Raw genomic sequence first — 57671 nt, 5'->3', positions numbered from 1 at the left:
AAAAGTGGAAAGCCGCATTTTTGATTGAATGCGACTCACAGTTTGTTCAAAAAATTAACAAAAAGTTGGTTAGTTATGCAGTTATACTAATAAACCAAAATGTTGTAAGCCTTATAAGCTACCGTTTTGATCACAATCTATTGTGATATAAGAAGCTACTTCTTTTAATTCATTGACTGTATTACGGCAGAAATTGATTGCAAACAAAAGCATTATTAATGAAATAAATAATTAAGCTTACTTAGGTCACTCAATTATTCTTTTGTAATAGCCGTTCGCTATGTCCTCTAATACTGGTTTACCTTTTGGCTTCCATCCAAGCATTATCCTAGCTTTTTCAGCACTTATCCTGCTATTGGAACTAAAAGCGTAATGTCCTCCCTCTGCTCCCCATTCGCCGATAGCATCGTCTATGGTCATGCTTTTTGTTTGTGTTCCTAATTCAAAAGTTTCGTTTATCTTTTCGGCGATCTTTTTAAAGGATACCTCACCATTTCCAGCGAAGAAAAGCGACCCTGAGGGGGCATTTTCCAATGCTAATGGAAAAAGGTCTACAAGGTCATCAATATGAACAGTGGACCATACATTTTTACCTTTTCCAACATGATGGGCTGCTCCCCTTTCCAGGGCAACACGAATCATTCCAGGTACCTGATTGCTGTCCCTTTTTATTCCTCTTCCTTCTCCATAAATTAGGGTAGGGCAAATGACAATCGTACGAATACTCCTATTTGCAGCTTTAACTATCATCTGATTAAGGGAAAACCAGGCTATTTTTTCAGGAGAAGGATCAATTGTTTCTTCATGATAAACCTGGGGACTATATTCGCCAGCTGCCTTATCACTAACGATGCTTGAACCACTAATGTGAACAAATGTTTTCCCAGTACCTTCTAAGGCCGTAAGAATAGTAGCTACTGCATAAGAGTTCTCTGCATCCGCAGCATTAATAACAATATCAGCCTGTTTAACTGCAGACATTAATGGTTCATAATCATATAAGTCGCCATGGTGTGGAATGATCCCTATCTCTTTTAATTTTTTTGCACCATCCATTGATCTGACTAACCCTGTTACTTGATAACCTAAATCCATTAATTTTACAGCAATTGATCCACCAATATATCCTGTAGCCCCAGTTATAAACACTTTGTTACCTATCATTTTACAAGCCCTCTATTTTTAATTATATAGTTACCCACCTTTTTTACCGTATCCCCCTTGCGTATTGAAAAGGAGGATTTACCTTACGAGACAATGCCTTTTCTGCGTGTAATCCCCAGTAAGGATCATTGAGCATGCCTCGTGCGATAGCCACAAGTTCAGCATCTCCATTAGAGATCGTTGCTTCTGCAAGGGCAGGGTCACTTAATTTCCCAACTGCAATAACCGGAAGACCTAGTTGCTTTTTAAATTCACGTGCAAAAGGAACTTGATACCCCGGGGTATTTTTTGGCTTGCTTTTTCCTGGAGGGCCTTCACCACCACTGGATACATGGAAAAGATCCACACCTGCTTCTTTAAAACGGTTAGCCATTTTTATCGAATGCGATAAATCATAGCCATCGTCCACGTATTCAATGGCAGACATCCGCATAATGAGAGGCATCGTTTTAGGCATGGCACTTTTAACTGCTCTAACCACTTCTTCTCCAAAAAGCGCTAAGTCTTTTCCATATTCATCGGCGCGGTTGTTGATGCTTGGTGACATAAATTGATGCAATAGATAACCGTGAGCACCATGTAACTCAATCGTGTCAAACCCTGCTTTAACAGCTCGTTCCGTAGCTTCTTTAAACTGTTGAACGGTTTCTTGAACTTCTCGTGTAGTTAAAGTTCTTGGGGATTTAAGTTCACCATTCATCGTTTCTTCCGGCAGAACCTCTACAGGAATGTCGGAAGCACCAACAGGCTGGGTGGCATCTTCAGCTTTGCGTCCAGCATGTGCAATTTGAATACCGACCTTAGCGCCGTGTTTGTGAATCTCACTGATGATTCGTTGGTATTCTGGAATTTGATGGTCTGACCAAAGACCTAGGCCACCATTAGTAATTCGGCCCTCGGGTGTTACACTCGTCATTTCCATGATAATTAACCCTGTTCCACCGACAGCTCTAGAAACGTAATGTACGAAATGCCAATTGTTTGGAGCACCATCTTCTTTGTCAACGGAATACTGGCACATCGGTGACATGACGATGCGGTTTTTTAACTCTAAATTTTTGATGGAATAGGGGGTGAGTAAATTATTCATTGTAATACCTCCTTACTATTTGCTTGCGCATGCATATAAAATAAATCAAGGATACTGTATGCACTTAAACGCTTATTTATTTGCTTGCACATACATATATTAAACGGTATGCTATAATTGTGTCAATACATCGAAACAGAAAGGGTTATAAATATGAACGATAATGAATTGTTTACAAACTGGATTAACCTTACAAAATATCATGATCGCCTATTGAAAGCTATGGACTATTCGTTACACCATCAATTTCAATTAGGTATTAATGAATTTTATTTATTATACTTCCTTGCACAAACCGACGAAAAGAAAATGCGTCTATCAGATCTGCTCCCAAAGGTCGGTCTGAGTCATAGCGCATTGTCTCGATTAGTATCAAGGATGGAAAAATATCGGGGAGAGTCATTGGTCGAGCGTAAGACCGATGAGGAAGATAAACGCTCTATTGATGTTTTACTTTCAGAAGAAGGGGAACGACTAGCAGAGGAAATGTTGTCGTTGCTTAATAGCACGCTGAGTAAACAGTTAAGCGAAAAAGACATTAATAGGATTAAGGAGTTATTTGATTAGAAAGACTCCAACGGAAAAAGACTATTCAGAAACGGGCACTTTAGCGAAAGAACACAAGTAGAAAATAATAAACTTTTCCCAAAAGCAGATACTGACCATTTTGCTGAATTGGGCTTTTATAAATCCCTTTTGTTAAACTTCATTTAGACCAACGTTGATATCCTATAAAAATTAAACAACCGACAATTTGCGTCAAGGAATTAAATGGATACTTGGATCTCCGTATTTACCGGGGTGACTATTGCCTCGTCCCGCGTTCGCAAGCATTCGTTCCACGCTCATGATGGTTCGTCCCGCGTTCGCAGGTGTTCGTTCCGCGATCATGATGATTCATTCCGCGTTCACAGGAGTTTGTTCCGCGCACAGACCAGATCTTACCGGGACAAGGAACCTATCCCTATGTCCCGACATGATAAGCCCGATAAACATCCCGTTTCAGCAACTTCCTATCCACCGAAGCTTGCTTAATCGCCTCTTTACTGGATAAATTACGCTCTTCCATATAGTAATTCACATGTTCAATCACCGACAAATGGCTCCACCACAGCGCATTACCTTGCTCTTCCAGATCAGAAGAAGGAGCCCCTTCAACAACGACGCAAAATTCACCTTTGAGCTCGTTTTCTTGAGCCCAGGAAATAAGTTCTTCCATTGATCCACGAACATATTCTTCAAACCGTTTCGTCAATTCACGCGCAATCACAACTTGACGATTACCAAGCTGCTCATTCATTACATTTAACGTATCCTTCAGGCGATAAGGTGATTCGTAAAACAGCAACGTCGCCTGAGTTGCTTTCAACCGATGTAATGCTTCTATTTTGTCCTTCTTTTTTCGTGGCAAAAAACCGTAAAAGTAAAACTCCGCAGGCGGCAGTCCGGATCCAACTAACGCACATAAGGCTGCATTCGCCCCCGGCAAGACAACAACAGACTGATCCCTGCTGGTAGCAGCTTGCACCAACTCATAGCCCGGATCAGAGATTGCCGGCATGCCCGCATCACTGACAATAGCAATTGATTCGCCGTTTTCGACTCTCTCCAATAACTGCCCCTCACGCGCCAGCTTATTATGCTCATGATAGCTGATCAAGGGTGTCGCGATGTCAAAATGATTGAGCAGGTTTTTCGTGTTTCTCGTATCCTCTGCAGCAATAATCGATACAGATCCCAATATTTTTAAGGAGCGATACGTAATATCCTCCAAATTCCCGATCGGTGTTGGAACAACATATATCACGCCATTCATCTCATCGTCAAAGCTTTTCTGTATGTTCACTCTGCATCACTTCTTTCAGCCTGTCCCGAATTAACTTAAATTTCTCGTTTCGGGAAAGTTGTTTGATCTGGTATTCCCTCTGCATTGCTTCTTCTTTGCTTGAAAATTTCTCCACAAAGACAACCTGAAAAGGCCCTCGTCCACGGGTATACTTTGCACCATTTCCTTCTTTGTGCTTGTTCAAGCGGTTCTCTAAATCATTCGTATACCCCGTATATAACGAATTATCGCCACATTTAAGTATATAAACCGTATGTTCATGTTCTGTCATAGATAATACCCTCTGCCTCTTCTGTATAGGTTCCATCCGCCTTGTAAATATAGAGCGGAGGTAAAATTTTTAAATCTGCTTTCCCATCACGAATGCCTTCCACTAATAACATGTTAGCATCTTTGCCTTCCTTGGGATAAATAAACTGCAAGCGTTTTGGCTCCAGTTTATATTTCCGAAAAAGCGTAATAATATCAACCAATCTCCCCGGACGGTGCACCATCGCAACCTTCCCGCCGGGTCGAACATGTAATTTACAAGCTTTCACAACATCTTCCAGGGTAGCGAAAACCTCATGTCTGGCGATTGTCAAATATTCATTATGATTAAGCTCCGTATCGTTTGGTGTACGAAAATAGGGCGGATTGCATGTCACCACATCAAAACTACTCTGTCCTAAAACCGTCTGCATTTCCTTTAAATCCCCGTGGATCATTTCTAATTGTCCGTTTAGCTCATTCATGCTTACATTTCTCTTCGCCATACTAAAAATACGTTCTTGAATTTCGACACCCGTTATGTGAGCGTTTGTCCGCTTCGCCAGCAACAGTGGAATAATACCGTTTCCGGTACATAAATCCAAAATCCTTCCTCGTTTTATCGGTACATAGGCAAAATGTGCAAGCAATACCGCATCAAGCGAAAAGGAGAATGCTGTTGGGCTTTGAATAATCTTCATGCTTTCATCTGCTAATGCATAATCAAGTCGTTCGTCATCATATAGCTGTACCATTGTCTAACCCTTTCTATGCAAGAAAAGCTGCCCCGGATCCTAGGGCAGCTATAATATATGTTATTTGGTTCTATTAAATAAATCAAGACAGAATATGCAATCCGCATTTTGCCTTGGACTACCGAATTCCAGATTACAGATATGAAAGCCTTCTTCATACAACCTGGCTAGATTATCATAGCCTTCACCAGGAATTGTCTTAGAAGGGCTCTTTTCATTGGATCCTTCTCTTGCTTCATCATCTTCCTCAGGATGATCCAAATGTTTTCGCAAATTATGGTTTTCCATAGCAAGGCGATGATTTTCTTCCAACAAATTACTCAATTGTCCCTTCAAATCACCAAGTTGCTCATATAATTCCCCAATTCTCTGTTCCATATCCGAAACTTGATCAAATATTTGTCTGTTATTCACGCCTCATCACTCCGTTATTCTGTGGCCCTAAGCTAAAATGCCTTCATCGATTAGCTCATCTAATGTATACTCAACTTGGCGTTCTTTTTCTGGGATATCGACTTGGACGAGTCGTTCAAGGATGTTTAGCCCTGCTACTTTTCCATTACCGAATGGCGTCTTAATAGCCTGGCCAATATCCGGTAATTCACGCTTCGCTGTTTCATATTCATCATTTTCGTATTTCAAGCAGCACATCAAGCGACCACATAACCCGGAGATTTTTGCCGGATTCAGGGAAAGGTTTTGGTCTTTTGCCATTTTAATAGATACAGGTTCAAAATCTCCCAAGAACGTGGAACAACAAAGCATTCTACCACATGGGCCAATTCCGCCTAGCATTTTCGCCTCATCGCGAACACCAATTTGCCTTAGCTCGATACGTGTTTTGAACATGGCAGCCAGATCTTTTACCAGATTACGGAAATCAACTCTCCCGTCCGCTGTGAAATAGAAAATAATTTTATTACGATCAAATGTATATTCTGCCTCTACTAGATTCATATCCAGATTATGTTCTTTAATTTTCTCTGATCCGGTTTTGAAGGCTTTATCTGCATTCTCCTGATTTTCCACAACCGTATGCTTATCTTTCTCATCCGCCTTGCGAATCACTTTCTTTAAGGGAAGGACAACATCTTCCTCATCGACTTGTTTATGGCTGATAACAACTTTTCCAAACTCGATGCCGCGAATGGTCTCCACAACAACATAGTCGCTTGCAGAAAGGGCCTCTGTACCTGGATCAAAATAATATATTTTACCCGCTTTTTTAAAACGGACGCCAATCACATCAATCATGCGATATATCACCTCTGTATATGAAGTGTAAGCTGTTCAATCACTAATGTCGGATGAACATTCTGCTTCAAGTTTCTTTTCGCCTGCAAAATCGCATTCAAAACCGTTACCAGTTTCTCTTGTGAAAAAGTCATTGCTGCCTTTTCCAGCATTTCATTTTGCGGTGCGAAAAAAACCATGGAATCTTCATTTCCAATATGGTAATAAAGAATATCCTTAAATGCCAGAAGTAATAAATCCAATCCTTGCTCCTGTTCATTTCTTTCCTTGAAATGGTTCACCCAATGATTATGAATAAACAGAAATACATCTTCAGGATTATTTGTATAGACTCTTACCAATTGTACCACTAACTTTCTTGCTGTGGCAAACCACTCATTGTCATTCCAGGCAAACGCATCATCCAAATTATTCGTTAACGCACTCATTAAAACAGCATTTCCCTTCGTCATCCCTTCTTCTATTAAACGATGCTGGAAGGAAACTGGGTCTAGCGGCTTGAGATCAATCACCTGACAACGGGATTTGATCGTTGGTATAATCCACTGGCTATTTTCAGTCAGCATTATCGCCGTCGTCTGTCTGCTTGGTTCTTCCAAAAACTTCAGAATGCGGTTTGCGGCATTAGCTGTTAACGTATCAGCACCTTTAATCACATACACTTTTTTATTGGATTCAAGGCCTGAATAAGTAAACTCCTTTTGCAAGTCTCTAATCTGTTCTATTTTAATCGATTGCCCATCCGGCTCCATCCAATGCACATCTGGATGGTTCCCGGAAGCAATTCGCTTACATGCATTACACATGTTGCAGGGTTCAACCCCTGTTTTATTCTCGCAAAATAAATCCTTTGCAAGTAGTAAAGCAATGGCCTCTTTCCCCGTACCACGTGCTCCCTGGAGTAAATACGCATGAGAAATACGGTCTTTTTTTATGCTGTTTGTAACGATTTTACTTGCCAAAGGCTGTACCTCTGCAACTTCAGACCATGTTTTCATAAGTACCCTTCCATTTCTCACGTATATATATTAATCAGCAGTCCCTTAATCTCACCTATGAGGCCAAGGATGTCTACCGTCTTTTTTTCCTGATTCATCATTTCCTCGGTTAATTCAAGGAGTTTCGCGTCTACTTCCTTAACAACTGCTAGTTTACGATTCTGTCCTTCCATATTAAAGCCATACGATTTTTGTAAATCAAGCCCATTATATACCGTTTCTTTCAGGAAATCTTTAACCATACGCTTGAATTTCGTAATGTCACGAAACGACCTAAAGCGGGCCACTTTATCCCCTTGCATTGTAATATTCTTCATGAGCTGCTGTAATTCCTGCTGCTTTAGATGCTTTGTTTGGGACTGAAGCTGCTTATGAAATGCTTGTGTATCAGCTGATTGCGGGCGCGTATACTCTTTTTTAGTTTGTGTTTGCATTTCCTGGCTTATTTTCATGCGTTCAGTCCCCTTTTTAAATCTCTAAAATTGATAAAACGATTCAATTGGCAGAATGAACACAGTTGCTCCACCTACTTCTACTTTGACCGGTCTTGGGATATAAGAATCCGCGTTGCCGCCCATTGGCGAAATCGGTGCAACCATTTGTTCGCGGTGTGAGCAATTATCGCGAATAACTTCTAATGCTTCATCGACATAGTCATCCTTACACCCGATCATAAGGGTTGTGTTACCTTCTTTTAAAAACCCACCTGTTGTCGCAAGCTTGGTTGTTTGGAATTTCTCTTCTCCTAAAGCATCGACAAGGCGATTGGAATCCTTATCCTGAATAACTGCAATAATCAGCTTCATGTGGCATACCTCCTTTACTCACTTTTTTGTAGATAAGAAAGAATACGATCCATGGCTTCTTTTTCAACAGCTTCCATCGTTTGGTCTGCGTTGATCATTTGCATCCTATCCGCAAATCGCTTCATGAGTATATGATAAGCTTCATATACCTTTTCATGAAAATGAAATTTTTCCAAATCCAAACGATTTCTTTCTCTATCTTTATTCGCTTTGATACGCGCTAATCCCTTTTTGGGGTCAATGTCAAAAAATAACGTTAAATCAGGCATTGCATCTTGTACGGCAAATTGGTTGATGGCAAAAACTTCATCCATCCCAAGTCCACGCGCATGGCCCTGATAGGCAAGGCTACTATCAACAAAACGATCACATAGGACAATTTTGCCCTGCTCCAGTGCCGGCAATACCTTTTCGACGAGATGCTGTCTTCGTGCTGCCGCATATAGCAAAGCTTCGGTTCGCTCTTCTATCTTTGTATCCTTTGTATCCAGCACGATGTTTCGTATTTGTTCTGCGATTTCGATACCACCGGGTTCACGTGTTGCGAGCACGTCGTACCCTAGATCCTGTAGTTTGCTGTTTAAAGAATGGAGAACCGATGTTTTACCAGCACCCTCGCCACCTTCAAATGTTATAAAATGTCCACTCACATGTCTTATCTCCTTCGTCGTTTACGTGTATATCCGAATACCTGGATCCCTTTGTTGAATCTTCACACCCCGCTCAACCAGGGTTTCTATTATTTCGATATGCGGTCCTGTGATTTTTTCTCCTTTTAGAATAACAGGAATTCCCGGCGGATATGGAATTACCGCTTCTGCTGCTATATGTCCAATTGCTTCATGAAAAGAAAATTGTTTATCGTTTAATTGATTCATTTCCTGATAATCCAAAGTCAATTCTTGAATATCTTGCGTGAAAAGCTTTGTTATCTCTATTGTAGCACGATTATCCTGATTTTTTAATTGATCACCCACGTTTTGCACGGCTTTTTTCAGTTTATGAAAGTTGCGAAACGGTGTGAGACCATGGATAAATAGGATCTGATTATGTGTAACAAGCTCCGGATAGATGTTTTGTTTTTCAAAAAGGTCTGCGATATCTTTTGCAGCAATGCCATTTTTCATGTGTAACGTTATTTTCAGTGGGTCATCTGTAGATAGAATTCTCCAATGATCAGAGGCTTGCAGGATCTCCCTTACCATTGAAGCGCTATAGATGATGTTATCTATTTCTTCTGTTTTCATGATTGCTAGAAACGCACGCGCAATATCAAGTGATGCCATCAATGGATAGGAAGGGCTGCTTGACTGGATCATCTGCAGGTAATGTGCGATACGGTCCTTTGAAAGAAGCCTGGACTTCATATGTAAAAAAGAAGCCATCGTCATCGCAGGCGCCATTTTATGGGCAGATTGAACAACAACATCTGCCCCCAGGTCCAAGGCTGACGGCGGAAAGGAATCACCAACGGAGAAATGAACCCCATGAGCTTCGTCTACGAGCACAGGCATATGGTATGCATGCACTGCATCTATCATTTCTTTTATCGCATATGTTTTCCCGAAGTAGTCCGGGTAAGTAAGCACTACCGCTTTTGCATCCGGGTGCTCATGAAGTGCTTTTCTTAAGGTATCTTGGCTTGGACTGATATAACGATCAACTTCCCGGTCATATTCCGGCGCTATAAATACCGGTCTTGCACCACTTAGCTCCAGCCCGTTCATCACCGATTTATGACTATTTCGCTGCACAATCACCTTATCCCCACCGTTACATGTAGCCAAAATCATCGCCAAGTTGCCGGCAGTGCTTCCACCAACAAGGAAGAAAGTATGATCTGCCTGGAAAAAGTCCGCTGCCAAGTTTTCCGCTTCGGCAATTGCTTCTGTTGGAGCGTGAAGGTCATCCAGACCAGGGAGCTCTGTCATGTCCAACTTTAAAATTGAGTCGAAAAATTCCCGTGCGTAGGTAGGGAATAGAAGGCCATTTTTATGTCCGGGAACGTGGAAGGAGGTTGGGCTCGTGTTATTAAATTGTTTTAGGGTTTGGAATAGTGGGGTGTGGTGATGATTCATATATGTATCTCTCCATTCAGAAATTAAGAATTGAACTCTTTTTAGTTGTTTTCTCTTCTATAATAAATAGATAAACAGAGAAATAGATAACACCATGAGTTGATTCGTGCTTATAATCAACGAAAACACTGTATTAGCAATGGTAGTAGAACCTAATAATGCAAATAAGAATAGCCCAATTACTGCAGTGGGAGCCAATGCAAGTATAAAAGCAGTAAAGCTAATAAGGGATAAATTTGCCTTTTTTCTTCATGTTCTTTTCTTTCACTTTTATAAATCCATACAGACATCAATAAAAATGAAATAACAAATACAACGATTACCGGTATAACCATTGTCATGTACACACTCCCAGTATTGAGTCACCCAGTTCAGCAAGGGATGGTTTGGCTCTTTACTAATTGCTAAAGCGATTTATTTTAGTTTAGCAGTAATGCATACATTATAAAATAGGGTGATTAACGTTTGTCATAATAAACACCATGGTGGCTCCCATCTGATCAAAAAGTACGAGCGTGGTATAGCGGATAAGGGACGTAGAGACAGGTCCCTCGTCCCACCCGCATCGCTATGATACAATGGGCCAATATGAATGATCGATCATTTGGAAAGGAGGAAGCATATGCGTTATCCAGAAGCCTATGTCGATTTCCTTGTTTATTTTCAGGGCGTACGGGATTATTTCGAGTGTCATGAAATTTTGGAAGACGAATGGAAAAAGGTACCGCCTGAAGAAAGAAAGGCTTATTGGAAAGGGTTCATCGCCATTGCCGTTTCGCAATACCATCACCGCCGAGATAATTTTAAAGGTGCCGAACGCGCCATGCAAAACGCCATAACACGTCTGGAAAAAGATCAGTCATTGCTGCACGCTTTTGGTTTAGATGGGGAAATGACATTGCAGTTGTTTGATGAGAAATTGACAGCTATTCGCGCAAACAAACCTTATGAAAGCATGAATCTGCCAATTATTGATGCTGAACTTCTGGAACTATGCCATCAACGTTCTCAAGGTAGAGGGTGCACATTCGGTAATCCAAGCGACATGAGTGATGAGGCCTTGATCAATAAGCATCGCATGCCAAATAGAGACGCTGTTATTTCGAAGCGGGAATCCATGTATCGAAAGAATATGTAAGTAAGACGGGTGGCCCTCGCCCACTCCCAAACAAAAAAAGCCCTTGCTGTGCAAAGACTTCTAATTTATGAATATAATTTCGGTTTGCTTACATTTTTTAATTTTCTTAGGTAGTAGTTATATTTCTCTTCCCTGGGCTCGGTATGAATCATATTATATTCACATTCACTGCAAATAAACATCGTGTACAAATGAATACCCCTCGCCTTTTCTTCCTCACAAATACCACAACGCTCAAAGAAATTAATTTGTTTCATGTCCCCACCTCCGTTATAAATTAGTATCTCCCAATCTAACGGATTTTATACAAGGAAACTTTGAAACTTATATTTTCTTCTTTATCCAACCCATTTTAAATCAAAAACAAATGAATCGCAGTCAGTGAAGCGAGCCCAAATATCCCCAGAAATCCGGATACAATCACAGTAAACAGATTAATAGGAATATGCAATCCTATAGCTCCACCAAACACATTCAGGAAAAACAAAAACAATATACCAATACCCAGTTTCACGGCACCTTGTCCAATAAAACGCATCGGCTTAACCGGGGCACCGATAATCAATAATAAAACAATTAATGCAATCATAATCGAAATAACAACAGTAGAACTCAATGCAAATCAACCCCTTTTCCTTGTCCCCTTATTAGTACATATGATTAGAGAGGTGGAAAAAGAACTGAAAGTATGAGGCAATTTCTACTCCCAGGTAATTTAACAAACTACTTTTACCTAGTATGCATTACTAAACATTAAATAGCGAGGAAGAATTTTTATTAGTGCTAAACCAACCATATTTAAAAGTTATTGCAAATGGAACAAAATAATATACATACCGACCGATAATATCATTGTTTCAATTAAAGATGCTTTATTAAATTTATTATATATTCTAAAATCTAAAATCGCTTGAGCAACTATTAATATAAATAACAATCCAGCCAAACAATAGTATTACTTAGATTGAAAATAGCCGAAATAAACAAGATTACAGGACCAAACATTAATTTTGTTTAAAGATTATATTCCTGTAATCTTGTATATATAGTTCTCTCTTCATTCACCAATAAAGACACCTCCAAATATATAGTAACCTGAATTATTCATAGATTACCTAATATGTTTGACTGTCAAGGTTGGAGCTCATTTCAATAGTGAATCAAATAATTTGCAATTGGTTTTGTATACTTGTTTAGTTGTATCTAGTGCTATAAGGATCGTTCTTTTACCAGTAACTTCTTTACCATTTTTCGTAAACAAAAAGCACCGCGAAAATGCGATGCAATTTTAAAGTTTGCTGGAATAAGAAAAGCCACATCGTTTTAACAGATACGACTTTGTAATAAGTCTATTTACTTGGATGAATGGTACATTTCATGCCATTCCGCTTGCTGATCCTTCCATACACACTTTCTATTCAACATTTTGAAGTATTCCACCCGGGTTACATGATAAAAAGTAAGGCTTACAATGATGCCAATAATAACGACAATAAAGCCGACTGTAAACCATAGGAGAAAAAGAGTGAATAATCCAACCAGGGACCATTTATGGCCTTTGGTCAACTGAAAACTTCGCCATACGCCCCCGAACAACCCAGTTTTTGGCCGTTCATAAATAATATACATAGCTTGAGATAAACCTAAAAATATCCATACGCAAAGAAGGAAAAGGAGCAAAACCGCCAAAATAATTAGAAATTTTATTTCTTCCACATTACCCCCTCCCTTATCCATAAAATCATATAAATACGAATATAACCAAGGGACAAAATACCTTATATCCCTTAGTTCATTGTTAAATCCTAATTTCATCCCTAAATCCTAAAACGCTACATCAAATGAAGTCCCTGCACCAACTGTTTCTTCCGTTTTCATATTCATCGGAACACCCGTGATCTGGACAGTCAGATTGTTTATTTCCTCCGCAGTCAAATTGTCATCATCCAACATATACACTAACGTGGTATTTCTTGGTGTCTGTGTATCAAAAGTACCATTGGATTTTCCACTAAACATATCATGCGCTACTAACTGTGCAGCGTTCAGTTGAAGCGTTGTAGAAGCAAAGAAGAATTGCATTGGATCATCAACTGTATTCTGAAGTGTCGCATCCATTTGTATAAATGTCACTTGATCCCCAGCTATACCAGCTGTCGCTTCCTCTGTTACATCACCACTTACAAGGCTTATATTTTCAAATTGAATATGTATTGGCCCTACTTCCACTGGATGAATGTCCGTCGTTTGTTTTTCAATCGTGAAGATCCCTGTATCATTTTCTACAGTTTCGCCTTGAGCTCCATCAACCGCAAACTGCCCTTTGGGATAATAGTCAAAACCAGCGGACTCCTCCGATTCATCTTCTGTCTCCTGCTGTTGCTGTGCTTCATCCGAACTGTTTGCTGAAGATTCTTCTGGTTTGTCTTCCACCTCTGCTTCGTTCTCGTCATTCGCCTTTTGCTGAGCCGTTTCTTCCCCAATATCTTTAGCTGCTTCTTCTGGCTCGTCAGCTGACTCATTCTGGCTCTCCGGGGATTTAGCATCTTCTTCTACATCTTGCTGCGCGTCTTCTGACTCCTCTTGATTCTCCCCATTTCCTTCGATCTCTGTTTCTGTAGCACTGCTTCTATCAACTATGGAACTAACCATATTATTCCATTCTATATTCGAACCATCAGAACTGTAAGCAGATAAAACAGTGAAGAAAGCAACTTTTATTAACCAACCGTCCAATTTTAATCCCCCCTTATAGATTTCCTTTCATAAGAGTAGCAAGTATAAAGTGAGAAAACAAGAATACTTTTAAAAAACTTGTAGAGAAAAACTTCCAATTTTTAAAAATCTACTAATCCAACTCCCGTACCTTTTTATTCGATACGAAAAAGACAAATAAAGCAGATAATAGAAAAGTAGCCGTATTAATACTATATGCAATGTAAAATCCTATAGCAGCAGCAACTAGCACCCCTCCAAGTAATTGACAATGTAACCGAGCCATCATCTTCATGGAAGAGATTAGCGTTAAAATAAAAAGAATTAAATGCAGCATGAAGTTGCTCCTTACTCAACACGGCCCACTCATCACGATTACGTTGCACAAATTGAGGCCCTTTAAGTATTACATCATCATTAAATTGCTCCCAATGTTTATGCACATCAGAAGCCTTACGAATAGCATCATCATCCCTCCCGACATTTCCAATAGTAGCATAATGTATACAGTAACTGCTATTTCACCTGAAACTTAATAAAATTACTCATCCCTTTTTGGAATAGAAGAACCCAACGTGCATTAATGATTAATTCAACAGTAAACATGTTATACTTAAAGTAACATGATATACTATAAAAAAATCTAACCTTGAGGTGATCAAATGAAAAAAGTGAATATTAACGACCTCAACCAATGGATAAATAAGCGAAAACCTGAAGTAGAACGATCCATTATTAGAAATCGCGATTCAGAAAGGTTAATTCGAACGCGTGAGCGAGACAAAGATGAACAAAAGATTATTGATAAACTCTGTATAGAGCGCTGGAAAAAAGCTGAACAAGAAGGCAAAATAAAATATCTTTCAAAACGGAAGTGGTTTTATGATTTCGATTGAAGAAGCTAAAATCAAAATTGAGCAATTACAAGGGAAACAAAAATTCGAAAAAATGGTACAAACAACAGCAATTTTAACAAGCCTTTTCGAAATTGAAGGGCTAAAACCTATTATTGTTGGAGGCTTAGCTGTAGAGATCTATACACGTAATGAATATACTACACTGGATATTGATATCATATTTAGCCAACGAGATATAGCTGATAAGTATTTGAAATTGCTTGGCTTTGTTTCTGAAGGGCGTCATTGGTATCACGATGAGCTAATGATCAGCGTTGAAATCCCAAACGATATTCTTGAAGATGCAGATAATGAAAGAGTTGTTGATTTAGTATTAAAGGATGGCCTTCATGTCTATGTAATAGGATTAGAAGATATTATTTTAGATCGATTACGTGCCTGTGTTCACTGGAAATCATCATCCGATTGTGAATGGGGAAGAAGGTTATTTTTACTTCATTTTGAACGTATAGACATAAACTATTTAAAAAATATAGCCCAAAACGATCAGACCATCCATACAGTGAATCAGTGGTTAAATGAAAAAAGGGATGGTTAAAATCATTATACTTCTCACCGCCATACTGGGTAAAAAGGAAAGACAAGGGCACATCAATCCTACATCCCTTGTCTATAACACGTCCTATTCTACTAATCTATCAATCAAACCCGCTGCATCGCACTAACCTTCCGATGCCTCGCTTCACGCAGTAAAAACATATATTTCGCCTGTGCCAGTGCTTCTAAGTGATGGCCTGTGTATGGAGATTCAATGCTTTGTTCTACAATGGATTCAATTTGCTTCCATTCTCGTTCCAATGCAAAAATCGCATCTAATAATTCCCCGTCCACATCTGTTTTCTTTATATTCCCCATGTGCTCACCTAACTCCTATACGTCTCTTCTGCCCTCTAATGCTTTTGATAATGTCACTTCATCCGCATATTCCAAATCGCCGCCAACCGGGAGGCCATGTGCAATTCGTGTCGTCTTAATCCCGGATGGTTTAACAAGGCGTGAAATATACATCGCTGTTGCTTCCCCTTCGATGTTTGGGTTTGTAGCTAGGATCAGTTCTTCTACTTCTTCATCTTTTAAGCGATTAATCAAATCAGGTACATTGATGTCTTCCGGGCCAATTCCATCCATTGGGGAGATGGCACCATGAAGGACATGGTATTTTCCATGAAATTCCTTCATTTTCTCCATGGCGATGACGTCTTTAGGATCCTGCACGACACAAATAATCGATTGATCGCGTGACGTGTCCTGGCAAATGGCGCATGGGTCCTGATCGGTAATATGTCCACATGTAGAACAATGTGTTAGCTCCCGCTTTGCATTTACCAGATTTTTCGCAAAGTCCATGACATCATCATCTTTCATATTTAATACATAAAAAGCCAGACGGACTGCCGTTTTCGGTCCGATACCTGGCAATTTTGTAAAACTGTCAATCAGTTTAGAAATCGGTTCTGGATAATACATCAAGTTGCCTCCTAGAACATTCCCGGCATGTTTAGCCCTTTCGTGAATTGTCCCATTGTGTCATTTGTTTTATCTTCAATTTGTTTAAGTACATCATTCGTTGCTGCAAGAATCAAGTCCTGAAGCATTTCCACGTCATCGGGATCGACGACTTCTTCTTTAATTTGAACATCGGTAATTTCTTTTTTTCCGTTTGCCGTAACGGTAACCATTCCGCCACCTGCAGTTGCTTCAAAGCTCAGTTCATGTAGCTCTTCTTGTGCTTTTGTCATTTGCTTTTGCATTTTTTGCATTTGCTTCATCATGTTATTCATATTTCCCTTCATGGAAAATACCTCCTTTAAGTTAATTAGCTTTTATAATTAATCATGTATTTCTAAAAGATCATCCCCAACAAGCTTTCTTGCCTCTTCCACGATTGGATCAGCTTGATCTTCTTCCTGGGGTTCGCTTTTCTCTTGATTGTTTATATATTCCGTACGTAATGTTGTCCAATCTTTCTCTGGAATTGGAATAATAGTGACATTTTTATCCATTACGCTTGCAAGTACAGATTCAATTGTCTCCTGATTATCTAAAAACAGGGAACAATGGATTTCATATTTAAAAGCCACCACAAGCGCCTGATCGGATGCAGCTGCCGGCTTACTATCCTGAATGGTTGCATGTGCAGGGGCATTTGCCGTTTTTAATTTGCTTAAAAAGTTCGCCCATTGGGACTGTACATTTTTTAAGTTAGGCTTTTCAGCTTGCCTTAGTACGTCACGAATGCGTTCATACGGTATTTTATACCCATTCTTCGTGCCTTTGGATTGTGGCCTTCGCTGTTCACGACGCTGCACAGGTTGCGGACTGTCAACAGGGTTTTCTTTCAGCTTGGTTAGTTCTTTTTCTAATTGGGCTAGTTTATTCGAAAGATTGGTAACTGCCTCGGAATCAACATCGCTTGCCTGAGTCTCCTGCTCATGATAGCGATTGGTAATTGTTATGATGGCAATTTCAATAAACACTTTCGGGCTATTCGTCGATTTAATTTCCTGCTGACACTGATTTAATTGCGTAATCGCATCTTGTATCCAGTCAATCGATACAGATTCAGTCAGCGCATTAAAACTTTCGTCTGCTCGTGCACGTTCCAGTAACCCTTCCAGGGATCGTGCGCTTTTATATAGTAATAAATCACGCATAAAGTATATCAGATCATACACAAAACGTCCCGGATCTTTTCCGCTTTGAATTAATTTGTCCAGGAGCTCTAACGCGTGCTTAACATCTTTCTCATGCATTGCTTTCACAATATCTGTCAAAATTCCCTGCGAAACGCCACCTGTAACCGCTAGTACATCATCTAATTCAACCGTATCTTCACTATATGAAATAGCTTGATCCAAAATGCTTAACGCATCACGCATCCCGCCTTCTGCCGTTAACGCAACGGTTTCCATTGCATCCTGAGAAACGGAAATATCCTCAGCCTCCAGGATAGTGTGCATTCGATCAACAATCGGTTGATTGGAAATCGGCTTAAAATCAAAACGCTGGCATCTGGAAAGAATCGTCAGTGGAATTTTATGCGGTTCCGTTGTTGCTAAAATAAATACGACATGCTTCGGTGGTTCCTCAAGCGTTTTTAACAGCGCATTAAATGCATTCGTCGAGATCATGTGCACTTCATCAATGATATACACTTTATATGGAACAGAGCTCGTGGCATATTTTACATTATCACGTATATCGCGAATATCCTCAACACTCGTGTTGGATGCAGCATCAATTTCAATCACATCTGAAATCGATCCATCCTGAATGCCCAGGCATGCATCACATTCATTACAGGGCTCTTTCACCGGCGAACGCTCACAATTGATTGTTTTTGCAAAAATCTTCGCCGCACTCGTCTTCCCTGTCCCACGCGGACCGGAAAAAAGGTAAGCATGTGAAAACTTCTCCTGCAGAATTGCATTCTGCAAGGTTCGTGTTATATGTGTTTGTCCCACAACGTCAGCAAAGTTCCTCGGCCGCCAGACGCGGTATAACGCTTGATAGCTCATAGTATATTTTCCCCTTTAGGATCTCTATCCAATTATACCTGATTTCAGGGGTAAATGTGAACCTTCAGGAAAAAACATTTGTGAAAGTTTGAGATAATGCCCCTTTTTGGTGGGATTGTTCGATTGTATGGGAAAGGGATACATCGATTAGTTTAAAATTTTCAGACATTTAATGGTAAGAGTGAACTTCTCGAATGACGGCATTTTTCTTCAGTCTTGAAGCGAAGAAATATCCTTCATCTGTCATTCGATCAAAGCGCTCGTAATCTACGTAGCCACGGTCAAACACATACATGGCTTCTTTATCATCAACGAGAACTTCTAATTGATTCCGGTCGTGTTCTTTCGCTGGAGTGATGATCACCTGTTCCGGATAAACCGTATATTTATCCATGAATACCAGCTTTAAATGAAGTTTCGCGCCAGCTTTCGTTTTACGGAACGCTGCCCATTTAAAATTTGTGAGATTTAGGGGCAACGTACTGGAATCAATGACTTTTAATGGCATGGAAGCGTTCGGTTGCTTTTTGTGAAATCCCTTGATCTGACCAACGAGATCCAAAAATATGCTAGCCAGAATCGATGGAGCTACTTCATTATTTTTACGTGACAGCTGGGATGCGCTAATGGAATCAAAGCCAAGCGCTTTCTGGAAGTCATCATCAAGTAATGCATCACTCATTGCCCCTAAACTATCGGTTTCGTGAAGCTGTGCGAAAAGCAAAATTTTGATATAAGCTTTGGTCGTAAGCTTTTTCGTGTAATCATCTAGTCTCAGATTTTCTGCTTGTTCGAAAACTTTTTTAAAATGGATAGGTGAAATCCATTTACTAAACGATGATATTGGTGTATTCTTGTCCATATTAGGTCCTTTATATTGGATTTGGACAGGGAGCCACCCCTCTAAATCCATTATAAAGGTTTTTTTATGCCAAGAACAACGAAAAACTGAATATTCCCATTAATTTTTATTTTTGTATAAAAATAATGCAATGCTAGTGGGTATATGTATTAAAATAAGTCTAACAAATAGATTCATTGTCATGAAGGATGTGGAGAAAATAAGCAATGGTGACGTAACATGGGGGCCCGGAACACTGTACGAGGTACTTGGCAAAAAGGCTGCCATGGACAGCGATGCACGGCGAAAGTATTACTCCCTTACTGACTTGGGAAAGGAATACAGAAGACTGGAATCGCTTGTAAATAATACTTCCGGTGTTATCAGCGAATTGGAGGATAGAGAAGGTGGCAATTAGGAAATTTCGTTTATTTCTTGCTTCAGGGGTGGAAAAAGAAGAGCGCTGGTTGACGGATATGTCTGCCAAAGGATTGCATATGGAAAAATCCAGACTAGGGTTTTATACCTTTGAAGAAGACGAAAGTAAATCTTATGTGTACCAGATTGATTTTCAGCAGGGAGCCAATGAGGATTATTTTCAAGTTTTTAAGGATTTAGGGTGGGAGCCTGTAACTGGTTGGGCTGACATGTTTCAATATTTCCGCACCGAGGCGTCCCAGGAGGGGATTAAAAAAATATACTCGGATCGGGAGTCTGTAATGGAATCATATAAGCGGATGATGCGGGTGTATCTGTTTTTATTTTTCATGCTGATTCTCACACAGTTGCCAATATGGCTTACGTGGGATGGGCACTTCTATCAAGTTGTTGTGATCACCCTCTCCACGCTTGTGATTTTGCTGTATATTTATATGCTGATTGCATTAAAGAGCAAGATTAATCTTTATTGGAGAAATTAAAGGTAGCGGGCAATTAGACTGCTCGCTTCTTTTTTATACTGGTTTAGTTGCTTCATTGATTGGTGGGACCCCCATACTATGGCTGCCGTATACAGCTCTTTTTGGCTATATATTATACAAACAGAAAATCAGCAATATTAACATCTATTTTCAAGTAAAACGCAAAAAAGAAACCTGCATGCTCCTCACACACAGGCTCCCTTCATTTTTACTTACCTATTACGATTTCGGTTGCGGTTGTTGTTTCTGTTGAAGTTGTTATTATTATTCTGTTTATTGTTATCTTGATCCTGATTCACATCATCAAGAAACTCATTGGCAAATTCAACATTGTCTACGTCGTTTTGATTGTTGCGGTTGTTGCGTTCGTTATTACGGTTGTTATTACGATTTCGACGGTTATTTTCGTCCAAAGGTAAGCACTCCCTAGATGTTTTTGTTAAGTGAATTCTAGCAGGCTGAACTCACTTACAAAGCTTATTTTGTCCCCTTTTTTTAAAATAACGCGCTTATTTAGCTGCCAAAATATACCTTAATCGACTACCATTCATAATGTGTGTTTTACAGGAAAAGATATATAAAAACCCTGCCAATACTGCATTGACAGGGTACTAAAAATATGTACGCCGTGCACCCATCGTTGATGTGACGTCCCTATGCGTTACTTAAGTTCATGGCTCTGCCCAGGCTTCCCCGCGGCACACAAGAAACACCACTTACTGCTGCTTCCTTCCGGATCTGACAGAATTCATGGGTTCCTGTTGCGCAGGACCTAAGCGTCAACACCACTTCCTTAAGGCAGGCCATAAAGACGCCTCACCTCAGATGGGAATTCGACCTCGCTATAGCGGATTGCGAGTACAGGGCACCGCTACCTCCCCGTTTAGCACGACATTACTTATTATAACGATTTTTTGGGGAAAATGCAATGATGTTTGGATACAAATTTATGGAAATTTAGCGTTGACTCTATTTATGAAATAGCTTTTAGTTAAGAAGAATCTCGTTTAAATGATCCGCACTTATAATTAAGTGCGGATCATTTAAACAAAGGAAACTTACTTCTTCCTCCTAAGCTCCCTAAAAAACGCCGTCAGCAACTCCCCACATTCCGTTTCCAGCACACCGCGCGTTACCTCCACCTGATGATTAAACCGCTTCTCATTCAGCAAATTCATCAATGTACCCCCACATCCTGCTTTAGGGTCAGGTGCACCGTAGACAACACGTTTTATTCGTGATTGCACAATCGCTCCGGCACACATAGGACAAGGCTCAAGCGTGACGTATAACGTGCAATCCTCCAAGCGCCAGCTGCCGATTTTCCTGTTCGCTTTCTTGATAGCAATCAGCTCGGCATGGGATAGGGTTTCTTGTGAAGTTTCACGTACATTATATCCGCTGGCGATTATTTCACCCTCGTGAACAATCACAGCACCAATCGGCACTTCATTTATCTCACGTGCCTTCTCTGCTTCTTCCATTGCTGCTTGCATACATTTTCCATCCGTCACAGGCGTCACTTCACTTCTTTAAAAGTTTTAAAACATAGAAATAGGAAATAATACATATAGCATTCCTAAAAGGAGAATTCGATGAAACAATCACTTGAAAATACGGCTGTATTATTTGTTGATGTTATTAACGATTTTGATTTTGAAGGTGGGGATGACCTGCTTAAACATACCGACGAAATTTTACCGAGTATGAAAAAATTAAAAGATTTTGCTAAAGACAATGAGCTTCCTATCATCTATATTAATGATCATTATGGTTTGTGGCAAGCAGATTTCAATAAAATTATTGATCGTTGTAAAAATGATCGAAGCAAGCATGTGATAGATGCGCTGAAGCCTGATAAACATGATTATTTTCTCATTAAACCACAGCACTCGGCATTTTTCCAGACACCGCTTCAGTCATTGCTCCGCGATATTGGTAAAACCCATCTGATTATGGCGGGAATTGCCGGTGATATTTGTATCCTGTTCACAGCTAAAGATGCGTATATGTACGGGTTTGATATGCATATCCCGGAAAATTGCATGGCCTCTGAGGAGAAAGAAGGCAGTGAATATGCATTATATTTAATGCGAACGGTAATGGATGCACAGATCGAACCTGTTTAACAGTCATTTTTGGATCACCCTCCTCATAGAGTGTAAGTAGCACTATTTCACTCAAAAAGGAGGGAATTTTTTTGCAAATATATGTTGTAGAGCCAGGGGATACGTTAAATGCGATCGCAACTACATACAATACGACGGTGGATGTTATTATTGATGCAAATGAACTGGATGCACCGAATAATCTTGTTGTTAGGCAGGCACTTGTTATACCGATTATAGGCAATTTTTATTTTGTACAGCCTGGTGACACGCTTTATTCCATCGCTCAAAGCTTTGGTATGTCTTATCAGGAGTTGGCACAAGTCGATAATTTTCCTGTGGATAACACATTGCCGGTTGGCTTTCAATTATACATTCCATCTCAACCAACAAGAGAGATAACATCCAGTGCCTATTTTGAACCTATAGGTGACACCGTTTCCGAAACGCTGGAAAATGCCGCAATGAAAAACGCACCTTATTTAACGTATCTTAACCTTTTTAGCTACAATGTGAATCGTGATGGAACACTCGCGTCACCTCCAATGGGCAACCTGCAACAAATTGCAGACGAAAATAATACGTCACTCATGCTTGTTGTAACCAATTTGGAAGAAGGAGCATTCAGTGCAGAGTTAGGACATATTATCCTCACAGTCCAAGCCGTTCAAAATACATTGCTCGACAGTGTTATCAATATAGCTACTACAGAAGGTTTTACGGATATACATTTTGACTTTGAATTCCTGCCACCAGAGGACGGGGAGGCTTATAATAATTTCCTGCGAAGGGCAAAGCAACGTATCTCTGAAGCTGGCTTGTTGATGTCAACTGCCCTGGCACCGAAAACCAGTGCCGAGCAGGAGGGGGCATGGTATGAGGCCCATGATTACGCAGCACATGGGGAAATTGCTGATTTTGTTGTACTGATGACGTATGAATGGGGGTATAGTTACGGGCCACCAATGGCTGTTTCACCGCTGGATCAGGTACGACAAGTCGTTGAGTATGCATTAACAGAAATGCCTGCTGAGAAAATTTTATTGGGGCAAAATTTATACGGCTATGATTGGACATTGCCATTTGTAGAAGGTGGAGACCCGGCAGAAGCGATTAGCCCGCAACAAGCGATTACACGAGCAAGGGAACAAAATGCAGCGATTGAATTTGATGATACCTCACAAGCGCCATTTTATATGTATCGTGATGCGCAGGGAAATTTGCATGAGGTGTGGTTTGAAGACGCAAGGTCCATTCAGGCCAAATTTGATTTGATTAAGGAGTTAGGCTTGCTCGGGATAGCTTATTGGAAGCTGGGGCTGGCTTTTCCGCAGAACTGGCTGTTGCTTCAGGATAACTTTACGATTACAAAATCGGAATAATATAAAGAGAGCCTCTAGCCATGGTGTATGGTTAGAGGCTCTCTTGTCATTTATTTTAATACATTCAGTGATTCGCGATTAAATGCCGGAATATCATCTGGTTGACGACTTGTTACCAGCTGATTCTGACAAACGGCGACTTCTTGATCTACCAAATTTGCACCGGCGTATTCCATATCCACTTGGATAGATTTAAACCCGGTTGCTTTACGACCTTCTAATGATTTAGCCGTAATTAGCAGCTGTGGACCGTGGCAAATGGCAAGAACTGGTTTTTTATCATCCATGAATTTTTTCGCAAATTTTACGAATCGATCATCTGCACGCAATTGATCCGGTGAAAATCCACCAGGGATAAATAATGCATCAAAATCGTCTGGTTTCACGTCATCGATTCCCTGATCGATGGTAATTGTTTCATCATTTTGCTTTCCTGTTACTTGTTTTCCTTTTTCTTTTTCAATCGTTACAATCTCATGTCCGGCATCCTTAAATGCTTTTACCGGATCAGTATACTCTACATCTTCGAACATGTCTGTAATAACTGTTGCTATTTTTTTAGCCATGTCTAATACACTCCTTTATGGGAATTACATAAATATATATACCCGCTTGCGGAGAATTTAAACATGCTATTTGATTCCCATTAATTCCCGTAATTCATCCTCATTGGCTACTAAGTCTTTAATTGTATACTGATCGAGCACTTGGAAAAATGCAAATAATGCTTTGTTCAGCGCATGTTTCAGTGTACATCCCGGAGAGATCACACAATGGTCGGTTCCTTTATCAAAACATTCCAGTAAATTAAAGTCATTTTCCAGCCGTCGAACGACTAAGCCAACATTAATCTCACTTGCCGGTTTCGCGAGCCGAATGCCGCCCCCTCGTCCTCTAATCGTTTCCAAAAGCTCCATTTTGTTTAACTCAAAAACAATTTTCCCTAGATGATGCTGGGATATGTTGTAAACTTCGGAAATCTCTTTGATACTCGCAAGCTCCCCGTCTCTCTTCATCCCTGTAAAAATTAAAACGCGTAACGCGTAATCGGTATATTTTTTTAATTGCATGTTTATTCTCCTTATAATCTGTGTTCAAAACGTATCATTTTGTGACTTTTTACACAACCTTCTCTACAGTCTTCACAATATTGTAACACAAAAGCCGTTTACACTATTGATACAGTTGCAATATTTCTTATATAATAAAGATGTACACGAAATACATGTTTAACTTTTTTAAAGGAGTGCATTGTTATGACAACGGAAACGACTGTAGGGTTAGACAAAGAAACGAAAGACATCGTGAAAGCAACTGTACCAGTTTTGCAAGAACATGGAGATGCAATAGCGAATCGATTTTATGAACTGATGCTTGCAGCTCATCCTGAATTAAAGAATATTTTCAACCAAACGAATCAAGTAAATGGAGAACAACCGAAAGCGCTTTCCAAAACGGTGTGTGCTGCAGCAATACACATCGACAATTTGGAGGACATTTTACCAGTAGTCAACCAGATTGCCCAGAAGCATAGGAGTCTAAATATCAAGCCGGAGCAATATCAAATTGTCGGGAAATATCTATTATTGGGAATCAAAGATGTGCTGGGAGATGCAGCTACAGATGACATTATTAATGCTTGGGGAAAAGCGTATGGTGCGATAGCAGAAGTGTTTATCAGCGTTGAAAAAGAGATGTATGAAGAAACGCAAAACAAACCTGGGGGCTGGGTAGATTTCCGTAATTTTAAAGTGGTGAAGAAGGTACCAGAGAGTGATGTTATTACGTCATTTTATTTAGAAGCCGCAGATGGAAGGGCCATTCCTGCTTATCAACCGGGACAATATATTACAGTAAAAGCGGAGATTGAGGGAGAACCTTATACGCACCTGCGTCAATATAGCCTATCATGTGCGCCAGGAGAAGGCATGTATCGAATCAGTGTGAAAAGGGAAGATGCCGGGGGGAATAGCCCGGCGGGGGTTGTATCCAATTTCCTGCATAGAGAAATTAATGAGGGAAGCATTTTACCTATTAGTGCACCGTCCGGCGATTTCATGCTTGATCAAGAAGATAGACGACCACTCGTTTTAATGAGTGGTGGTGTGGGGCTAACACCGATGATGAGTATGCTTGAAACAGTAATTAAAGAACAACCTAATCGTGAGGTAGTATTTATCCATGCGGCAAAATCCGGCAGTTTCCATGCGATGAAGGATCGTGTACGTGACATTACTCAAGGTCACGAGCAAGTTACAAGCTATACGGTATATGGCAATCCTTCTGCAGAAGATCACTGTGATAAAGAAGGCCATATTGATTATGAATGGCTAGCAGAAATTCTTCCAACAAATGACGCTGCGTTTTATTTCTGTGGGCCAAAAGGATTCATGCGTACAGCTTATCAAATTCTGCAAAAATATCATGTAGCAGATGCTGATCTTCATTATGAGGTATTTGAGCCGGCGGAGGATATAACTGCGGCTTAGCGTGAGGGGAGGTTTTTGAGGCGGTCGCGGTGCTGCCATTCGGCACTCGTGGCCTTCGATTCGGCTTTCACGGTCGTTCCTTCGGCTTTCTCGGCGCTCGATTCGGCTTTCGCTGCTACACCTCATAAAAAAAGCTCCCTACCCTCACTAAATTACGGTAAATCTGTTTTGGGGTTATATAGCTCGTTGAAGCAGCTCCAATTCCCCGGCCAGTGAGGTCAATATTATCCTCACTCCCGAAATAATAAGCCTGCCAAATGAATTTAGAGCAATAATTTCTTTCGATGTCTGCCAAACTTCTCGTATACGTATACCTCCTAACCTGTTCTATATTCCGTTTCGCCCATTTGGCTGCTTTTCTGGCCATGAAAGCTTCTTTATATCGTAATACCGTCAGCTTTTCTCCCTTTCTATGTCTACTTAGATATATTGGCATACTATCTGAATGCCCATAGCTGCCTCTCCCATTTACATGGTAAATCTTAAAATCCTCTCCAACGATACCTTCATGTCCAACGATAAAGGAGGACAAAGCTAATTTATGCGAGTAGATAACATCGCCAGGCTGCATAAGGATTGTAGTTCCTGGATATATATGAACTGGATCATCTGTCTTATATGTCATACATGTTTTTTCCTTTCAAAATCGAAGCTATCTCTAGCATAAAGAAAAACGTTGGCCTTCGCCAATAAGACGAATGCCAACGCTATACCTTTATTTTTCCAATGTCGACGTATCTCCTGTCGGCAAGCCTAACTCCCATGATTTCAGGAGGCGACGCATAATTTTACCACTGCGCGTTTTAGGAATGCTGTCTGTGATTTCTGTTTCACGTGGTGCTGCATGTGCGCTTAATCCGGTTTTAACAAATTGCCGGATTTCTTCAAGCAGCTCATCCGATTTCTCATAGCCATCATTCAGTGTAACGAATGCTTTAACGATTTCCCCGCGCTCGGGATCCGGTTTCCCAATTACACCAGCCTCTGCAACAGCTGGGTGTTCAAGCAACTTACTTTCCACTTCAAATGGGCCAACGCGCTCACCCGAAGTATTAATCACATCATCCAAGCGGCCCTGGAACCAGAAATAGCCATCTTCATCCTTATAGGCACTATCCCCGGATACATACCATCCATTTATAAAATAGCTTTCAAATTTCTCAGGGCGCTTCCACACGGTACGCATCATCGCTGGCCAACCTTCTTTGATCGCTAAATTCCCCATTTGATTTGGTGGAATTTCATTACCTTCATTATCAACAATAGATGCTTCTATTCCTGGAATTGGTTTACCCATTGATCCTGGGCGAATTTCCTCTGACGGGAGATTTACAATCAGCTGTGCACCTGTTTCAGTCATCCACCATGTATCATGGATACGCAAACCAAATGCTTTTAATCCCCATGTCACAACTTCCGGATTCAGCGGTTCACCTACACTCAATATATGTCTTAAGTGTGACAGGTCATGTCTTTTCACAGCCTCTTCGCCGGCGCTTAAAAGCTTCCTTAATGCTGTCGGTGCGGTATACCATACGGTTACATTAAATTTATCCAGGGTTTCGTACCAGTCATCCGGGGTAAAACGTCCCCCGCGAACAACATTCGTAACCCCTTTTAGCCATGGAGCAAATATGCCATAGCTTGATCCGGTAACCCAGCCAGGATCTGCGGTACACCAATAGATATCGTCTTCTTTGAGATCCAGCACCCACTCAGCAGTAGCATAATGCTGAATCATCGCATTATGCACATGATACACGCCCTTAGGTTTGCCTGTGGAACCGGATGTATAATGAATAATCATACCATCCTCCAGATCAACCCATTCGATCGAAAACTCCGATGATGCCACGTCCATCTCTTTCTTATAATCGATATACCTATCAGAGGTTTCATTGTGATCCCCGACGAGGACAATTTTTTCAAGATCAGGTAAGTCCCCTTGTGGCACTCTACCTAATAGGTCAGGTGTTGTAATAAGTACGCTTGCTGCACTATCCTGCAGGCGATCCCGTACTGCTTGCTCCATAAATGCTTCAAACAGTGGACCGGCAATCGCTCCTACCTTTAATATACCAAAGAAAGCCGCATAGAATTCCGGACTCCTCGGCATGAATAAAAAGATACGATCACCCTTTTTCACATTTTGTTCCTTTAGCACATTAGCAAATTTATTACTTTCTTGCCTAAGTTGCTCAAAGGTTACTTCCTCTTCCCGATCTGGAGATGAATATAATAAAGCAACCTGGTCCTTTTTATTTGGATCGTCGGCATGACGATCTACAGCTTCATAAGCCATATTCACTTTTCCGGTTTCATTCCAGCTGAAATTCTTTTTTACATCATCCCACTTAAATGTTTCACGCATTTTTTCGTAGTTTTGTAGATTATGATTTCCTTCTCTTGCCGGTATCTTTTGAACATCCATCTAATCACCTCAATTTTAAGTTTTGCAATCGATTACAATTCGGAGTAAATTAAATTGTTTAAACATTAAGCTAACTGCTTTCTATTTTAGAACATTTTGTGACATTTTTAAAGTGATTCGGTTTAAATAGTGGGTTTATTTTTTACATTAACCTATTACAAAGACCGCCACTAGTGATTAGGGCGGTCTTAAATAAAATTATTTTTGTTTAGCTTCCTTCCGCTTGTCACTTTCCGAAATGACATATGCGGCTGTTGCATCCCCTGTAATATTTAAGGATGTACGGAGCATATCCAGTATGCGGTCAACACCGACAATCAATGCAATCCCCTCTACTGGTAATCCAATCTGCTGCAGAACCATTGCGAGCATGATTAAGCCTACACTCGGAACTCCTGCTGTTCCAATACTTGCGAGCGTTGCAGTTAATACAACCATAAGAATATCTGTGAACTCTAATGGAATAGCATAGACTTGGGAAATAAACACAGTTGCAACAGCCTGCATAATAGCGGTTCCATCCATATTAATCGTTGCGCCTAATGGCTGAACAAAGCTGCTAATTGATTTTTTCACACCAAGATTCTCCTGAGCAGCTCGCATAGAAATAGGCAACGTAGCACTGGAGCTAGAAGTACTAAATCCTACTGACATGGCAGGGAAAAATCCTTTATAAAATGTGAGCGGGTTTGCTTTTCCAAGCACCCAAATTGCTAAGCTGTACGTAACAGTCGCATGAATAATTAATCCTAAAATTACGGCCACCATATACATTGCCATGGATCCAATTGCATCTAGACCTGCATCGCCAATCGCTGATGCAATCAGTGCAAACGCCCCGTATGGTGCTGTTTTCATAATAATATTAACCAGCCAAATTAAAATTTCATTTGCCTGTTCGAACAACCGATGAATGCCAGCCGTTTTCTCGCCTAGAAAAGCAATTGCAATCCCAATGAATAGTGCAAACGCAATGATCTGCAGCATATCCCCGGAAGCAAGTGCTCCAAATGGGTTATCCGGAATAATATTAATCAGCGTCTCCATGACCGGTGGGGTGGATTCTGCTTCAAATTCCGCGTTTTCTGTGTCAAATGTCCCCGCAGTACCGGGCTCAAGCACATAAGCAACACCAAGCCCAATCACTAATGCAATCGCTGTCGTAACTAAATAAAAACTAATCGTCTGAAACCCGATTTTTCCAAGCTTTGTTGGATCACCTAAACCGGCTGTACCTAAAACGATAGATACAAACACGATTGGCACAACTATCATCATAATGAGGTTTAAAAATATTTGTCCAACCGGTGTTAATACATACGTATCAACAGGCGAAAATACCTCTGATGGTGCAAAGGTAAAACCTATACCAACAATGACCCCTAAAATAAGGGCGATAAGAATTTTTTTTGTAAGACTCATATATTATTTCCTCTCTTGTTGTAATTTGTAGTGGAGCAGTGAATTGAATAATATCTTGTCTGAAAGTAGCCATGCAACTGAATTTGAGTGAATGGCCCCGGCAGGATTCGAACCTGCGACGCATGGTTTAGGAAACCAACGCTCTATCCCCTGAGCTACGGAGCCACATTTTTAGATGTAGTAAGCCTATTATACATAAATGAAGCTTTGTTGAAAAGTGGAAGTTTTTCTCTAATAGAAGATCTCCTTATTCTATGATAAAATGAAATACATCTGTGGCAGATTGACTATTGATTGGAGGAGTATGTATGGCAGAAGTTCCATTTATTGCAATAGAGGGGCCCATTGGTATTGGAAAGACATCCCTTGCAAAAAAACTTTCTGTCCATTTTGATTTTCATTTATTAAAAGAAATCGTCGAGGAAAATCCATTTCTCGGCAAATTTTATGATGATATCGAAGCATGGAGTTTTCAAACGGAAATGTTTTTTTTATGCAATCGTTTCAAGCAATTAGAGGAGATTGAAACAGAATTCCTAAACCAACATAAAGCAGTTATTGCTGATTATCATATATTGAAAAACATGATTTTTGCGAAACGTACATTACAAGCAGATAAATTCGAGAAATACGAGCAGATTTATCATATTTTGACTAGTGACATGCCTGTCCCAAATATGATGATATACATTCACGGGAGCATCGACACGCTAGTTGAACGCGTCCGTCAGCGAGGCAGAGATGTGGAGCAAAACATGAAGCCGTCCTATTTGGCCCAGCTCGCGCGAGACTATGAAGATTACATGAATGAATTTGAAGTCATGCATCCGGACATTCCGGTCATACGGATTAACGGAGATGAGACCGATTTTGTGCATCGTCAAGACGATTTAAACTGTGTGATCGAAGAGGTTCAGACGCAGCTCAAGCGTCATGCAATTCAAGCAAATGATTTATAGAGGAGAACAAGAACAATGAACTTAAGAGAAAAGTACCAAATCCCAAACGACAGCATCATCACAGTAGCCGGTACAGTTGGTGTCGGAAAGTCTACTATGACAGAAGCATTGGCCAATGCATTGCAATTTAAAACATCTCTGGAAAAGGTGGATGCAAACCCTTATTTGGAAAAATTTTATACAGATTTTGAACGATGGAGCTTTCATTTGCAAATTTATTTTTTAGCAGAGCGATTCAAAGAACAAAAGAAAATCTTCGAATATGGCGGCGGGTTCATTCAGGATCGTTCCATTTACGAAGACACAGGCATATTTGCGAAAATGCATTACGATAATGGCACCATGCCAAAGACAGATTATGAAACCTATAAAAATCTATTTGATGCCATGGTGATGACACCCTATTTCCCACATCCGGACCTACTCATCTATTTAGAAGGGACATTTGATGAGATCATAGAGCGTATTCACGAACGCGGACGCGAAATGGAGAAAAACACGCCTATTTCCTACTGGGAAGAAATGTATACACGCTATGAAAATTGGATTAATAATTTCAATGCCTGCCCCATTCTGCGTATTAGTATTTCGGATTATGATTTAATGAAGAAAGAAGGGTCTATTGAGCCGATTTTAGAGAAGATTGGGCATTTTATCCAGCAGTCACGGAGGTGGACGTCGAGGGAAAAGATTAATAACACTACAACTTTATGAAAAAATCAACAGCTGAGAATCCAGTATTGACATGGATTTTGGCTGTTTTTATATCACTTTAACTGCAAAAGTCTGCCCTGTTTTTAGCAAAATGAAAATAATTTGTCCTCTACTAAAATATTAGCAATGAAAAGATTTTAATAAAACTAGTATTCTTAAACAAGATACTTTATTCTTGAATTTTGCATCCCAAAAACACAGAAATAACCACCTGTTTCACCCCCTAAATTCCTTGATATAACTGGTTTTAGACACCCTTTCATTTTAACGTCTTAAGCGGCATTATCCTCTATAAATAATTGGTTTCCTAAAAAAGATGCTTCAAAAGTCCTTTGGTTTTCTTTCGAATACCTTAAAGTCCTGGTCTTTTCCCTTGGCAGGAGATTTTAAAGATTATTATTAAAAACAATATATTGTAAAAAAGATGTAAAATATTGGAAAAAATGTTTTATTTTTGAAATACGTATGTTAATGTGGTTTTGCAATCATGAATAACATAAAAATTCTAAAAAAGGGGAGGTGAGAAAGTGGTTGGGCAATACAGAGTTACCTTATTCTATGTATCAGTTTTAACTATCATTATTAATTCAGTTGAGTCAATGATCGAGAAACTTAAAGATTTAACTTCTTTTCAAGAGAAGGAATACACTCAAGGTAATCCAATAGCGGTTTGGATTACGGTTCTCATCGGTGTACTTGTTGGTGGTCTTACTATTGCAGGGTTGATGTGGGCTTGTAACCAATTTGCAGATGGAAAAGTATTTGAAGGTGAGTTTAACATTCTTGGTGCATCTGTAAGAATTAAATGTGGAGGATAAAGAGAACTATAATTGAAAGCGTTAAGCTTACTTAACGCTTTCAATTTAAATTATTTATAGATGTAGGTGATCTCTTATGATGGAATTTTATCTGGAAGAGAAAAGTTATGGTAAAAATTTTCATATCAGCAATGTTGATATAAAAATCAATCCTGGAGAAGTATTATGCCTTTTGGGACATAATGGGGCAGGGAAGACAACAATAATCAAATCAATTTTCGGTTTAATCAAGTATCAAGGTAATATGAGCATAAACCACAGAAGAATTGATTTATCTAAAGAAGAGGATATAGATTTTTTCAAAAAGCACGTTGCTTATATTCCGGATGAGGTTAATATTTTTCCTTTTTTAACACCAAAGGAAGTGTTTGAATTACTTGCAAATAAAAATAAGGAAACTAACACAAAATTTTTGCAAAAATTAATTGATATATTTGAACTAAATCAATATATCAATGTACCAATCAGCAGCCTTTCTCATGGAAATAAAAAAAAGACACAAATTGTATCATATCTGTTTCGCAAACCAGCCTTTGTGATTTTTGATGAGCCGACAAATGGTTTAGATCCAGATATGACTATAGTTTTACGTAAGGTGATTAAATTATTGAGGCAGCAAAAAATGGGTATTTTGCTCTCTACTCACAATCTCAGTTTTGGCGATGAATTATATGACAAGCTTGTAATTCTACGTAATGGGGTAGTTAAATTAACGGCGAATTTCGAGAACGTGATTAAAACTTATGGAAACGTAGGTCTAGAAGAAGTTTATACGAAAATTAATGAGGATTATTATAAACAGGTGGATGCGATTTTATATGAGTGATTTAAAAAGTCTTATGAAATTAGTTGAACTCAAAAATGCTTCTCAAACTTCTAAAAGAATGATAAAAAGTAATCCCTCATTATTTTTTGCTTGTTTGTTAGCTGTTTTAATAATAGCTGTTTTATATAATATTTTTGTAATTCAATATCTTTATTCCTTTGATTTTAATTTTGAAACCGTGGTATTAAACTTATTTTTAGTTTCTGGCCTTATAGCTTTTTTAATTTCTTTTTTTATTAGAAATAAATTCAAAAACGAAAAGTACGTCACACTTTTTTTCAATATGGAAACAAAAGCACATAATATTGTTCATGCAGGTATCTTTATATATTATGTGACTCATACAATCTTATTAGTTCTGATAGCACTGCCTTTTGTCATACTTCACAACTTGCAGACTGGAAATTTTAATACACTACTTTTTTCAATAAACTTATTTTTGTCTATATCTATAGCCTTTTACTTATCTTTTAATTTATGGGTTATTGCAAGTAAAGTCATATTTTCTTTGTCACGAAATAACGATAAAGATCATTTATTATCAACAACATTTGTTTTTTCAACTTTATTTATTGTATCTGCATTCGTGATTCACTACACGTTAGGAAATGCAATGGAATTTCCTTACCTTTATGCAGTTATTGCATCATTATTCTTGATTTTCAATTTATATGTAGTTAATTGTCTTTCTCTATATTATCTAAGATACTCTTTCCAAACGTTAGTTCCAATAGCATATAGAGAGAAAAAAGTTAAAATTAGCGCACAAGATAATAATTTAATAAAAGAGTTAAAAACGGAGTTATTATCCATAAAAAGAAATGGCGTATTTAAAGAACAAGCTATCGTTTTCATTATATTGTTTATAACAAGCATTGGCCTGTACGTTTATCTCGATATTATGAGATTTGACTTCTTTTTTTCTTATTTAATTAATTTTGGTCTAAAGGAGATTATATTACTTATCTCTTTAGAAATTGGTATAAGCTTTAACTCTTATAAAAAAGCTATTTATCCAAAGAACCTAAAGAAAAGTGTATATTTATATATTCGAATCCTTGCATTGTTAATAATTAATTTTCTTTGTTTTTTTCTTTTTATTACAACAATCTCATTAATAACCAGTTCTCAGGTTTCTTTTGACTGGTATTTGATGATATCCGTTGTTTTTGTCAGTCTTGTTTCATTATTTATTGGATTTGCGTTAAGAATTACTGATTCAAATAAAATTTTGGTGGTCTTAACACTTTTGATTGCTGTTAATCTTTATGATTTTTTTGTATTGCAAATACTAGATCCGATTTGGGTCAGCTATTTAAACATCTGTATATCAGTCATGTTAGTTTTCATTACTGAATTCCTTTATTTAAGAAGGCCTGTATTAAGATGATTCTTTATTTTTCATCACTCATTTCTATAATAATTTTGCATGAGTTGGGTCATATTATCGCGGTTATGTTCTGCAATATTTCTGAAAAGAGACTGATTTTCGATTTCAGAATTTCTGTATCTGCAAAATCTATTAGTATTAATCATAAAAAATTTAAAAACCCCCTTAAGAATGCTATTATTGCAGTGTTTGGACCGATATTTCCGATTATTATATCAGTTTTGCTTAATTGAATCAAATTATGTATCAGTTCTATTTTTGTTATCCCTTTTTAATATTTTATTTTTACACCCATCACTTCCAGACGGTAAAAATTTTGTCAACAATTTTAAAAAAATAAAGGAGTCTAAACAATGAAATACCTGAAAAGCGTTTTTAATGGTTTATCTTTTATGTTTCTTTTTATTTTAGTTATCTTATCTGCACCTATTGTAATGCTTTTATTAGGATATACAGATTTTAAACAAGATCCTAGTTTTTTAGGTTATAATCTCTATGTTATAGAAATCCAAGGAACTAACTTTTCTTCAAGCGCAAATTTTTTAGGCCTCCTGTTCTCTTTTCTTATTGGTGTGATCATTTACTTTCTATTTCAGGCTTTATTCAACCGAAATAAACATCAAAAATGATGCGCACATACAGGGACTGTCCAAGGGCAGGCTTAATTACTCAACACTATGTATATACTTGACAGTAAAAAGTTTTCGAGTATTAAGAAGCCAGCCAAGCGTCCAGTAGTCACATGGATCTTGGCTGTTTTTGTTTCTATTTAACTGCAAAAGTCGGGAGATTGTGAGGTGAGGGACTGGGAAGAATGATTAGATGAGTATTATTTTTGTGGCATAAACTCAAATATAGCACAAACTGGCTTATCACTCTGAAATATTGGGTTTATTCATTAAAACCTGTCATACACTATTTCTTAAATCTCTCTCTTGTATTCACATAAACAAGCATAAATACAACTATGCTTATAAATAATACGAGACCAACGATGAACAACCAACTGATTTCAAGTCCTTCACTAAGTACCCAAAGTACCATACTAAATGATAGAGCAAACATCATTTTTCCCATAAACTTACACAAAGCGACCATATCATATTTTTCTTTTTCTTCTTTAGGCAATGTGTTAAAACCTGCTATTAGGAAGTAGCCTTTTCCAATAGAAAATATAATTCCCAATACGATAAATAAACAAATCATTATAATTGTTCCAATCATTTTTATCCCCTTTGGTAAATGCCTTCGGAAACATCCCCAAAATAATAAATAATGGTGATAGTAAAACACTAAAAATATGCTTTTCTTTATCCCCTTACTAGATTGAAAATTAACTTCCTCACAGTAGGGATAAATCACCCTCACACAAAAGGACCGCTTCAATGTAGCCTTATAAACCTACTGCTTAGAACAACGAACACATGACGACATATAGAAACCTTTCCTTTTTCATTCTCCTCCCAACTCAATCGAGCGAGCTCTTGCACTTCTTACGCATTGTTTAATGGTTTCTTCAAAATTGTACTGATCTAAAGCTTCGATGCCAGCGGCTGTTGTTCCTGCCGGGCTGGTTATTTTGTCTCGTAAGGTGGAAGCCGACTCACCGGAATGTTGGAGCATTTCACCCGCGCCAACGACAGTTTGGATCACAAGCGTGCGAGCGACGTCTGGATCCAGTCCCGCTTCAACAGCTGCTTTTTCCATTGCTTCAACTAAATAATAAATATATGCAGGGCCGCTACCAGAGATGCCTGTTACCGTATGCATGTCAATTTCATCGACAATGGTTGCCGTGCCAATGGTTTGAAAAAGTTCCTCTGCTTGTTGCAGATGTTCATCCGTAGCAAATTTTCCTTTCGAAATAGCTGTTGCAGAATGGCCAATGGTAGCAGAGGTATTTGGCATGGTACGCACCACCGGGGAATCACTTTCGATTAAATCGGAAATATGATCTGTGGAAACTCCGGCAATGACAGAGATAATCAATTGCGTTGGTTTGATATATGCTTTAATGGAGTCAACCGCGTTTTTTAGATCATGTGGTTTGGTAGCAAGGATGATAATATCCGCTTCATACGCTACCTTCTCTTTATCCATCATACTCCTAATTTCATATTTCTGTTGAAGCTGTTCTACACGCTTCTGATTTTGTTTATTTGTAACAATAATTTGTTCCTTATCTAGTATCTCGGCCTTTACGATTCCGGAAATAATAGCTTCAGCCATCGATCCTGCACCGATAAAAGCAATTTTCTTATTCATTTGATATCCACCTTTTTGCCAAAAAATAGTCCGTTCATATTAATAATTTACATAAGTATGCTATAAAAGAGCCTTTATTACAATAATTAAGCACGTGATTGTATATAGAAAAAACCGCTACAATGTAGCGGTTTTTTATCTCCAATTGTTATGCGCTAATTAATAAAATGGAGGAGGTAGAGGGATTCGAACCCCCGCGCGGTTTGACCCGCCTGTCGGTTTTCAAGACCGATCCCTTCAGCCGAACTTGGGTATACCTCCGTGACGACAAGAATTAATATATCATGCCTTGTTTTTGTTGTCAATTATTTTCGCCTTATTTTTTTAGAGGTTTTTTTTCACCTTAAAAAGAAGTGTATAGGGTCTTCCCTCTGTATTAAGGCAGCGAGGGACAGACCACTTATAAAATTATTCCCAATTCAATTCTTCTCCACATAAATCGGCGAATTTTTTCATTAATTCTTTAAGGTATTGGTAATCCATTGAAGAGAGTTTACTCACCTCTACACTTTCTAAAATATAGTTATTAAAGTTCCATACTTCCATTTTAAGTGAATCATTATCAGTGACAATAGCTAGCTTATACAATGCCTCCACAATACTATATACAACCGAAATATCATCTTTCCCATAATGTTTTATTTGGTAAAAACTTTTATATAGATAATCTCGGAAACTCTTTTGTTCCATAATCAGTCGTAATTGCCCATCATTATCGGAGTAATACGTGACCGGGCGATAGTTCCCAGCTAGTTCGGTTAGCAACCCACCAATCCGATTGATACTATTTATTGCCGTGTTTGGATCGTTCATACTAGTTGATAAAGCTTTTACGGCAATTTCCACTAGCTTTTCCATGGAAAACTCAATATCCTGAAGATCTGTACGTTCATCTCCAATAGCTAAAAACTGATCATGTTCCTTTACCTCATAGTTTATGTCGCTAAATGCCCAAAAGTAAAAGACTGGCATCCCTTTAGGCACATAATCTCCAACTTGGAAATTAGCTTCTAAAACCAAATGATTTGTAGTGGCCCAGTTAATTAAATAATTATAGTCTATCTTTTGAATGTAGCCAGAGCGGCTTGCATAAATCGTTTGTCTGTCTTCTTCCCTGATGCTTTCAATTTGCGAATGGTCCCAATGTTGATGTTCTCCATACGCTCTTTCTGCAAAAGCTTCTCTAATTATTTTCGACGTATCATTACGAATCGTCCCAATTAAGAAATTCACTTGCACCCAATGAGCCGCATAATGAATGAAAAGGATAAAAAAACCCAGCGAAGTAATTGCAATAATTACAGTGAAAAAGGGACTCAGCAACTCTTTTTGATTATTATCTGTTAATAACCATAAGTTAATTAGAACAAAGATGAAACCAAATGTGTAAACACCTAGCACGTGCTGCGTAATTTTACTCCGCATAAAGTCCTGCAGGGCACGAGGTGAAAACTGCGATGAATATGTCGTTAATACGACCATAATGGTTGAAAAGCTTATCGTTGTCATCGTCAACGTGGCTGTAATTAAAGCAGCATAAAGGTTCTTAGCTATACTCTGACCTGTAAGGAAAATGTTCGGGATGCTATCTGATACTTGAGGGACTAACCAACTATCAATGGCTGTAACTACGCCCACTGCGATTATAGAACATATTCCATAAACAAGTGGGAGAAACCAAAGGCTATCCCGAACACGAAACCAAAATGTGGCATGATTCATTTTTAGCCTTCTTTCTACTATATACACTAATATTCCTGATCATATTACTGGAAAAACCATAAATTTATTCTACAAATATTTAAATTTATATTTTTCCCATTCCGAGGGGATCTATTTAAGATTAAGCAGGCGGTTAAAATAGTCAAAATAATGCTTACGGATGGAGTGAGTGAAGAGTTTATATCCAAGTATACAAATCTTTCAATCGATGAAGTTAGACAACTAAAGCTTACTGTTAATAAAGAGAAAGGTTAAAATATCCTCCTCATCTAATATGAGGTCTGTCCCTCACTACTTTTGCACGTTAGTAGCGAGGAACAGACCCCTCCTTATCTTATTACATCCTTCCCGCCCATATAACCACGCAACACCTCAGGAACTACCACAGACCCATCTTCCTGCTGGTAATTTTCCAAGATAGCTGCAACGGTGCGACCGATGGCAAGTCCGGATCCATTAAGTGTATGCACAAATTCCGGTTTTCCTTTTGTATCTCTTCGGAAACGGATGCCTGCACGTCTTGCTTGGAAAGCTTCAAAATTAGAGCAGGAAGAAATTTCACGGTACGTATCCTGGCTAGGGATCCATACTTCAATATCGTATTTTTTCGCTGCGGTAAATCCTAAATCCCCTGTACACATGCTCATCACGCGGTATGGCAGATTCAACAGCTGCAATACTTTTTCCGCATTCCCGGTTAGCGTCTCTAATGTTTCATAAGAATCCTCAGGTTTTGTAAAATGGACTAGCTCGACCTTATTAAATTGATGCTGACGGATTAACCCTCGAGTATCACGGCCGGCAGATCCCGCTTCTGAACGAAAGTTTGTACTGAACGCGACATACTTCTTCGGCAAGGAATCTGAGGATAAAATTTCCTCACGATGATAATTCGTTACAGGAACCTCTGCTGTTGGGACTAAAAAGTAATCCCAATCCGCAATATGAAAGGCATCTTCTTCAAATTTTGGCAGTTGACCGGTACCTGTCAAGCTTGCGCGGTTTACCATATATGGTGGCAGCATTTCCACGTATCCATGTTCATCTGCATGCAGGTCCATCATGAAATTTAAAAGCGCACGCTCCAGTCTTGCACCAAGCCCTTTATAAAAAACAAATCGGCTCCCCGTAACTTTCGCAGCTGCTTCAAAATCCAATATATCCAAATTTGTCGCAATATCCCAATGAGCCTGTTTCTCAAAAGATAACGCCGGATGGTCTCCCCATGTACGCACCTCTATATTGTCGTCCTCATCCTCTCCAATCGGTACACTTGCATGTGGAATATTAGGGATGGAAAGCATGATAGAATCTAATTGTTCTTCAACTTCCTTCAGATCTTTATCAAGCGTGGAAATTTGCTCGCCAACCTCACGCATTTCCTTGATCGCCGGTTCTGCATCCTTTTTCTCTTTTTTTAAAGCTGAAATCTGCTTAGACGCTTCGTTACGTCTTGCTTTTAGTTTTTCTGTTTCAGCAATTAACCCGCGACGATTTTCATCAAGTTCCCCAAACTTATCCAATGCAGATAAATCCTCACCTCGGCGGGAAAGCTTTTCCTTTACATCTTCAAAATTATTCCGCAAAAATTTCATATCCAACATGTTAACTGCCTCCTGTTAAGGGGTCTGTCCCTCGTTAGATTAACGCATTAGCGTAGTGGGAGGACAGACCCCCCCTAATAAAATACAAAAGACTCCCGCCCCTAAAAATAGGGACGGGAGTCTCATACCCGCGTTGCCACCCTTGTTGAAGAGATGTACTCTTCCGGCTCTCGTGTGTAACGGTACGTAACCGGGTTTACTTAGGGTGGCCGATGCAGACGCAAACAAGCCATTTTTCATAAACCAGTTCAAGGATGGATTCGCAGTATACTTACATCGATTTCCACCAACCATCGATTCTCTAGAGAAAGATATACTGTTACTCGTTCCTATCAGCACTTTTAAAGAACTTATATTATGTTATATCATAGTCAATTTTTTCTTAAGATGCAAGTGTTTGTATAGATTCTTCCACCATATCCACAAAATATGCAATAAAACGATTATCATCTGTCAACTCCGGATGGAATGCTGTACAAATGTAATGTCCCTGTTTCACTGCCACAATCTGTCCCGCGTAAGTTGCAAGAATTTCTGCTTCAGGGCCAATTTCCGTAACATAGGGAGCGCGAATAAATATAGCATTAAAATCATCCGCAACACCTGCAATCTCAAGCTCAGCTTCAAAGCTTGCCACTTGGCGCCCGAATGCATTCCGAGCAACCTTTATATCCATTAAGCTTAAATGCGCGTCCTCCTGGCCTTCAATTTCACTTCCCATTAAAATCAGACCAGCACAGGTACCAAATACAGGCTTTCCCTGCTTGCCAAATTCTAGAATCGCTGCTTGAAAACCATAGCTATCAATTAAACGGCGCATCGTTGTGCTTTCACCGCCTGGCAAAATCAATCCATCAATGTCCTCAAGTTGTTCCTTGCGCTTTATCTCCATGGCTTTGGCTCCACAAGCTTCAATCGACCGAATATGTTCACGAACTGCACCCTGCAGGGAAAGTACACCAATTGTTACCATACTATTCCTTCTTTCTATTCGCTGCGATCCTGCATACGATCATGTCCCTCGATCGTACTCATTTCCAGACCTTTCATTGCGGTACCAAGACCTTTTGAAAGCTCACTAATCAATTTATAATCCTTGTAGTGCGTTGTCGCTTCAACTATGGCTTTGGCGAATTTTTCCGGATGATCGGATTTAAAAATACCGGATCCGACAAATACACCGTCAGCACCTAATTCCATCATTAACGCTGCATCACTTGGTGTTGCAATACCACCTGCTGCAAAATTCACAACAGGAAGACGTCCTTCTTCGCGAACTTCCAATAATAACTCGTATGGTGCGCCGATTTCTTTTGCGAAAGTCATCACTTCGTCCTTAGACATTGCAGTTAATTTGCGAATCTCGGATTGCACTTGCCGCATATGACGTACCGCTTCCACAATATTACCGGTACCAGGCTCGCCCTTCGTCCGAAGCATGGAAGCTCCTTCGCCAATACGGCGTGCGGCTTCCCCTAAATTACGACAACCACAGACAAATGGTACTGTATAATCAGATTTATTCAGATGGAAAACTTCATCCGCTGGTGTCAATACTTCACTCTCATCAATATAATCAACACCCATTGCCTCTAAAACACGTGCCTCCACAATATGACCAATACGCCCCTTTGCCATAACCGGAATGGATACCGCATTCATCACTTCTTCTGTAATGGTTGGGTCAGCCATACGTGCAACACCACCTGCTGCACGAATATCAGATGGCACACGTTCCAGTGCCATAACGGCAACTGCCCCAGCTTCTTCAGCAATTTTTGCCTGCTTGGCATTGACGACGTCCATAATAACGCCGCCCTTTTGCATTTCTGCCATTCCGCGTTTTACTCTTTCTGTACCTGTATTAGCCATATTCATTTCCCCCTTTATTTTAACTAAACAACCCTTTAATCCAATCCACAGATGTAGTGAAAAGGTTAGCGAAAAAGTCACCAACAGCGCCTATTGAAAGCATAAACCAATTATTTTTTTCCACGGAATCATTTGCTACTAAATCAACTGTATTACGACTATCATCAAAAATGTAGCCATGGTCCGTTTCACCATCGTATACAAGTTCTGCTGTTCCTACTTTTTCTCCTTCTTCAATTGGCGCAATTAACTCGCCATCTTCGTTTAAATAATCTTCATCTACCGTATATTCTACACTATATAATTCCTCTTCACCTGATTTAACAGGAACAGTAAAGCTTTCAGCTATTGAAACATCCAATGTATCTTCTTTACCTTTTGCAACCGGAATACTAGACTCATTTTCTACCTGATGTCCTGCAGGGAATAATTCAATCGTTTCAAATTGTTCAAAGCCATAATCCATTAGCTTTTCTGTTTCATTAAATCGCTCTTCTTTACTATCTGTTTTCATGACGACAGAAATCAATCGTTTACCATTACGTTCTGCAGTTCCTGTAAACGTAAAGCCCGCAAGCTCTGTATTTCCAGTTTTTAGCCCATCCATGCCTTCATAATAAAATTGTTCCAGGAATGTAGCGTCATGTGGAAGCATCCAGTTTAAGTTTTCCAATGTATACCCTTCAAATTCGACCTCTGTTTGACTGGATATCTCAAGCGCCTCAGGGTAATTATTCACTAAATGATAGGCAAGTAAGGCTGCTGACTTAGCAGATAATAGACTCGTCTCATCCTCACCTGTTCCCTCAGGGCGATTATCACCTAAAGAGGAATTATCAAGACCGGTTGAATTTACAAACTTATATTCAGGAAGATTTAATTCTTCCGCTTTTTCATTCATTAATGCTACAAATTCTGTTTCCGTTCCTGCTATTAACTCAGCAAGTGCAATTGTTGTCGCGTTATCTGAAAAAATCGCCATTGCTTCATATAACTCACGAACCGTATAGTCCTGATCCTGTCTTAATCCTACGCCGGAAAATGATGGATTAGCAGAAATACTGTACGCATAATCACTGATTTGGGTTGTTGTATCCCAACTAATTTCACCGGCATCGATTGCTTCCAACACAAGATATTCTGTCATCATTTTCGTCATACTGGCTGGTGGCAAGGCTACATCCGGGTCCTTTGCATATAAAACTTTACCTGTCTCTGCGTCAACTAAAATAGCTGATTCAGCATCTAAATCCAATGTATCTGCAGCTTGAGCAGAAATTGGTTGTACAATTACCGACGTTATCAACACAAAACTTGCAACTAAAAATAGTAAATTTTTCTTTATCTGTTTCACTTCCCCGTACCTCCACCAAAAATTTTAACTATGGCTCTTTCGTAAGTATTATTGCTTTTAACTCTTCGCAGTTGATATAAAAGACGACACAGTGACTGTTTGTTATAAGTATTTGCTATAATCGCCGTTCGGGACAGCGAAGGACGAATGCTTTCCGCAGGAGTCATCGCCCTTAACTCACCCGAACTGGTGAGATGGTTCGATATTTTGAATATTGATTCCTAATGCAATTTAACAGCAGTAACCGGACTACCAGCGGAGGAAACACATGAAGGCTCCTGCGGGAGGGAAGGCCTCGGTGGGACCCTCGAGTGCGTTAGCACGAGGAGGGTCGTCACCAGCCGCCCTAAGGTGCGCGAAATGTGTTTTCGGAGCGAATCCCCGCTCTCAACTAGTGTTTGCAAAAGAATTGTCACTGCTTCGTCTTTTATGTCTTTTATGTCAAAAGCAACAATCTTTTAGAAAACAGCCTTAACTATTAATCTCTTTTCTACACCTATATTATTTTACCACAGAAAGAAATGAAAAAATAGATGGGTAAAAGGGGCCCATCTATTATTTTTTCATGAAATTTTAATGAAAGCTCATTTTTACTACACCGAGTAATTCGGTGACTCTTTCGTTATCTGTATATCATGTGGATGGCTCTCCCTTAAGCCTGCTCCTGTAATTCGGATAAACCGGGCGTCATTTCTTAGTGAAACAATCGAACACGCGCCACAATAACCCATGCCTGAACGCAAGCCTCCAATTAACTGATGAATGGTATCGGCAATTGGCCCTTTATAAGCGACTCTGCCTTCAATACCTTCTGGGACAAGCTTCTTCACATCGGCTCCTTCCTGGAAGTAACGGTCTTTTGAGCCAGCTTCCATAGCGCCAACTGATCCCATTCCACGGTATACTTTATACTGCCGACCTTGGAAAATTTCTGTTTCACCAGGACTTTCCGCAACCCCTGCAAACATGCTACCGACCATAACTGCATGTGCGCCGGCAGCTAATGCCTTCACAATATCACCAGAATATTTGATTCCACCATCTGCAATGATCGGAACACCATATTCTTCAGCTACAGCAGCACAGTCATTAATTGCCGTTATTTGCGGAACACCAACACCTGCGATAACACGTGTTGTACAGATGGATCCCGGGCCTATACCAACTTTGACCATAGACGCACCTGCTTTAATTAATTCTTTCGTTGCTTCAGCTGTTGCGACATTTCCAGCAATAATATCCAGATCCGGATAAGCCGCGCGTATTGCTTTCACTTGATTAATGACACCGTTTGAATGACCATGTGCTGTATCAATAACAATGACATCAACACCAGCGCCAACCAATTTTTCAATCCGCTTCATGCCATCACCAGTAACACCTACCGCAGCACCTGCGATCAGTCTGCCTTGTGTGTCTTTTGCTGCATTCGGAAATTCAATGACCTTTTCAATATCCTTGATGGTGATTAATCCTTTTAGAATCCCATTCTCATCCAAAAGTGGCAGTTTTTCAATTCTGTATTCTTGCAGTAGTTCTTCAGCCTCTTTTAATGTTGTCCCTACTGGTGCTGTAACAAGATTTGTACTTGTCATTACTTCTGAAATCATAATGGAATAGTCCTGGATAAAACGCAGGTCACGATTCGTCAAAATACCTACTAATTTTTGCTCTTCAATGGTATTCACAATCGGCACACCTGAAATGCGAAATTTACCCATGAGATGCTCAGCATCATATACCTGATGCTCTGGAGTCAGGAAGAATGGATTGGTTATAACTCCACTTTCCGAACGTTTCACACGATCCACTTGTTCTGCCTGGTCTTCAATCGACATATTCTTATGAATGACACCAAACCCGCCTTGTCGGGCCATTGCTATCGCCATTTCCGCTTCCGTTACGGTATCCATTCCTGCACTAATAAAAGGAGCGTTCAATCTGAGATTAGCTGTCAAGGTTGTTGAAACTTTTACATCCTTTGGCAATACATCTGATTTATCCGGCATGAGCAACACATCATCAAATGTTAAACCTTCTTTGGCAAATTTATCGTCCCGCATCTTCATCCTCCTTTAATTATATATGAATGCTAATGATCAACTTGGTTAAGCTACGTAAGTAATTCTTATTTTTATATACAATACGCCATCAATGAAGCTTTTTCAAGTCGATACTTAAAAATAAATGGATTCGAAATTTTGTATTATTTTAAGAGGAGAATTCGCATGGAAAAAAAGACAATCGAATCTCTATACACCTATTTACAAACACTAAAAACCAGCCAGACCTTTTTGAAAAATTGCTACAAGGATCTGCCAAATAGCGATGCTGGTTTAAAAAGCTTTGAAAACAGTGGAACGTTTATGTTTTACCTGGATCATGGCAGGATTTTTTTAACAGAAGGGGAAAAGGTAGATATCAGACTCAAACCACTTTTATATTTTTATGGACTTGTCCATTTGCTAAAGGCATGCATTCTTACAAACCGGCCCGATTATCCGGAGTCCACAACTGTCCTGGCACATGGCGTAACGGCCAGAAAACGTAAGAAAAAGAACTATACCTTTACGGGAGATGAGGTGAAAATCCAACAAAATGGTTTATTTAGTTATGCCTACAACCATTTATTCAATGCAGAAGTACCACCATTTCAAAAGGTAAAAATGGATACACTGCTTGGACTGATCCCTGAAATGAGTGATTTTTTCTCCTATAGTAGAGAGGAAAAATCTATTTCGATTGGAAAAAAGGCGGCAACTGACTTAAACTTTCCACTCCACCTGCTGGATAGTTATCATTTAACTAAAGCCGCATTCATTCAGCGTGTTCGCGTTTATTTACCAGCTATTTTGGATACAAAAACCTCAAATGAGCAGCTTCATATTAAACTCGAAAAACCGATGCAATGCATAACCGGTCCGTTTTACTTGCATCTGGATAAACAGGAAATATACTTTCCCCGTAGCCGAGATAATTTTTTGTCCATTCATGAGATCATGGTTCATTATTTACTTTTATATAATTTGAGCATGATCAGCCGCTACGAGACAGAGTATTGGGGTGAGCTTATTTCTACCAAATCTGAACTGGATTATGCAATTATTTCCCATTACTTAAACGTAGCTGCTGACAAGATTTCCTTTTTACTTGGTGAATGGCTGTTTGAAAGGGCCCTGAATTAGGATGAAGCTTTTACCATTTATTATTCCTATATTTACGATAATAGTTGACCTGACGTATGAATAAATAGAGTTTACGTTTGAGATTGCGATCTTTTTTATAAAATAATGGATTCCCCCATTTGCCTTGTTTAATGAGACGTTTAACGTCACCTAAAACCTTATCGTTACTGACAAATTTGCGGAGAACGATTTTAGGTACAACGGTAAACAAATACTCTTTGTTTAAATAAGTTAGCGGCTTTTCCTTTCCATAAATGCTGTCATCGGCGATATATTCTGCCATATTATGTCCAAGCGCTGTAACGTAGTAGCTGGATCTCCCTTGGCGAATATTTACCTCAAACACTTTAAATTTGCCGTCACGGGTATCATACTTCAGGTCAAAATTAGCGAAACCCACGTATCCAACTGCTTCCAGGAAGTGTTGAAGCTTTTTCATCATTTCCTCGTTATAGCGCGAAATTACTGCCGTGTAATTTCCAATCGCAGTAGCCGTATGCTCCTGAAGCACAACCTGTCCAAATGTAACAAGCTGTGTCTGGCCTCGTGCATTTGCATAAATAACCGAATCCCACATGTACGTATCATCACCTGGAATAAAATCCTGGATGATAAGCTCATCCTGATAACCACTAGACGTGATCTTATCAATAACCTGCTGAACTTCTTCTTTCGAGCCCACTCTATATACTTTTTTCTGCCCCTCAAATGGATGATTATAATACGCAATACCATTACTTGGTTTTATGATGACTGGATACATCATCTCTTCCTCGAAGGGTTTCGGATGCTTGCAATCATAAAAATAAGTGGTGGGCGTATCAATCCCATGTTCCCCGCAAAGCTTATAGAAGTTCGATTTGTTCTGTAGCTGGTTCATTAACGTCTCATTGATCAAATCAAATACAAAATGTTTCTTTAATTCCGCTTCATTTTCAATCATCAAACGAACGTATACGTCATTTGTTCCTACTAATAGAAGTTTTTTGTTTGTGGAAGCCAGTTTCGTAGCCAGCGTAGTGAGTATGGGAACAAACTGTCCTTCATCTGCTAGGGTTGGATGTATTTCAATTTTTTCAATGACAGAACTTAAATCGGTAAATGCCATTTGCTGTTTACCAATTAAAATCGGTTTGATGTCATATGCTTGGTGAAAAGAGATAGCCATATTATAGGCGTTTATGTCTGTTCCAACAATAATTGGTATGAAAGGTAAATTACTCATCTTTCTTGTCCTCCTGAATTACTCGTTCGAAATTTTATATGTAGATCATTATATCACTTCGGCTTATATATTATAAATAATCGCTCCGATTGCAATACTGAATAATAAATAAGGTAACGTTTCAGACGAAAATCTTACTACGTTACCTCTTCTTTTTATCTATTCATCCGTTGAATTATCTGATTCTACCTCATGCTCTTCTTCTTCCTCAATTCTCGTAACGGTTGCTACTTCTTCCTCTTCCTGTAAGCGAATTAAGCGTACACCCATTGTGTTACGGCCGGTTTCTGAAATACTATCAACAGGAATACGTATCAGAACGCCTGCTACTGTTATCAGCATCAGATCTTCATGTCCGGATACAGCTTTTACTGCGACGACATGTCCGGTTTTATCCGATAGTTTGGATGTAAAAATACCTTTCCCGCCACGGTTGATTCGCCGGTACTCTTCTTCCGGTGTTTGTTTTCCATACCCTTTATTGGTAACGTGAAGGATGTTTGATCCTTCCTCCAAGATTTCCATGGAGACGACCTCATCTTCACCTCTCAGGGAAATACCTTTTACCCCGGCAGCTGTCCTTCCCATGGTTCTAATTTGGGATTCCTCAAATCGAATGAGGTAACCGTTCCTCGTAGCAATTAAGATATCCTTCATTCCATCGGTGAGTCGAACAGAAATCAATTCATCTTCCTCGCGCAATCCAACCGCGATTAAGCCACCTTTTCGGATGTTTTTAAAATGGGAAAGGGAAGTTCGCTTGGATATACCGTGTCTTGTCGTAAAGAAAAAGTAGTAATCCTCACTAAATTCATTCACCGAGATAACGGCGTTGACCCATTCACCTTTTTCTACCTGCAGCAGATTAATAATCGGGATACCTTTTGCCGTTCGGTTAAATTCAGGAACCTCATATCCTTTCGTCTTGTATACTTTTCCTTTGTTTGTAAAGTATAATATCGTATCATGCGTGGAGGTGGAGACGAGATGCTCAACGAAATCGTCCTCATTCGTACCCATCCCCTGAATGCCGCGTCCGCCGCGATTCTGCCTGCGGTAGGTTGATGCCGGCAGACGTTTGATATATCCCTTATTGGTAAGGGTAATAACAATATTTTCCTCAGGAATTAAATCCTCATCCTCGAAAAAGTCTGCCCCACCAACCGCAATTTCTGTACGACGTTTATCGCTAAAGCGTTCTTTCACTTCCGTCAGTTCTTCCCGAATGATTTCGAGTACTTTTTCCTCACTTGCTAAAATAGCCTTTAATTCAGCAATGAGATCCATCAGTTCACTGTATTCATTTTCAATTTTTTCACGTTCTAAACCAGTTAAACGTTGCAGGCGCATATCCAAAATAGCTTGTGATTGCTTTTCGGATAACTCAAAGCGCTCCATTAAACCATCTTTGGCAATGTCCGTCGTTTTTGAATTGCGGATGAGGGTAATAACTTCATCCAAATGATCCAGCGCAATACGCAACCCTTCTAAAATATGGGCACGTGCTTCTGCTTTACGTAATTCAAATGCGGTCCTGCGTTTGATGATCACCTTTTGATGTTCGAGATAGTGTTCTAAGCATTGCTTAATTGTCAGTACCTTTGGCTGACCACCAACGAGTGCGAGTGTATTGATACCAAACGTCGTTTGCAGTGCGGTATATTTATATAAATTATTCAAAACGACATTCGCATTGGAATCACGGCGTATTTCAATCACAATACGCATCCCCGTACGATCGGATTCATCGCGTAGATCTGAAATGCCCTCGATACGTTTTTCACGAACATGTTCTGCTATTTTTTCAATTAGTCTTGCCTTGTTTACTTGATAAGGCAATTCAGTAACAATGATTGTTTCCTTGCCATTTGGCTGTTCTTCGATATTTGCTTCTGCACGTATCGTAATAGAGCCCTTCCCGGTTTCATATGCTTTACGAATACCGCTTTTCCCCAAAATTTTCCCTGCTGTAGGGAAGTCCGGCCCATGGATATAGTCTTCCATTAGCTCATCAATTGTTATCTCAGGATTTTCACTAAGTGCCAGTACTGCATCAATCGTTTCACCTAAATGATGTGGCGGAATGTTTGTCGCCATGCCTACTGCGATTCCTGACGTACCATTTACCAGTAAATTCGGGAAACGGGCAGGGAAAACTGCTGGTTCACGTTCTGTTCCATCATAGTTATCCTGAAAATCAACCGTATCTTTATTAATATCTCGTAATAACTCCATGGAAATCTTGGACATTCTTGCCTCGGTATAACGCATGGCAGCTGCAGAATCACCATCTACAGACCCGAAGTTCCCATGACCATCTACGAGCATATAGCGATAGCTGAAGTCTTGTGCCATCCGTACCATCGTTTCATAAACGGCGGAGTCACCATGTGGATGATACTTACCAATGACCTCACCAACAATACGTGCTGACTTTTTATGTGGCTTGTCAGAATGCATCCCTAAATCATTCATTGCATATAAAATTCTCCGGTGTACCGGTTTTAATCCGTCACGTGCATCAGGTAATGCGCGTGAGACTATAACACTCATGGAATAATCCAGAAATGATGTACGCATCTCTTTACTCAGATTAATCCCTTGAACGTTTGATCGTTCCTCTGCCATTTATTTCCCTCCTAAAACAGAAGTCGGACGTTAGATGTCAGTTACTACTGACACCTTATCTCTGACCTCCGTTATCATACGTCTAAATTCTCAACATACTGAGCATTTTCCTCAATAAAAATTCGCCTTGGTTCTACTTTATCACCCATTAACATATCAAAGACTTGATCCGCATCAATCGCATCTGTTAAGTCTACCTGCAATAATGTGCGGGTTTCCGGATTCATGGTTGTATCCCATAACTGCGTCGCATCCATCTCACCAAGCCCTTTGTAACGCTGCAAACCAGGCTTTGGTGATTTCGGAATTTCGTTCAAGATTTTCTCCATATCCGCATCATTGTATGCATAATGAGCTGTTTTCCCTTGTTGAATTTTATAAAGTGGCGGCTGCGCGATATAAATATAACCATGTTCAATTAATGGGCGCATATAACGATAGAAAAATGTTAATAATAATGTTCGTATATGTGCACCATCAACATCCGCATCTGTCATGATAACCACTTTATGATAACGTGCTTTGGTGATATCAAAGTCTTCAGCAATCCCTGTACCAAGCGCTGTAATCATGGATCGTACTTCCCTATTGGATAAGATTTTGTCGAGACGTGCTTTTTCCACGTTTAAAATTTTACCGCGTAAAGGGAGGATTGCTTGAAAATGGCGGCTGCGTCCTGTCTTGGCAGAACCACCCGCAGAGTCACCCTCAACAATATACAATTCGCTGATTGCTGGATCTCTGGATGAACAGTCAGCTAGTTTTCCTGGCAGATTGGAAACTTCCAGCGCACTTTTCCTTCGTGTTAATTCACGCGCCTTCTTCGCTGCTATTCGTGCACGAGAAGCCATGAGACCCTTTTCTACAATGATTTTTCCGATAGATGGGTTCTCAAACAGAAATTTGGAAAATGTCTCACTGAATACGGAATCGGTAACGGTACGTACCTCACTATTCCCGAGCTTTGTTTTGGTTTGTCCTTCAAACTGTGGATCAGGATGCTTGATGGAAACGATCGCTGTCATTCCTTCACGTACGTCATCGCCGGAGAGGTTAGGGTCATTTTCCTTATATAGATTATTTTTGCGTGCATAATCATTTATTACTCTTGTCAGACCGGTTCTGAAACCAAATTCATGTGTACCGCCCTCATACGTATGAATATTATTAGCAAATGAATAAAGGTTGCTTGCAAATCCATCGTTATATTGAATGGCTACCTCTACAGCAATGCCCCCATCTTCTCCCTCTGCATAGAAAGGCTCATGCAGTACATCTTTCGTTTGGTTAATATACTCCACATAGGAACTGATGCCACCTTCATAATAGTAGCTTACCGGGTCCTCATCGGTTCGTTTATCCTCAAGCGTTATTGTTAAACCTCGATTTAAAAAGGCTAACTCTCGCAAGCGCTGAGCCAATGTATCATATTCAAATGTTGTGCCTTCTTCAAAAATCTCCGGGTCAGGATTAAAGTGTGTCATCGTCCCTGTAATGTCTGTATCGCCAACGACTTCAATTTCACCTTGAGGTATTCCTTTTTTAAACTGCAAGAAATAAATTTTCTCGTCACGGTGAACATATACTTCCAAATTACTGGACAACGCGTTAACAACGGATGCGCCAACACCGTGCAGACCGCCTGATACCTTATATCCACCGCCTCCGAATTTACCACCTGCGTGGAGTACGGTCATAATAACCTCGAGAGCGGGTCTTCCGGTTTTTTTCTGTACATCAACAGGGATGCCGCGCCCATTATCTTTTACAGTGATACTGTTATCTTTTTCAATAATCACCTGAATATGATCACAATAACCTGCTAAAGCCTCGTCAATACTATTGTCAACGATTTCCCATACAAGGTGATGCAACCCTTTTCCACTTGTTGTTCCAATGTACATACCTGGTCTTTTCCGAACTGCTTCCAATCCTTCAAGGACCTGAATTTGGTCAGCACCATATGCTTGGTTCTCATCTTTCTCTTCCATTGACATATTCTCACATCCATTTCCTGACAGATAGAAAAATTTTCTACCTGCAAAAGTTCCGCTTATTCTATTTCGTCTGAAAAGTCATCTAGTCTACTAATCGTGGAAATCATACTTGCTCGTTTCTTTAAGGTTGCAACAGATAATGTGCTGTAATAAATGATCTCTGTCGTGACCATAACCGATTTTGCATCATTCATTGGTCCAACAACCTTCTTTTGCTTGTTCGATTCTGTCATCATCTCCTCCATAATGGAAGATGATGAGATTAAATTATAATCAACGATCGCAATGATATCATTCGACCTGATAACATGATCATTGCCTATATGCATAAACATAGGCGCGTGACCCCCTTGAATCATATATCTATTTTCCCTCCGTTTACGTGAAACAGCTCTGCCTTTCTTAAAGTTTCATGGTTAATCCCGTCAACACTTGTTGTTGAAACAAAGGTCTGAACTTTTCCCTGGATCGTATTTAACAAGTGGGATTGCCGGAAATGATCCAGTTCACTTAACACATCATCAAGAAGCAAAACAGGGTATTCACCAACTTCATTATAGATAAGTTCTATCTCTGCCAGTTTTACAGATAGTGCAGTGGTTCGCTGCTGCCCCTGGGAACCATAGACTTGAACATTTTTATTATTCACATAAAAAATCAGATCATCACGGTGTGGCCCGATTAATGTTGTTCCACGTTCGATTTCTTTTTCCTGTATCTCTTGAAATTTATTTAAATAGATTGTTTCTATTTTCTCCTTATTTGCCTCTTCTGATACCTCAATCGTGGCATCATACCTGATTTCAAGGTTTTCCAGTTCACGGCTTATGCCATGATGAATCGGCCCGGCCCATTTCCTGAGTAAATCCAGAAAAACAAACCGCCTCTCAAGTAACGTTGCAGCATGTTCGATTAGCTGTTCTGTCAATACATGCAGCATTGTTATATTGTTATCAGGATTTGCCTGTCGCTGCATTTTTTTTAATAAATGATTCCGTTGTTTAATTAATTTTTGATATTGTGCTAAATGATAGATATACCTTGGCTGAATTTGCCCAAGTTCCATATTGATAAATCGTCTGCGATTCTGCGGGGAGCCTTTAACAAGCGTTAAATCCTCCGGTGCAAACATTACTACATTTAACGCACCAATATAGTCACTTAATCGTTTTTGTTCCATTCGATTTAATTTCGCTTTTTTCCCTTTTGACGAAATAACAACTTCAAGCGGAAATGTCTGGTTGCGTTTTGTTATCCTACCTTCTATTTTAGCATACTCTTCGTCCCAAAGGATAAGTTCTTTTTCACGGGGGGTGCGGTATGATTTCGTAAAGGCCAATAAATAAATAGCCTCCATCAAATTTGTTTTTCCCTGCGCATTTTCCCCAATAATAACATTGACTTTATCATCGAAAGGGATATCCAATTTTTGGTAATTCCGGTAATTTTTTAAGTTTAATTGATCAATGTGCATGCAGGATTCCTCTTTTTGCTTTCGACTAATTGCTACTTGTAACGATAAATAATCCAAGCCCTTCAGCTTTCACAACATCATTTGGATAAAGCTTCCTTCCGCGTCGATGTTCGAGTTCGCCGTTTACTAAAACACCCTGATCCTGTAAGAATGCTTTGACCATTCCGCCGGACTCAAGTATGTTCGCAAGCTTGATAAATTGACCTAACGTAATAAATTCCGTATTTATTTCAATTTGTTCATGCAATTCACTCACCAATTTTCATTCGTTATTTTCGTTGTTTAGCCTTAAAAATGTCATATATCTATTCTACTAAAGTTTTGCCGTTTAGGGAAGGTAAACCCCTCATTTTATTTAAAATGCGCTCATTTGGCCATGAATTTGCCTTTTATCATAAGAAAAACTCTTACCTGGAAAAGATAAGAGCTTTTTTGTGTCTTTTTTAGTAAGAAATGGCTTTTATAAAAGTTTGTTGTTTTTGACGCAAAAGATATAAAGTGCGACATAGTTACTGTTTGCTATAATCTCCGTTCGGGTCCGCGAACTGGCGAGGTGGCTCGATATTTTGAATATTGATTACTAATGCATTTTAGCGGCATTAACCGGAACACTCAGCGGAGGAAACACATGAAGACTCCTGCGGGAGGAAAGGCCTAGGTGAGACCCGGAGTGCGTAGCACGAGGGGGTTCACCAGCCGCCCTAAGGTGCGCGAAATGTGTTTCCGGAGCGAAGTCCAAGCACCCGACTATTATTACAACGAGAGGCTTCTCATAAAAGAAAATTTTCACTATGTCATCTTTTATACCAAATGCGAAGATTTAAAAGCAACAATTACTTTCTTAATAAGTTCTAACTGGGAGAATCAATTGCAGAATTGGATCTTCATTTGCTGGTCGAATAATAAATGGCCGCATGGCGCCGGTGAATTCTATTTTTACGTCATCATATTCAATAGCTTTTAATGCATCAATCATATATTTGGAGCTAAATGAGATTTTAAGTTCCTCTCCCTCCATGGATTGAACGGTAATTTCTTCTGCAACTGTTCCAACTTCAGGGGAATTACTTGTGATTTCAACTAAGTGATCACCTTCTGTTGTCAATTTCACCACATTATTGCGTTCTTCTTTCGCGAGAAGGGACGCACGGTCGATGGTATTTAATAATTCTTTTGTTTTTACATGAAGCACTGTTTTACTTTGATCAGGAATTAATCTTGATGTTTCCGGATAATTGCCATCGAGTAAACGGGACATAAACTTCAAATGCTTCGTCCGAAATAGAATCTGATTATTGGTCACACTTATTTCAACAGGTTCCGGCGTATCACCTAAAATTTTATTTAACTCGGTTAAACTTTTTCCAGGTACAACAATATTGGAAAATTCGACGTTTGTCTCATTTACAGGAATCTCTCGTGATGCAAGTCGATGACTGTCGGTTGCTGTAAACGTTAGTGTGTTGGCATTTAATTTCATATGAACCCCTGTCAAAATAGGGCGGGTTTCCATGGTTGAAACAGCAAAAACTGTCTGTTTTGTTAAGCTTTTTAATAGATCTGTTGGCATTTCAAAGCTTTCATCTGTTTGTAATGTAGGAAGTTGTGGATATTCCTCTGCATCTTGTCCATTTAAGTTAAATTCCGCTTTTCCGGAGCGAATCGTTAGTTTTAAATTCTCATCGGATTCAATTTCCACCATCTTTTCCGGTAGTTTGCGGACGATATCAGGAAAATATTTTGCTTGGAGGACAATACTTCCTTCTTCAATGTGTTCTATATTTACATTTTCGTCTTGTTCAGCTGGGATATAAGATTCAATGGATATATCTGAGTCGCTTCCTGTTAGTATAATTCCATGTTTTTTTGCTTCGATCTTTATTCCAGTTAAGATTGGAATTACAGTTCGAGACGAGATTGCTTTCATAACGTCTTGTACACTCGTAATTAATTGATCACGACTGATTATAAATTTCATGAATGATTTCCTCCTAGTGGACATTCTTATTTATTTTTTATTATAAAATACAGTAATAATAGTAATAAGGGCTGTGATTATGTTGATAAGTTTAACTCTAACTTTCATGACGAGTTATTCACATGTTGATAAAGTGTGCACGAGTCTGCTCATGTTTACACATTATGCACATGTGGATTTCTATCAGACTATTTCCTAAAATGATTTTAACTGTTCTTTCAGTTCTTCGATTTCGCTCGTTAAATTCATGTCATTCTCCATTAATTTTACAATTTTATCATGAGCATGAATGACAGTCGTATGGTCACGCCCGCCAAATTCTTCACCAATTTTAGGCAGCGAAAAATCGGTTAATTCTCTTGATAGATACATCGCAATCTGTCTAGGAAAGGCAATTGCTTTGGTGCGTTTTTTCGCAGGGAAATCTTCCAGACGAATGTTATATTTCTCCCCAACTGCTTCTTGAATGCCACCAATGGTAATAACTCTAGGTTTATTGCTTGGAATTATATCTTTTAGAGCATCTGCAGCGAGTGATGCGTCAATATCCTGATTGATTAACGAAGAGTAAGCGACAACGCGTATTAATGCACCTTCTAGTTCACGAATGTTGGTGTCAATTTGATTAGCGATATACAGCATCACTTCATTTGGAATGTCCAAACCTTCTGCCTTTGCTTTTTTATTTAATATAGCAATCCTGGTTTCCAGATCAGGTGGCGTAATATCGGTAATTAATCCCCATTCAAAGCGGGAGCGCAAACGATCTTCGAGTGTTGGTATTTCCTTAGGTGGACGATCACTTGAGATAATAATTTGTTTGTTTTCCTCATGTAATGTATTAAATGTATGGAAAAATTCTTCCTGTGTTGATTCTTTACCGGCAATGAATTGAATGTCATCAATTAATAGGACATCGACATTACGATATTTATTGCGGAAATTTATCGTTTTGTTGTCCATGATGGCATTAATGAATTCATTGGTAAATTTCTCAGAAGTCATATAAACGACCTTTGCTTCGGGATTGTGCTGCTGAACGTAATGTCCGACTGCATGCATTAAGTGCGTTTTCCCAAGGCCAACACCACCATAAATAAAAAGTGGATTATATGCTTTTGCAGGTGCTTCTGCGACTGCCAGTGATGCAGCATGTGCAAAGCGGTTTCCAGCACCAATGACAAAGGTGTCAAATGTATATTTGGAATTCAGCATTGTTTTTGCGACATCATTTGTATTTCCGGTTGATTTTGGTTTTGGCGTTTTATCTGTATCCTCCGGCTGCGGAACTGAATCCGGAATGATAAATTTTGTAGCGAGTCGTGTCCCGGTAACTTCTTCCAGAATGTTTGAGATTAGATTTGTATATTGTGTCTCTAACCAGTCTCTGGCAAATTCATTGGGTGCAGAGACGATCAAGGTGTTTTCTTCCAGCTTTTCTGCCTTTGTACTCTTTAACCATGTTTCAAAGCTTGGTTTACTAACTTCCTCTTCAATCTTTTCCAGTGTAGCAACCCATAACTCATTAAGATTTTCCAT

Annotated in this window: 60 protein-coding genes, 2 tRNA genes, 1 other RNA gene, 1 pseudogene and 1 other annotated feature; of the genes and pseudogenes, 16 read left to right on the top strand and 48 right to left on the bottom strand. The window is 39.4% G+C overall.

The window, feature by feature from the left end; all coding sequences use genetic code 11:
* Positions 1-246: 246 nt before the first annotated feature.
* Positions 247-1164: an NAD-dependent epimerase/dehydratase family protein gene (locus KFZ58_RS00320; protein WP_235792921.1), complete on the bottom strand. Its 918-nt coding sequence runs from the start codon at positions 1162-1164 to the stop codon at positions 247-249.
* A gap of 43 nt (positions 1165-1207) precedes the next feature.
* Entirely contained in the window at positions 1208-2254 is a 1047-nt protein-coding gene (locus KFZ58_RS00315) for an NADH:flavin oxidoreductase/NADH oxidase (protein ID WP_235792920.1), read from the bottom strand.
* A gap of 153 nt (positions 2255-2407) precedes the next feature.
* Here KFZ58_RS00315 and KFZ58_RS00310 point away from each other — a divergent pair, with 153 nt between their 5' ends.
* Positions 2408-2821, top strand: coding sequence for a MarR family winged helix-turn-helix transcriptional regulator (locus KFZ58_RS00310; protein ID WP_235792919.1), 414 nt, complete (start codon positions 2408-2410; stop codon positions 2819-2821).
* Between the two features lie 397 nt (positions 2822-3218).
* Here KFZ58_RS00310 and rsmI read toward each other — a convergent pair whose 3' ends face one another.
* From rsmI to KFZ58_RS00255, 11 genes are all read right to left on the bottom strand, one after another.
* The gene (gene rsmI / locus KFZ58_RS00305; RefSeq protein ID WP_235792918.1) at positions 3219-4100 is read right to left on the bottom strand and encodes a 16S rRNA (cytidine(1402)-2'-O)-methyltransferase; all 882 of its coding nucleotides are present in this window, start codon (positions 4098-4100) and stop codon (positions 3219-3221) included.
* Positions 4078-4371 (bottom strand): GIY-YIG nuclease family protein, encoded by a 294-nt coding sequence (locus tag KFZ58_RS00300; RefSeq protein ID WP_235792917.1) that lies wholly within the window; start codon positions 4369-4371, stop codon positions 4078-4080. Before KFZ58_RS00300 ends, rsmI begins: the two co-directional genes overlap by 23 nt.
* Positions 4358-5104, bottom strand: coding sequence for a tRNA1(Val) (adenine(37)-N6)-methyltransferase (locus tag KFZ58_RS00295; RefSeq protein WP_235792916.1), 747 nt, complete (start codon positions 5102-5104; stop codon positions 4358-4360). The genes KFZ58_RS00300 and KFZ58_RS00295 overlap by 14 nt, the downstream gene beginning before the upstream one ends.
* A 60-nt stretch (positions 5105-5164) precedes the next feature.
* Entirely contained in the window at positions 5165-5518 is a 354-nt protein-coding gene (yabA, locus tag KFZ58_RS00290; protein ID WP_235792915.1) for a DNA replication initiation control protein YabA, read from the bottom strand.
* 27 nt (positions 5519-5545) lie between these two features.
* On the bottom strand, positions 5546-6358 hold the full coding sequence (locus KFZ58_RS00285) for a PSP1 domain-containing protein (RefSeq protein ID WP_235792914.1): 813 nt from the start codon (positions 6356-6358) through the stop codon (positions 5546-5548).
* A gap of 8 nt (positions 6359-6366) precedes the next feature.
* Entirely contained in the window at positions 6367-7356 is a 990-nt protein-coding gene (gene holB / locus KFZ58_RS00280) for a DNA polymerase III subunit delta' (protein WP_235792913.1), read from the bottom strand.
* 17 nt (positions 7357-7373) lie between these two features.
* Entirely contained in the window at positions 7374-7808 is a 435-nt protein-coding gene (locus KFZ58_RS00275; RefSeq protein WP_235792912.1) for a YaaR family protein, read from the bottom strand.
* Positions 7809-7832: 24 nt separating this feature from the next.
* Complete coding sequence (gene darA / locus KFZ58_RS00270; protein WP_235792911.1) at positions 7833-8162, bottom strand: cyclic di-AMP receptor DarA; 330 nt, start codon at positions 8160-8162, stop codon at positions 7833-7835.
* A 14-nt stretch (positions 8163-8176) separates the two neighbouring features.
* Positions 8177-8812: a dTMP kinase gene (gene tmk, locus KFZ58_RS00265; protein WP_235792910.1), complete on the bottom strand. Its 636-nt coding sequence runs from the start codon at positions 8810-8812 to the stop codon at positions 8177-8179.
* A 21-nt stretch (positions 8813-8833) separates the two neighbouring features.
* Positions 8834-10240 carry an aminotransferase class I/II-fold pyridoxal phosphate-dependent enzyme gene (locus tag KFZ58_RS00260; protein ID WP_235792909.1) on the bottom strand — a complete coding sequence of 469 codons (1407 nt, stop codon included), beginning with the start codon at positions 10238-10240 and terminating at the stop codon, positions 8834-8836.
* 179 nt (positions 10241-10419) lie between these two features.
* Positions 10420-10581 carry a hypothetical protein gene (locus tag KFZ58_RS00255; RefSeq protein ID WP_235792908.1) on the bottom strand — a complete coding sequence of 54 codons (162 nt, stop codon included), beginning with the start codon at positions 10579-10581 and terminating at the stop codon, positions 10420-10422.
* Between the two features lie 281 nt (positions 10582-10862).
* On the opposite strand from KFZ58_RS00255, the gene KFZ58_RS00250 reads away from it, so the two are divergent.
* The gene (locus KFZ58_RS00250; protein WP_235792907.1) at positions 10863-11378 is read left to right on the top strand and encodes a DUF309 domain-containing protein; all 516 of its coding nucleotides are present in this window, start codon (positions 10863-10865) and stop codon (positions 11376-11378) included.
* A 65-nt stretch (positions 11379-11443) separates the two neighbouring features.
* On the opposite strand, the gene KFZ58_RS00245 is transcribed toward KFZ58_RS00250, so the two are convergent.
* The 5 genes from KFZ58_RS00245 to KFZ58_RS00225 all read right to left on the bottom strand — a co-directional run bounded on the left by KFZ58_RS00245 (position 11444) and on the right by KFZ58_RS00225 (position 14430).
* Entirely contained in the window at positions 11444-11635 is a 192-nt protein-coding gene (locus tag KFZ58_RS00245) for a sigma factor G inhibitor Gin (RefSeq protein WP_235792906.1), read from the bottom strand.
* 95 nt (positions 11636-11730) lie between these two features.
* Positions 11731-11994 (bottom strand): pro-sigmaK processing inhibitor BofA family protein, encoded by a 264-nt coding sequence (locus tag KFZ58_RS00240; RefSeq protein WP_235792905.1) that lies wholly within the window; start codon positions 11992-11994, stop codon positions 11731-11733.
* A 737-nt stretch (positions 11995-12731) separates the two neighbouring features.
* Positions 12732-13094, bottom strand: a complete 363-nt coding sequence (locus KFZ58_RS00235; protein ID WP_235792904.1) for a DUF975 family protein — start codon at positions 13092-13094, stop codon at positions 12732-12734.
* A 108-nt stretch (positions 13095-13202) separates the two neighbouring features.
* A complete protein-coding gene (locus KFZ58_RS00230) occupies positions 13203-14114 on the bottom strand; it encodes an ICP22 family protein (protein WP_235792903.1) in 912 nt (303 codons plus the stop codon).
* 112 nt (positions 14115-14226) lie between these two features.
* The gene (locus tag KFZ58_RS00225) at positions 14227-14430 is read right to left on the bottom strand and encodes a hypothetical protein (protein WP_235792902.1); all 204 of its coding nucleotides are present in this window, start codon (positions 14428-14430) and stop codon (positions 14227-14229) included.
* 325 nt (positions 14431-14755) lie between these two features.
* Here KFZ58_RS00225 and KFZ58_RS00220 point away from each other — a divergent pair, with 325 nt between their 5' ends.
* Both KFZ58_RS00220 and KFZ58_RS00215 read left to right on the top strand, forming a co-directional pair.
* Positions 14756-14989 (top strand): hypothetical protein, encoded by a 234-nt coding sequence (locus KFZ58_RS00220; RefSeq protein WP_235792901.1) that lies wholly within the window; start codon positions 14756-14758, stop codon positions 14987-14989.
* Complete coding sequence (locus KFZ58_RS00215) at positions 14976-15548, top strand: DUF6036 family nucleotidyltransferase (protein ID WP_235792900.1); 573 nt, start codon at positions 14976-14978, stop codon at positions 15546-15548. The genes KFZ58_RS00220 and KFZ58_RS00215 overlap by 14 nt, the downstream gene beginning before the upstream one ends.
* Before the next feature lie 104 nt (positions 15549-15652).
* Here KFZ58_RS00215 and KFZ58_RS00210 read toward each other — a convergent pair whose 3' ends face one another.
* The 5 genes and pseudogenes from KFZ58_RS00210 to KFZ58_RS00190 form a co-directional block, all read right to left on the bottom strand.
* Positions 15653-15865, bottom strand: coding sequence for a YaaL family protein (locus KFZ58_RS00210; RefSeq protein ID WP_235792899.1), 213 nt, complete (start codon positions 15863-15865; stop codon positions 15653-15655).
* A 15-nt stretch (positions 15866-15880) separates the two neighbouring features.
* The gene (gene recR, locus KFZ58_RS00205; protein ID WP_235792898.1) at positions 15881-16477 is read right to left on the bottom strand and encodes a recombination mediator RecR; all 597 of its coding nucleotides are present in this window, start codon (positions 16475-16477) and stop codon (positions 15881-15883) included.
* An 11-nt stretch (positions 16478-16488) separates the two neighbouring features.
* Positions 16489-16803, bottom strand: coding sequence for a YbaB/EbfC family nucleoid-associated protein (locus KFZ58_RS00200; protein WP_235792897.1), 315 nt, complete (start codon positions 16801-16803; stop codon positions 16489-16491).
* Positions 16804-16839: 36 nt separating this feature from the next.
* Entirely contained in the window at positions 16840-18528 is a 1689-nt protein-coding gene (gene dnaX, locus KFZ58_RS00195; RefSeq protein ID WP_235792896.1) for a DNA polymerase III subunit gamma/tau, read from the bottom strand.
* 175 nt (positions 18529-18703) lie between these two features.
* Positions 18704-19390, bottom strand: a pseudogene (locus KFZ58_RS00190) (IS4 family transposase); the annotation flags it as partial.
* 181 nt (positions 19391-19571) lie between these two features.
* Here KFZ58_RS00190 and KFZ58_RS00185 point away from each other — a divergent pair.
* Together KFZ58_RS00185 and KFZ58_RS00180 are read left to right on the top strand one after the other, a co-directional pair.
* The gene (locus KFZ58_RS00185) at positions 19572-19787 is read left to right on the top strand and encodes a helix-turn-helix domain-containing protein (protein ID WP_235792895.1); all 216 of its coding nucleotides are present in this window, start codon (positions 19572-19574) and stop codon (positions 19785-19787) included.
* Complete coding sequence (locus tag KFZ58_RS00180) at positions 19777-20289, top strand: DUF2812 domain-containing protein (RefSeq protein ID WP_235792894.1); 513 nt, start codon at positions 19777-19779, stop codon at positions 20287-20289. The genes KFZ58_RS00185 and KFZ58_RS00180 overlap by 11 nt, the downstream gene beginning before the upstream one ends.
* Before the next feature lie 626 nt (positions 20290-20915).
* Here the strand turns inward: KFZ58_RS00180 and ffs are convergent.
* Together ffs and tadA are read right to left on the bottom strand one after the other, a co-directional pair.
* Positions 20916-21181, bottom strand: an RNA gene (gene ffs, locus KFZ58_RS00175) — signal recognition particle sRNA large type.
* 166 nt (positions 21182-21347) lie between these two features.
* Positions 21348-21785 (bottom strand): tRNA adenosine(34) deaminase TadA, encoded by a 438-nt coding sequence (gene tadA, locus KFZ58_RS00170; RefSeq protein ID WP_235794622.1) that lies wholly within the window; start codon positions 21783-21785, stop codon positions 21348-21350.
* A gap of 99 nt (positions 21786-21884) precedes the next feature.
* Here tadA and KFZ58_RS00165 point away from each other — a divergent pair, with 99 nt between their 5' ends.
* Together KFZ58_RS00165 and KFZ58_RS00160 are read left to right on the top strand one after the other, a co-directional pair.
* A complete protein-coding gene (locus KFZ58_RS00165) occupies positions 21885-22418 on the top strand; it encodes a cysteine hydrolase family protein (RefSeq protein WP_235792893.1) in 534 nt (177 codons plus the stop codon).
* Positions 22419-22489: 71 nt separating this feature from the next.
* Complete coding sequence (locus KFZ58_RS00160) at positions 22490-23779, top strand: glycoside hydrolase family 18 protein (RefSeq protein ID WP_235792892.1); 1290 nt, start codon at positions 22490-22492, stop codon at positions 23777-23779.
* Between the two features lie 50 nt (positions 23780-23829).
* On the opposite strand, the gene KFZ58_RS00155 is transcribed toward KFZ58_RS00160, so the two are convergent.
* Both KFZ58_RS00155 and KFZ58_RS00150 read right to left on the bottom strand, forming a co-directional pair.
* Complete coding sequence (locus tag KFZ58_RS00155; protein ID WP_235792891.1) at positions 23830-24345, bottom strand: type 1 glutamine amidotransferase domain-containing protein; 516 nt, start codon at positions 24343-24345, stop codon at positions 23830-23832.
* Positions 24346-24411: 66 nt separating this feature from the next.
* A complete protein-coding gene (locus KFZ58_RS00150) occupies positions 24412-24849 on the bottom strand; it encodes an Rrf2 family transcriptional regulator (RefSeq protein WP_235792890.1) in 438 nt (145 codons plus the stop codon).
* Between the two features lie 186 nt (positions 24850-25035).
* Here KFZ58_RS00150 and hmpA point away from each other — a divergent pair, with 186 nt between their 5' ends.
* Positions 25036-26268, top strand: coding sequence for an NO-inducible flavohemoprotein (gene hmpA, locus KFZ58_RS00145; RefSeq protein ID WP_235792889.1), 1233 nt, complete (start codon positions 25036-25038; stop codon positions 26266-26268).
* A gap of 115 nt (positions 26269-26383) precedes the next feature.
* On the opposite strand, the gene KFZ58_RS00140 is transcribed toward hmpA, so the two are convergent.
* From KFZ58_RS00140 to KFZ58_RS00125, 4 genes are all read right to left on the bottom strand, one after another.
* On the bottom strand, positions 26384-26893 hold the full coding sequence (locus KFZ58_RS00140; RefSeq protein WP_235792888.1) for a C40 family peptidase: 510 nt from the start codon (positions 26891-26893) through the stop codon (positions 26384-26386).
* Between the two features lie 90 nt (positions 26894-26983).
* A complete protein-coding gene (gene acsA / locus KFZ58_RS00135) occupies positions 26984-28699 on the bottom strand; it encodes an acetate--CoA ligase (RefSeq protein WP_235792887.1) in 1716 nt (571 codons plus the stop codon).
* A gap of 198 nt (positions 28700-28897) precedes the next feature.
* Positions 28898-30121 (bottom strand): dicarboxylate/amino acid:cation symporter, encoded by a 1224-nt coding sequence (locus KFZ58_RS00130; protein WP_235792886.1) that lies wholly within the window; start codon positions 30119-30121, stop codon positions 28898-28900.
* A gap of 92 nt (positions 30122-30213) precedes the next feature.
* Positions 30214-30286 (bottom strand) — tRNA-Arg (locus KFZ58_RS00125).
* Positions 30287-30429: 143 nt separating this feature from the next.
* Here KFZ58_RS00125 and KFZ58_RS00120 point away from each other — a divergent pair.
* The 6 genes from KFZ58_RS00120 to KFZ58_RS00095 all read left to right on the top strand — a co-directional run bounded on the left by KFZ58_RS00120 (position 30430) and on the right by KFZ58_RS00095 (position 35457).
* On the top strand, positions 30430-31080 hold the full coding sequence (locus tag KFZ58_RS00120; protein WP_235792885.1) for a deoxynucleoside kinase: 651 nt from the start codon (positions 30430-30432) through the stop codon (positions 31078-31080).
* A 15-nt stretch (positions 31081-31095) separates the two neighbouring features.
* Positions 31096-31794: a deoxynucleoside kinase gene (locus KFZ58_RS00115; RefSeq protein ID WP_235792884.1), complete on the top strand. Its 699-nt coding sequence runs from the start codon at positions 31096-31098 to the stop codon at positions 31792-31794.
* A 599-nt stretch (positions 31795-32393) separates the two neighbouring features.
* Entirely contained in the window at positions 32394-32612 is a 219-nt protein-coding gene (locus tag KFZ58_RS00110; protein ID WP_235792883.1) for a hypothetical protein, read from the top strand.
* A gap of 76 nt (positions 32613-32688) precedes the next feature.
* The gene (locus KFZ58_RS00105; RefSeq protein WP_235792882.1) at positions 32689-33438 is read left to right on the top strand and encodes an ABC transporter ATP-binding protein; all 750 of its coding nucleotides are present in this window, start codon (positions 32689-32691) and stop codon (positions 33436-33438) included.
* A complete protein-coding gene (locus KFZ58_RS00100) occupies positions 33431-34828 on the top strand; it encodes a hypothetical protein (protein WP_235792881.1) in 1398 nt (465 codons plus the stop codon). Before KFZ58_RS00105 ends, KFZ58_RS00100 begins: the two co-directional genes overlap by 8 nt.
* A gap of 353 nt (positions 34829-35181) precedes the next feature.
* Complete coding sequence (locus tag KFZ58_RS00095) at positions 35182-35457, top strand: hypothetical protein (RefSeq protein ID WP_235792880.1); 276 nt, start codon at positions 35182-35184, stop codon at positions 35455-35457.
* A gap of 286 nt (positions 35458-35743) precedes the next feature.
* On the opposite strand, the gene KFZ58_RS00090 is transcribed toward KFZ58_RS00095, so the two are convergent.
* The 9 genes from KFZ58_RS00090 to guaB form a co-directional block, all read right to left on the bottom strand.
* Positions 35744-36052: a DUF3784 domain-containing protein gene (locus KFZ58_RS00090; RefSeq protein ID WP_235792879.1), complete on the bottom strand. Its 309-nt coding sequence runs from the start codon at positions 36050-36052 to the stop codon at positions 35744-35746.
* Positions 36053-36280: 228 nt separating this feature from the next.
* Complete coding sequence (proC, locus tag KFZ58_RS00085; protein ID WP_235792878.1) at positions 36281-37093, bottom strand: pyrroline-5-carboxylate reductase; 813 nt, start codon at positions 37091-37093, stop codon at positions 36281-36283.
* Positions 37094-37261: 168 nt separating this feature from the next.
* A tRNA-Ser gene (locus tag KFZ58_RS00080) sits at positions 37262-37354 on the bottom strand.
* 147 nt (positions 37355-37501) lie between these two features.
* Positions 37502-38815, bottom strand: a complete 1314-nt coding sequence (locus KFZ58_RS00075) for a DUF2254 domain-containing protein (protein ID WP_235792877.1) — start codon at positions 38813-38815, stop codon at positions 37502-37504.
* Between the two features lie 329 nt (positions 38816-39144).
* Positions 39145-40419: a serine--tRNA ligase gene (gene serS, locus KFZ58_RS00070; RefSeq protein WP_235792876.1), complete on the bottom strand. Its 1275-nt coding sequence runs from the start codon at positions 40417-40419 to the stop codon at positions 39145-39147.
* 106 nt (positions 40420-40525) lie between these two features.
* Positions 40526-40764, bottom strand: a binding site (T-box leader).
* 37 nt (positions 40765-40801) lie between these two features.
* A complete protein-coding gene (gene pdxT, locus KFZ58_RS00065; RefSeq protein ID WP_235792875.1) occupies positions 40802-41392 on the bottom strand; it encodes a pyridoxal 5'-phosphate synthase glutaminase subunit PdxT in 591 nt (196 codons plus the stop codon).
* Between the two features lie 14 nt (positions 41393-41406).
* Positions 41407-42291 carry a pyridoxal 5'-phosphate synthase lyase subunit PdxS gene (pdxS, locus tag KFZ58_RS00060; protein ID WP_235792874.1) on the bottom strand — a complete coding sequence of 295 codons (885 nt, stop codon included), beginning with the start codon at positions 42289-42291 and terminating at the stop codon, positions 41407-41409.
* Positions 42292-42310: 19 nt separating this feature from the next.
* Entirely contained in the window at positions 42311-43645 is a 1335-nt protein-coding gene (locus KFZ58_RS00055; protein ID WP_235792873.1) for a serine hydrolase, read from the bottom strand.
* A gap of 593 nt (positions 43646-44238) precedes the next feature.
* On the bottom strand, positions 44239-45708 hold the full coding sequence (guaB, locus tag KFZ58_RS00050; protein ID WP_235792872.1) for an IMP dehydrogenase: 1470 nt from the start codon (positions 45706-45708) through the stop codon (positions 44239-44241).
* A 165-nt stretch (positions 45709-45873) separates the two neighbouring features.
* On the opposite strand from guaB, the gene KFZ58_RS00045 reads away from it, so the two are divergent.
* Complete coding sequence (locus KFZ58_RS00045; RefSeq protein WP_235792871.1) at positions 45874-46830, top strand: YaaC family protein; 957 nt, start codon at positions 45874-45876, stop codon at positions 46828-46830.
* A 10-nt stretch (positions 46831-46840) separates the two neighbouring features.
* Here the strand turns inward: KFZ58_RS00045 and KFZ58_RS00040 are convergent, their stop codons facing one another.
* The 8 genes from KFZ58_RS00040 to dnaA all read right to left on the bottom strand — a co-directional run bounded on the left by KFZ58_RS00040 (position 46841) and on the right by dnaA (position 57671).
* Positions 46841-48055 carry a carboxylate--amine ligase gene (locus KFZ58_RS00040; RefSeq protein WP_235792870.1) on the bottom strand — a complete coding sequence of 405 codons (1215 nt, stop codon included), beginning with the start codon at positions 48053-48055 and terminating at the stop codon, positions 46841-46843.
* A 159-nt stretch (positions 48056-48214) separates the two neighbouring features.
* Positions 48215-50683: a DNA gyrase subunit A gene (gene gyrA / locus KFZ58_RS00035; RefSeq protein WP_235792869.1), complete on the bottom strand. Its 2469-nt coding sequence runs from the start codon at positions 50681-50683 to the stop codon at positions 48215-48217.
* 74 nt (positions 50684-50757) lie between these two features.
* Positions 50758-52680 (bottom strand): DNA topoisomerase (ATP-hydrolyzing) subunit B, encoded by a 1923-nt coding sequence (gene gyrB, locus KFZ58_RS00030; protein ID WP_370642349.1) that lies wholly within the window; start codon positions 52678-52680, stop codon positions 50758-50760.
* 56 nt (positions 52681-52736) lie between these two features.
* The gene (remB, locus tag KFZ58_RS00025; protein ID WP_235792868.1) at positions 52737-53015 is read right to left on the bottom strand and encodes an extracellular matrix regulator RemB; all 279 of its coding nucleotides are present in this window, start codon (positions 53013-53015) and stop codon (positions 52737-52739) included.
* 20 nt (positions 53016-53035) lie between these two features.
* Positions 53036-54154, bottom strand: coding sequence for a DNA replication/repair protein RecF (gene recF / locus KFZ58_RS00020; RefSeq protein ID WP_235792867.1), 1119 nt, complete (start codon positions 54152-54154; stop codon positions 53036-53038).
* A 25-nt stretch (positions 54155-54179) separates the two neighbouring features.
* A complete protein-coding gene (gene yaaA, locus KFZ58_RS00015) occupies positions 54180-54401 on the bottom strand; it encodes a S4 domain-containing protein YaaA (RefSeq protein ID WP_235794784.1) in 222 nt (73 codons plus the stop codon).
* A gap of 594 nt (positions 54402-54995) precedes the next feature.
* The gene (gene dnaN, locus KFZ58_RS00010) at positions 54996-56132 is read right to left on the bottom strand and encodes a DNA polymerase III subunit beta (RefSeq protein ID WP_235792866.1); all 1137 of its coding nucleotides are present in this window, start codon (positions 56130-56132) and stop codon (positions 54996-54998) included.
* Between the two features lie 195 nt (positions 56133-56327).
* Positions 56328-57671: a chromosomal replication initiator protein DnaA gene (dnaA, locus tag KFZ58_RS00005; RefSeq protein WP_235792865.1), complete on the bottom strand. Its 1344-nt coding sequence runs from the start codon at positions 57669-57671 to the stop codon at positions 56328-56330.

Source organism: Virgibacillus sp. NKC19-16 (genome assembly GCF_021560035.1).
GTDB classification, from domain to species: Bacteria; Bacillota; Bacilli; order Bacillales; family Amphibacillaceae; genus Virgibacillus_L; species Virgibacillus_L salidurans.
Note: the sequence above shows the minus strand (reverse complement) of the source record. Positions and strands in the feature narration are given on the sequence as shown.

Excerpts from the sequence above, each read along its gene's own strand:
- KFZ58_RS00320 (WP_235792921.1), bottom strand. The coding sequence starts at position 1,164 with ATGATAGGTAACAAAGTGTTTATAACTGGGGCTACAGGATATATTGGT.
- KFZ58_RS00315 (WP_235792920.1), bottom strand. The coding sequence starts at position 2,254 with ATGAATAATTTACTCACCCCCTATTCCATCAAAAATTTAGAGTTAAAA.
- KFZ58_RS00310 (WP_235792919.1), top strand. The coding sequence starts at position 2,408 with ATGAACGATAATGAATTGTTTACAAACTGGATTAACCTTACAAAATAT.
- KFZ58_RS00300 (WP_235792917.1), bottom strand. The coding sequence starts at position 4,371 with ATGACAGAACATGAACATACGGTTTATATACTTAAATGTGGCGATAAT.
- KFZ58_RS00295 (WP_235792916.1), bottom strand. The coding sequence starts at position 5,104 with ATGGTACAGCTATATGATGACGAACGACTTGATTATGCATTAGCAGAT.
- KFZ58_RS00285 (WP_235792914.1), bottom strand. The coding sequence starts at position 6,358 with ATGATTGATGTGATTGGCGTCCGTTTTAAAAAAGCGGGTAAAATATAT.
- holB (WP_235792913.1), bottom strand. The coding sequence starts at position 7,356 with ATGAAAACATGGTCTGAAGTTGCAGAGGTACAGCCTTTGGCAAGTAAA.
- KFZ58_RS00275 (WP_235792912.1), bottom strand. The coding sequence starts at position 7,808 with ATGAAAATAAGCCAGGAAATGCAAACACAAACTAAAAAAGAGTATACG.
- darA (WP_235792911.1), bottom strand. The coding sequence starts at position 8,162 with ATGAAGCTGATTATTGCAGTTATTCAGGATAAGGATTCCAATCGCCTT.
- KFZ58_RS00260 (WP_235792909.1), bottom strand. The coding sequence starts at position 10,240 with ATGAATCATCACCACACCCCACTATTCCAAACCCTAAAACAATTTAAT.
- KFZ58_RS00255 (WP_235792908.1), bottom strand. The coding sequence starts at position 10,581 with ATGACAATGGTTATACCGGTAATCGTTGTATTTGTTATTTCATTTTTA.
- KFZ58_RS00250 (WP_235792907.1), top strand. The coding sequence starts at position 10,863 with ATGCGTTATCCAGAAGCCTATGTCGATTTCCTTGTTTATTTTCAGGGC.
- KFZ58_RS00245 (WP_235792906.1), bottom strand. The coding sequence starts at position 11,635 with ATGAAACAAATTAATTTCTTTGAGCGTTGTGGTATTTGTGAGGAAGAA.
- KFZ58_RS00225 (WP_235792902.1), bottom strand. The coding sequence starts at position 14,430 with ATGCTGCATTTAATTCTTTTTATTTTAACGCTAATCTCTTCCATGAAG.
- KFZ58_RS00220 (WP_235792901.1), top strand. The coding sequence starts at position 14,756 with ATGAAAAAAGTGAATATTAACGACCTCAACCAATGGATAAATAAGCGA.
- KFZ58_RS00215 (WP_235792900.1), top strand. The coding sequence starts at position 14,976 with ATGATTTCGATTGAAGAAGCTAAAATCAAAATTGAGCAATTACAAGGG.
- KFZ58_RS00210 (WP_235792899.1), bottom strand. The coding sequence starts at position 15,865 with ATGGGGAATATAAAGAAAACAGATGTGGACGGGGAATTATTAGATGCG.
- recR (WP_235792898.1), bottom strand. The coding sequence starts at position 16,477 with ATGTATTATCCAGAACCGATTTCTAAACTGATTGACAGTTTTACAAAA.
- KFZ58_RS00200 (WP_235792897.1), bottom strand. The coding sequence starts at position 16,803 with ATGAAGGGAAATATGAATAACATGATGAAGCAAATGCAAAAAATGCAA.
- dnaX (WP_235792896.1), bottom strand. The coding sequence starts at position 18,528 with ATGAGCTATCAAGCGTTATACCGCGTCTGGCGGCCGAGGAACTTTGCT.
- KFZ58_RS00185 (WP_235792895.1), top strand. The coding sequence starts at position 19,572 with ATGAAGGATGTGGAGAAAATAAGCAATGGTGACGTAACATGGGGGCCC.
- tadA (WP_235794622.1), bottom strand. The coding sequence starts at position 21,785 with ATGCAAGCAGCAATGGAAGAAGCAGAGAAGGCACGTGAGATAAATGAA.
- KFZ58_RS00165 (WP_235792893.1), top strand. The coding sequence starts at position 21,885 with ATGAAACAATCACTTGAAAATACGGCTGTATTATTTGTTGATGTTATT.
- KFZ58_RS00155 (WP_235792891.1), bottom strand. The coding sequence starts at position 24,345 with ATGGCTAAAAAAATAGCAACAGTTATTACAGACATGTTCGAAGATGTA.
- KFZ58_RS00150 (WP_235792890.1), bottom strand. The coding sequence starts at position 24,849 with ATGCAATTAAAAAAATATACCGATTACGCGTTACGCGTTTTAATTTTT.
- hmpA (WP_235792889.1), top strand. The coding sequence starts at position 25,036 with ATGACAACGGAAACGACTGTAGGGTTAGACAAAGAAACGAAAGACATC.
- KFZ58_RS00140 (WP_235792888.1), bottom strand. The coding sequence starts at position 26,893 with ATGACATATAAGACAGATGATCCAGTTCATATATATCCAGGAACTACA.
- acsA (WP_235792887.1), bottom strand. The coding sequence starts at position 28,699 with ATGGATGTTCAAAAGATACCGGCAAGAGAAGGAAATCATAATCTACAA.
- KFZ58_RS00130 (WP_235792886.1), bottom strand. The coding sequence starts at position 30,121 with ATGAGTCTTACAAAAAAAATTCTTATCGCCCTTATTTTAGGGGTCATT.
- KFZ58_RS00120 (WP_235792885.1), top strand. The coding sequence starts at position 30,430 with ATGGCAGAAGTTCCATTTATTGCAATAGAGGGGCCCATTGGTATTGGA.
- KFZ58_RS00115 (WP_235792884.1), top strand. The coding sequence starts at position 31,096 with ATGAACTTAAGAGAAAAGTACCAAATCCCAAACGACAGCATCATCACA.
- KFZ58_RS00110 (WP_235792883.1), top strand. The coding sequence starts at position 32,394 with ATGATCGAGAAACTTAAAGATTTAACTTCTTTTCAAGAGAAGGAATAC.
- KFZ58_RS00105 (WP_235792882.1), top strand. The coding sequence starts at position 32,689 with ATGATGGAATTTTATCTGGAAGAGAAAAGTTATGGTAAAAATTTTCAT.
- KFZ58_RS00100 (WP_235792881.1), top strand. The coding sequence starts at position 33,431 with ATGAGTGATTTAAAAAGTCTTATGAAATTAGTTGAACTCAAAAATGCT.
- KFZ58_RS00095 (WP_235792880.1), top strand. The coding sequence starts at position 35,182 with ATGAAATACCTGAAAAGCGTTTTTAATGGTTTATCTTTTATGTTTCTT.
- KFZ58_RS00090 (WP_235792879.1), bottom strand. The coding sequence starts at position 36,052 with ATGATTGGAACAATTATAATGATTTGTTTATTTATCGTATTGGGAATT.
- proC (WP_235792878.1), bottom strand. The coding sequence starts at position 37,093 with ATGAATAAGAAAATTGCTTTTATCGGTGCAGGATCGATGGCTGAAGCT.
- KFZ58_RS00075 (WP_235792877.1), bottom strand. The coding sequence starts at position 38,815 with ATGAATCATGCCACATTTTGGTTTCGTGTTCGGGATAGCCTTTGGTTT.
- serS (WP_235792876.1), bottom strand. The coding sequence starts at position 40,419 with ATGTTGGATATGAAATTTTTGCGGAATAATTTTGAAGATGTAAAGGAA.
- pdxT (WP_235792875.1), bottom strand. The coding sequence starts at position 41,392 with ATGGTAACAATTGGTGTACTTTCCCTGCAGGGTGCAGTTCGTGAACAT.
- pdxS (WP_235792874.1), bottom strand. The coding sequence starts at position 42,291 with ATGGCTAATACAGGTACAGAAAGAGTAAAACGCGGAATGGCAGAAATG.
- guaB (WP_235792872.1), bottom strand. The coding sequence starts at position 45,708 with ATGCGGGACGATAAATTTGCCAAAGAAGGTTTAACATTTGATGATGTG.
- KFZ58_RS00045 (WP_235792871.1), top strand. The coding sequence starts at position 45,874 with ATGGAAAAAAAGACAATCGAATCTCTATACACCTATTTACAAACACTA.
- KFZ58_RS00040 (WP_235792870.1), bottom strand. The coding sequence starts at position 48,055 with ATGAGTAATTTACCTTTCATACCAATTATTGTTGGAACAGACATAAAC.
- gyrA (WP_235792869.1), bottom strand. The coding sequence starts at position 50,683 with ATGGCAGAGGAACGATCAAACGTTCAAGGGATTAATCTGAGTAAAGAG.
- gyrB (WP_370642349.1), bottom strand. The coding sequence starts at position 52,680 with ATGTCAATGGAAGAGAAAGATGAGAACCAAGCATATGGTGCTGACCAA.
- remB (WP_235792868.1), bottom strand. The coding sequence starts at position 53,015 with ATGTTTATGCATATAGGCAATGATCATGTTATCAGGTCGAATGATATC.
- recF (WP_235792867.1), bottom strand. The coding sequence starts at position 54,154 with ATGCACATTGATCAATTAAACTTAAAAAATTACCGGAATTACCAAAAA.
- dnaN (WP_235792866.1), bottom strand. The coding sequence starts at position 56,132 with ATGAAATTTATAATCAGTCGTGATCAATTAATTACGAGTGTACAAGAC.
- dnaA (WP_235792865.1), bottom strand. The coding sequence starts at position 57,671 with ATGGAAAATCTTAATGAGTTATGGGTTGCTACACTGGAAAAGATTGAA.